The organism is Methylobacterium sp. 77 (assembly GCF_000372825.1).
GTDB lineage: Bacteria > Pseudomonadota > Alphaproteobacteria > Rhizobiales > Beijerinckiaceae > Methylobacterium.
The window spans coordinates 2,994,740-3,050,052 of the sequence record NZ_KB910516.1 but is presented as its reverse complement, the minus strand read 5'-3'; the positions used below and the strand labels follow the sequence as shown (position 1 = coordinate 3,050,052).

General features: G+C 69.0%; 55 protein-coding genes, 1 tRNA gene and 1 riboswitch (2 of these 57 running past the window's edge). Of the genes, 30 read left to right on the top strand and 26 right to left on the bottom strand.

Going from position 1 to position 55,313, the window contains the following annotated elements; genetic code table 11:
• From cobN to A3OK_RS0114380, 6 genes are all read right to left on the bottom strand, one after another.
• A protein-coding gene (gene cobN, locus A3OK_RS0114405) for a cobaltochelatase subunit CobN (RefSeq protein WP_019905592.1) crosses the window boundary here: on the bottom strand, positions 1–3,348 show its 5' portion. 30 nt of this gene lie to the left of the window's left edge; 3,348 of the gene's 3,378 nt are visible here — the first part of the coding sequence; its start codon is at positions 3,346–3,348; the stop codon falls past the left edge of the window.
• A 13-nt stretch (positions 3,349–3,361) separates the two neighbouring features.
• Positions 3,362–4,135 carry a DUF4349 domain-containing protein gene (locus tag A3OK_RS0114400; RefSeq protein WP_245259360.1) on the bottom strand — a complete coding sequence of 258 codons (774 nt, stop codon included), beginning with the start codon at positions 4,133–4,135 and terminating at the stop codon, positions 3,362–3,364.
• 152 nt (positions 4,136–4,287) lie between these two features.
• Positions 4,288–5,322 (bottom strand): cobalamin biosynthesis protein CobW, encoded by a 1,035-nt coding sequence (gene cobW / locus A3OK_RS0114395; protein ID WP_019905590.1) that lies wholly within the window; start codon positions 5,320–5,322, stop codon positions 4,288–4,290.
• A complete protein-coding gene (locus A3OK_RS0114390) occupies positions 5,319–5,756 on the bottom strand; it encodes a DUF1636 domain-containing protein (protein ID WP_155912024.1) in 438 nt (145 codons plus the stop codon). The genes cobW and A3OK_RS0114390 overlap by 4 nt, the downstream gene beginning before the upstream one ends.
• 7 nt (positions 5,757–5,763) lie before the next feature.
• Positions 5,764–6,543 (bottom strand): CbtA family protein, encoded by a 780-nt coding sequence (locus tag A3OK_RS0114385; protein ID WP_019905588.1) that lies wholly within the window; start codon positions 6,541–6,543, stop codon positions 5,764–5,766.
• 30 nt (positions 6,544–6,573) lie between these two features.
• A complete protein-coding gene (locus tag A3OK_RS0114380) occupies positions 6,574–6,750 on the bottom strand; it encodes a CbtB-domain containing protein (protein WP_019905587.1) in 177 nt (58 codons plus the stop codon).
• Between the two features lie 55 nt (positions 6,751–6,805).
• Positions 6,806–7,003, bottom strand: a riboswitch (cobalamin riboswitch).
• A gap of 85 nt (positions 7,004–7,088) precedes the next feature.
• Here A3OK_RS0114380 and cobU point away from each other — a divergent pair.
• The 6 genes from cobU to A3OK_RS0114350 all read left to right on the top strand — a co-directional run bounded on the left by cobU (position 7,089) and on the right by A3OK_RS0114350 (position 12,495).
• Positions 7,089–7,622 (top strand): bifunctional adenosylcobinamide kinase/adenosylcobinamide-phosphate guanylyltransferase, encoded by a 534-nt coding sequence (cobU, locus tag A3OK_RS0114375; RefSeq protein WP_245259359.1) that lies wholly within the window; start codon positions 7,089–7,091, stop codon positions 7,620–7,622.
• Positions 7,619–8,224: a cob(I)yrinic acid a,c-diamide adenosyltransferase gene (cobO, locus tag A3OK_RS0114370; RefSeq protein WP_019905585.1), complete on the top strand. Its 606-nt coding sequence runs from the start codon at positions 7,619–7,621 to the stop codon at positions 8,222–8,224. The genes cobU and cobO overlap by 4 nt, the downstream gene beginning before the upstream one ends.
• Positions 8,225–8,281: 57 nt before the next feature.
• Positions 8,282–8,698: a hypothetical protein gene (locus tag A3OK_RS0114365; RefSeq protein WP_155912023.1), complete on the top strand. Its 417-nt coding sequence runs from the start codon at positions 8,282–8,284 to the stop codon at positions 8,696–8,698.
• A 136-nt stretch (positions 8,699–8,834) separates the two neighbouring features.
• Positions 8,835–9,566, top strand: coding sequence for a hypothetical protein (locus tag A3OK_RS0114360; protein WP_019905583.1), 732 nt, complete (start codon positions 8,835–8,837; stop codon positions 9,564–9,566).
• A gap of 57 nt (positions 9,567–9,623) precedes the next feature.
• On the top strand, positions 9,624–11,084 hold the full coding sequence (locus A3OK_RS0114355) for a cobyric acid synthase (protein ID WP_019905582.1): 1,461 nt from the start codon (positions 9,624–9,626) through the stop codon (positions 11,082–11,084).
• Positions 11,085–11,151: 67 nt separating this feature from the next.
• Positions 11,152–12,495, top strand: a complete 1,344-nt coding sequence (locus A3OK_RS0114350; RefSeq protein ID WP_019905581.1) for an MFS transporter — start codon at positions 11,152–11,154, stop codon at positions 12,493–12,495.
• An 11-nt stretch (positions 12,496–12,506) separates the two neighbouring features.
• Here A3OK_RS0114350 and A3OK_RS24735 read toward each other — a convergent pair whose 3' ends face one another.
• Together A3OK_RS24735 and cbiB are read right to left on the bottom strand one after the other, a co-directional pair.
• Positions 12,507–13,574 (bottom strand): DUF3616 domain-containing protein, encoded by a 1,068-nt coding sequence (locus A3OK_RS24735; RefSeq protein WP_019905580.1) that lies wholly within the window; start codon positions 13,572–13,574, stop codon positions 12,507–12,509.
• Positions 13,575–13,609: 35 nt separating this feature from the next.
• Entirely contained in the window at positions 13,610–14,611 is a 1,002-nt protein-coding gene (gene cbiB, locus A3OK_RS0114340) for an adenosylcobinamide-phosphate synthase CbiB (RefSeq protein ID WP_019905579.1), read from the bottom strand.
• Between the two features lie 51 nt (positions 14,612–14,662).
• On the opposite strand from cbiB, the gene cobD reads away from it, so the two are divergent.
• Complete coding sequence (gene cobD / locus A3OK_RS0114335; RefSeq protein WP_019905578.1) at positions 14,663–15,682, top strand: threonine-phosphate decarboxylase CobD; 1,020 nt, start codon at positions 14,663–14,665, stop codon at positions 15,680–15,682.
• Here the strand turns inward: cobD and A3OK_RS0114330 are convergent, their stop codons facing one another.
• Positions 15,683–16,888 carry an MFS transporter gene (locus A3OK_RS0114330; protein ID WP_019905577.1) on the bottom strand — a complete coding sequence of 402 codons (1,206 nt, stop codon included), beginning with the start codon at positions 16,886–16,888 and terminating at the stop codon, positions 15,683–15,685.
• Positions 16,889–17,283: 395 nt separating this feature from the next.
• Here A3OK_RS0114330 and A3OK_RS24605 point away from each other — a divergent pair, with 395 nt between their 5' ends.
• From A3OK_RS24605 to msrB, 5 genes are all read left to right on the top strand, one after another.
• Positions 17,284–17,478 carry a hypothetical protein gene (locus A3OK_RS24605; protein ID WP_026597546.1) on the top strand — a complete coding sequence of 65 codons (195 nt, stop codon included), beginning with the start codon at positions 17,284–17,286 and terminating at the stop codon, positions 17,476–17,478.
• Positions 17,479–17,650: 172 nt separating this feature from the next.
• Positions 17,651–19,057 (top strand): malonyl-CoA decarboxylase, encoded by a 1,407-nt coding sequence (locus A3OK_RS0114315; protein ID WP_019905575.1) that lies wholly within the window; start codon positions 17,651–17,653, stop codon positions 19,055–19,057.
• A gap of 54 nt (positions 19,058–19,111) precedes the next feature.
• A complete protein-coding gene (locus A3OK_RS0114310; protein WP_036302863.1) occupies positions 19,112–20,632 on the top strand; it encodes a malonyl-CoA synthase in 1,521 nt (506 codons plus the stop codon).
• Positions 20,633–20,794: 162 nt separating this feature from the next.
• Complete coding sequence (locus tag A3OK_RS0114305; protein ID WP_019905573.1) at positions 20,795–21,874, top strand: YihY/virulence factor BrkB family protein; 1,080 nt, start codon at positions 20,795–20,797, stop codon at positions 21,872–21,874.
• 64 nt (positions 21,875–21,938) lie between these two features.
• A complete protein-coding gene (gene msrB, locus A3OK_RS0114300; protein ID WP_026597279.1) occupies positions 21,939–22,346 on the top strand; it encodes a peptide-methionine (R)-S-oxide reductase MsrB in 408 nt (135 codons plus the stop codon).
• Here msrB and A3OK_RS24040 read toward each other — a convergent pair whose 3' ends face one another.
• On the bottom strand, positions 22,347–22,502 hold the full coding sequence (locus A3OK_RS24040) for a hypothetical protein (RefSeq protein WP_019905571.1): 156 nt from the start codon (positions 22,500–22,502) through the stop codon (positions 22,347–22,349).
• A 138-nt stretch (positions 22,503–22,640) separates the two neighbouring features.
• Between A3OK_RS24040 and A3OK_RS0114290 the strand changes: the two genes are divergently transcribed.
• The 4 genes from A3OK_RS0114290 to A3OK_RS0114275 all read left to right on the top strand — a co-directional run bounded on the left by A3OK_RS0114290 (position 22,641) and on the right by A3OK_RS0114275 (position 27,593).
• Positions 22,641–23,564, top strand: a complete 924-nt coding sequence (locus A3OK_RS0114290; protein WP_019905570.1) for a hypothetical protein — start codon at positions 22,641–22,643, stop codon at positions 23,562–23,564.
• A 256-nt stretch (positions 23,565–23,820) separates the two neighbouring features.
• Positions 23,821–25,212: a dicarboxylate/amino acid:cation symporter gene (locus tag A3OK_RS0114285; RefSeq protein WP_019905569.1), complete on the top strand. Its 1,392-nt coding sequence runs from the start codon at positions 23,821–23,823 to the stop codon at positions 25,210–25,212.
• Between the two features lie 9 nt (positions 25,213–25,221).
• Positions 25,222–26,187, top strand: coding sequence for an ROK family protein (locus A3OK_RS0114280; protein WP_019905568.1), 966 nt, complete (start codon positions 25,222–25,224; stop codon positions 26,185–26,187).
• A 122-nt stretch (positions 26,188–26,309) separates the two neighbouring features.
• Positions 26,310–27,593: a hypothetical protein gene (locus tag A3OK_RS0114275; RefSeq protein ID WP_019905567.1), complete on the top strand. Its 1,284-nt coding sequence runs from the start codon at positions 26,310–26,312 to the stop codon at positions 27,591–27,593.
• Positions 27,594–27,779: 186 nt separating this feature from the next.
• On the opposite strand, the gene A3OK_RS0114270 is transcribed toward A3OK_RS0114275, so the two are convergent.
• From A3OK_RS0114270 to A3OK_RS0114255, 4 genes are all read right to left on the bottom strand, one after another.
• The gene (locus tag A3OK_RS0114270) at positions 27,780–28,319 is read right to left on the bottom strand and encodes a GcrA family cell cycle regulator (protein ID WP_019905566.1); all 540 of its coding nucleotides are present in this window, start codon (positions 28,317–28,319) and stop codon (positions 27,780–27,782) included.
• 345 nt (positions 28,320–28,664) lie between these two features.
• Entirely contained in the window at positions 28,665–30,815 is a 2,151-nt protein-coding gene (locus A3OK_RS0114265) for a TonB-dependent siderophore receptor (RefSeq protein WP_019905565.1), read from the bottom strand.
• Between the two features lie 335 nt (positions 30,816–31,150).
• Positions 31,151–31,387 carry a hypothetical protein gene (locus A3OK_RS0114260; RefSeq protein WP_019905564.1) on the bottom strand — a complete coding sequence of 79 codons (237 nt, stop codon included), beginning with the start codon at positions 31,385–31,387 and terminating at the stop codon, positions 31,151–31,153.
• The gene (locus A3OK_RS0114255) at positions 31,384–32,178 is read right to left on the bottom strand and encodes a Crp/Fnr family transcriptional regulator (RefSeq protein WP_019905563.1); all 795 of its coding nucleotides are present in this window, start codon (positions 32,176–32,178) and stop codon (positions 31,384–31,386) included. The genes A3OK_RS0114260 and A3OK_RS0114255 overlap by 4 nt, the downstream gene beginning before the upstream one ends.
• 318 nt (positions 32,179–32,496) lie before the next feature.
• Between A3OK_RS0114255 and A3OK_RS0114250 the strand changes: the two genes are divergently transcribed.
• From A3OK_RS0114250 to A3OK_RS0114235, 4 genes are all read left to right on the top strand, one after another.
• Positions 32,497–33,576 carry an ABC transporter ATP-binding protein gene (locus A3OK_RS0114250; protein ID WP_019905562.1) on the top strand — a complete coding sequence of 360 codons (1,080 nt, stop codon included), beginning with the start codon at positions 32,497–32,499 and terminating at the stop codon, positions 33,574–33,576.
• Positions 33,577–33,700: 124 nt separating this feature from the next.
• Positions 33,701–34,729 (top strand): extracellular solute-binding protein, encoded by a 1,029-nt coding sequence (locus tag A3OK_RS0114245; RefSeq protein WP_019905561.1) that lies wholly within the window; start codon positions 33,701–33,703, stop codon positions 34,727–34,729.
• Between the two features lie 10 nt (positions 34,730–34,739).
• On the top strand, positions 34,740–36,458 hold the full coding sequence (locus A3OK_RS0114240; RefSeq protein WP_019905560.1) for an iron ABC transporter permease: 1,719 nt from the start codon (positions 34,740–34,742) through the stop codon (positions 36,456–36,458).
• A gap of 37 nt (positions 36,459–36,495) precedes the next feature.
• Positions 36,496–36,570, top strand: a tRNA-Val gene (locus A3OK_RS0114235).
• Positions 36,571–36,576: 6 nt separating this feature from the next.
• On the opposite strand, the gene gph is transcribed toward A3OK_RS0114235, so the two are convergent.
• Positions 36,577–37,266, bottom strand: a complete 690-nt coding sequence (gene gph, locus A3OK_RS0114230; RefSeq protein ID WP_019905559.1) for a phosphoglycolate phosphatase — start codon at positions 37,264–37,266, stop codon at positions 36,577–36,579.
• A 251-nt stretch (positions 37,267–37,517) separates the two neighbouring features.
• Here gph and A3OK_RS0114225 point away from each other — a divergent pair, with 251 nt between their 5' ends.
• The 4 genes from A3OK_RS0114225 (at position 37,518) to A3OK_RS0114210 (ending at position 40,845) form a co-directional block, all read left to right on the top strand.
• A complete protein-coding gene (locus tag A3OK_RS0114225) occupies positions 37,518–38,072 on the top strand; it encodes a hypothetical protein (RefSeq protein WP_019905558.1) in 555 nt (184 codons plus the stop codon).
• Positions 38,073–38,230: 158 nt separating this feature from the next.
• The gene (gene rpiA, locus A3OK_RS0114220) at positions 38,231–38,941 is read left to right on the top strand and encodes a ribose-5-phosphate isomerase RpiA (protein WP_019905557.1); all 711 of its coding nucleotides are present in this window, start codon (positions 38,231–38,233) and stop codon (positions 38,939–38,941) included.
• Positions 38,942–39,011: 70 nt separating this feature from the next.
• A complete protein-coding gene (locus A3OK_RS0114215) occupies positions 39,012–39,605 on the top strand; it encodes a DUF2059 domain-containing protein (protein ID WP_019905556.1) in 594 nt (197 codons plus the stop codon).
• 22 nt (positions 39,606–39,627) lie between these two features.
• On the top strand, positions 39,628–40,845 hold the full coding sequence (locus A3OK_RS0114210) for an O-antigen ligase family protein (RefSeq protein ID WP_019905555.1): 1,218 nt from the start codon (positions 39,628–39,630) through the stop codon (positions 40,843–40,845).
• A 34-nt stretch (positions 40,846–40,879) separates the two neighbouring features.
• Here the strand turns inward: A3OK_RS0114210 and A3OK_RS0114205 are convergent, their stop codons facing one another.
• Both A3OK_RS0114205 and A3OK_RS0114200 read right to left on the bottom strand, forming a co-directional pair.
• On the bottom strand, positions 40,880–42,253 hold the full coding sequence (locus A3OK_RS0114205) for a PleD family two-component system response regulator (RefSeq protein WP_019905554.1): 1,374 nt from the start codon (positions 42,251–42,253) through the stop codon (positions 40,880–40,882).
• Between the two features lie 54 nt (positions 42,254–42,307).
• Entirely contained in the window at positions 42,308–42,688 is a 381-nt protein-coding gene (locus A3OK_RS0114200; protein ID WP_019905553.1) for a response regulator, read from the bottom strand.
• A gap of 76 nt (positions 42,689–42,764) precedes the next feature.
• On the opposite strand from A3OK_RS0114200, the gene A3OK_RS0114195 reads away from it, so the two are divergent.
• Complete coding sequence (locus A3OK_RS0114195) at positions 42,765–43,070, top strand: DUF3572 domain-containing protein (RefSeq protein WP_019905552.1); 306 nt, start codon at positions 42,765–42,767, stop codon at positions 43,068–43,070.
• Between the two features lie 246 nt (positions 43,071–43,316).
• Here A3OK_RS0114195 and A3OK_RS0114190 read toward each other — a convergent pair whose 3' ends face one another.
• Both A3OK_RS0114190 and A3OK_RS0114185 read right to left on the bottom strand, forming a co-directional pair.
• Entirely contained in the window at positions 43,317–44,180 is an 864-nt protein-coding gene (locus A3OK_RS0114190) for a cell envelope integrity EipB family protein (RefSeq protein ID WP_019905551.1), read from the bottom strand.
• A 164-nt stretch (positions 44,181–44,344) separates the two neighbouring features.
• Positions 44,345–45,067, bottom strand: coding sequence for an alpha/beta fold hydrolase (locus A3OK_RS0114185; RefSeq protein ID WP_019905550.1), 723 nt, complete (start codon positions 45,065–45,067; stop codon positions 44,345–44,347).
• 110 nt (positions 45,068–45,177) lie between these two features.
• On the opposite strand from A3OK_RS0114185, the gene A3OK_RS0114180 reads away from it, so the two are divergent.
• The 3 genes from A3OK_RS0114180 (at position 45,178) to A3OK_RS0114170 (ending at position 48,997) form a co-directional block, all read left to right on the top strand.
• Positions 45,178–46,368, top strand: a complete 1,191-nt coding sequence (locus A3OK_RS0114180; protein WP_019905549.1) for an MFS transporter — start codon at positions 45,178–45,180, stop codon at positions 46,366–46,368.
• 26 nt (positions 46,369–46,394) lie between these two features.
• Entirely contained in the window at positions 46,395–48,569 is a 2,175-nt protein-coding gene (locus tag A3OK_RS0114175) for a primosomal protein N' (RefSeq protein WP_019905548.1), read from the top strand.
• A gap of 68 nt (positions 48,570–48,637) precedes the next feature.
• On the top strand, positions 48,638–48,997 hold the full coding sequence (locus A3OK_RS0114170; RefSeq protein ID WP_026597274.1) for an STAS/SEC14 domain-containing protein: 360 nt from the start codon (positions 48,638–48,640) through the stop codon (positions 48,995–48,997).
• Between the two features lie 18 nt (positions 48,998–49,015).
• On the opposite strand, the gene A3OK_RS0114165 is transcribed toward A3OK_RS0114170, so the two are convergent.
• From A3OK_RS0114165 to A3OK_RS0114135, 7 genes are all read right to left on the bottom strand, one after another.
• Positions 49,016–49,408: a hypothetical protein gene (locus A3OK_RS0114165; RefSeq protein ID WP_019905546.1), complete on the bottom strand. Its 393-nt coding sequence runs from the start codon at positions 49,406–49,408 to the stop codon at positions 49,016–49,018.
• Between the two features lie 301 nt (positions 49,409–49,709).
• Complete coding sequence (locus tag A3OK_RS0114160) at positions 49,710–50,699, bottom strand: asparaginase (RefSeq protein WP_019905545.1); 990 nt, start codon at positions 50,697–50,699, stop codon at positions 49,710–49,712.
• A gap of 8 nt (positions 50,700–50,707) precedes the next feature.
• A complete protein-coding gene (locus tag A3OK_RS0114155; RefSeq protein WP_019905544.1) occupies positions 50,708–50,914 on the bottom strand; it encodes a Trm112 family protein in 207 nt (68 codons plus the stop codon).
• A 26-nt stretch (positions 50,915–50,940) separates the two neighbouring features.
• Complete coding sequence (locus A3OK_RS0114150) at positions 50,941–51,609, bottom strand: LON peptidase substrate-binding domain-containing protein (protein ID WP_019905543.1); 669 nt, start codon at positions 51,607–51,609, stop codon at positions 50,941–50,943.
• Positions 51,610–51,637: 28 nt separating this feature from the next.
• Entirely contained in the window at positions 51,638–52,567 is a 930-nt protein-coding gene (locus A3OK_RS0114145; protein ID WP_019905542.1) for a co-chaperone YbbN, read from the bottom strand.
• Between the two features lie 160 nt (positions 52,568–52,727).
• Complete coding sequence (locus A3OK_RS0114140) at positions 52,728–53,162, bottom strand: hypothetical protein (RefSeq protein WP_051093017.1); 435 nt, start codon at positions 53,160–53,162, stop codon at positions 52,728–52,730.
• Positions 53,163–53,295: 133 nt separating this feature from the next.
• Complete coding sequence (locus A3OK_RS0114135) at positions 53,296–54,273, bottom strand: glutathione S-transferase family protein (protein ID WP_019905540.1); 978 nt, start codon at positions 54,271–54,273, stop codon at positions 53,296–53,298.
• 104 nt (positions 54,274–54,377) lie between these two features.
• Between A3OK_RS0114135 and A3OK_RS0114130 the strand changes: the two genes are divergently transcribed.
• Both A3OK_RS0114130 and A3OK_RS0114125 read left to right on the top strand, forming a co-directional pair.
• Complete coding sequence (locus A3OK_RS0114130; protein WP_019905539.1) at positions 54,378–54,914, top strand: 2'-5' RNA ligase family protein; 537 nt, start codon at positions 54,378–54,380, stop codon at positions 54,912–54,914.
• Positions 54,915–54,949: 35 nt separating this feature from the next.
• Positions 54,950–55,313, top strand: the 5' portion of a protein-coding gene (locus A3OK_RS0114125; RefSeq protein ID WP_019905538.1) for a phosphatase PAP2 family protein. 395 nt of this gene lie beyond the right edge of the window; 364 of the gene's 759 nt are visible here — the first part of the coding sequence; the start codon lies at positions 54,950–54,952; the stop codon falls past the right edge of the window.

Sequence of the window (55,313 nt, the reverse complement as noted above, 5' to 3'; positions counted from 1 at the left end):
GGCGGCGATGGCGTTGCGGCGGGTGGTCCAGAGGCCGCGACGGCGCGCCTCGTCGAACCGCTCCAGGATGGCACGGGCCGCATCCGCATTGGCGGCGCGCAGAGCATCGAACGTGTCGAGATCGGCGATCATCGCGCCGTAGAGCCGATCGAGATCCGCATCGGAGACCGCGTCCGTGGTCGCGGCGAGAACGAAGACGGCGTCGACCCCCTGCGCCAGCTCCTGTGCGCCGCGATAGCCGTGGCGGAGCTGGGCGGCGATCCAGCGCGGGTTCGAGAGCTTGGCGCCGATGAGGCGGGCGGCATCTTCGCGGGCCGTGCGGGCCTTCGGTTTCTCCGGGTCGGCCACGTCGAGACTGTAGAGGATGGGCGCGCGTCCAACGAGGGCGGCAGCGGCGGAGAACCCGCCCATCGCTTCCACCGCGGCGTCGCCGTCGAGGAGGTCGCGCTCCGCCACATCGAAGGCGTGGACATAGGCGTCCGCCTGGGTGACGCGCTCGGCGAAGCCGGAATCCGCCACGTCCTGCGCGCCGCCATAGGCATGCGACGTCGCCTCGAGATAGGCCCGTCCGAGATCGTCCCGGCTCTTCCAGGCTCCGTCGAGGGCGACTTCGCCGGCACCCGCGCCGTAGCGGCCCGGCGCAGCGCCGTAGACGCGGGAAGAGGCCTCGCCACGGCGGCGCGCGGCGGCGAGCGGGTTCTCGTCGTCCTCTTCGTCGCGTTCGCCGACGGCCGATGCCGCGCGGGCGAGGAGCGACAGGGTCTCGGGAAAGGTATCGCGAAACGCGCCGGAGACGCGCAGGGTCACGTCTATCCTCGGCCGGTCGAGGAGCGCCAACGGCAGCACCTCGAAGCCGGTGACGCGGGTCGAGGCATGGTCCCAGGTCGGGCGCACGCCCATGAGAGCGAGGGCGTGCGCCACGTCCTCGCCGCCCGTGCGAAGCGTTGGCGAGGCCCAGAGATCCATGACGATGCGGGCCGGATACTCGCCCTCGTCCTGCAGGTAGCGCCTCACCACCGCGTCGGCGGCCTTGGCCCCGAGCAAAGTGGCGGCCCGCGTCGGCAGGCTGCGCGGATCGAGGGTGGTGAGGTTGCGCCCCGTAGGCATCACATCCGTCCGCCCGCGCGAGGGCGAGCCGGCGGGGCCGGGCGGAACGAAACGACCGTCGAGGGCGGCGAGCAATCCCGCACGCTCGGCCGCCGCGCAGGCCCTCACGCTGTCGGGTGCCTCGTCCGCCGCCTCGCCGAACACGTGGAGGCCGTCGCGAGTCGTCACCTCGCCGAGGTCGCACAGATGCGCGTCGAGGGCCGTGAGCGCATCGGCCATGGGGGTGTCCGCGTCGATTCCGGCACCGCCGAGCAGGCCAGCATCGCGCGCATCGTCGAGGATCGCCTGGGCGATGATCGCGGCGCGGCGCGGATCGAGGACGCTGGCCGAGGAATATTCCTCCACGAGTTCGCGCAGCCGCGCGGCTGCCGGGGTCAGCCCGGCGCATTCGGTCTGCGGCGTCAGATGTCCCAGCGCAATGCCACCGAGGCGCCGCTTTACCGGGGCCGCCTCACCGGGATCATCGACGATGAACGGATAGATGACGGGCAGATGCCCGATCGCCCGTGCGGGCCAGCATGCCGGTGACAGGGCCACCGCCTTGCCCGGCAGCCATTCCGTCGTGCCATGGGTCCCGAGGTGGATCAGGGCGTCGAAGCGCTCTCGCAATCCGAGATGAAAGGCGAGATAGGCATGGGTCGGCGGCTCGTCCGGGTCGTGATACCCCGCCTTCCGGTCGGCCGCCCGGCCGCGATCGGGCTGAAGGAAGACGGCGAGACGCCCTCCCTTGTCGCCATCTGCAACGCCGTCCCGAGGTGGTTCGTGCGAGGCAGGCGTGGCCAGAACCATCGGGAAGCGGAACGCGCCCGTGACGCAGACAGGATCGGCCTCGGGCTTGCCCCATCGCTGCTCCAGCGTCTCGCGTTCGTCCTGCGCGAGCGTGGCGAGCCACTGCTGATAGACGTCGAGCGGCACTGCGAAAGTCGGACTGTCCTTCGTCAGCATGCGCATCAGCGCATCGGGGCCTGGAAGCGTTCCGAGGGAATAACCGGCGTCACCCAACGTCTCGGCGATCACCCCCGCGCTTGCCGGCGTGTCGAGCCCCACGGCGAATCCGGCCCTGCCGCCGCGGGCGGGATAGTCGGACAGGACCAGGGCGATGCGGCGCGCGGCGCGCGGCCGGTGCTTGAGGGCGATCCAGGCCGCGGCCCGGTCGGCCAGGGCGGCGATCCCGGCGGTGAACGGCACGGCACGGCGCTCGCTGAACCCGTCGATCTCCGGCCCGTCCTCCTTGAACGAAATCGGGAAGCCCGACAGCCGCCCGTCGAATTCGGGAAGGGCCACTTGCATGGCGAGGTCGGCGGCGTTCATTCCCCGAGCCGAGCCATCCCAGGCATCCTGGGATGCGCCGATCGTGAAGGCCTGAAGGATGGGCGCGTCGGCGGCGTCGAGGACGAAGGCGGCATCCTCCCGCGCCGAGAAGGCAGTGGCCGCGATGATGATGTCGGGCCTGCGCGCCGCGATGACCGCCTGTACGGGTTCCAGTGCGAGCGGGTCCTTGAGGCTCGCCACGGCGACCGTCGCGGCGCCGATCCCACGCTGCTCGAGGGCGGCGATGAGGTCCGCCACCGGCCGGGTGTCACCGCCAAGCACGGCCGAGCGATAGACCAGGATCAGGACGAGGGGACGGCCCGCCCCCGCCGCGGAAAGGGCGGTCTCGTGCGCAACCGGGCCGCAGGTCGGGCACCAGGCAAAACCGCGTGGCAGCGCAAGCGGCGGCGGCGCCTCGACACGATATCCGATCTCGAGAGAAAGCCGCCGGATCATCCGGCGCAGGTTGTCGACCCCTCCCGCCCGGCAATAGCCCTCCAGAATCTCCACCAGTTCGGGTGAGGCCGTCGAATAAGCCGTGAGCCGTGGATCGGGCTTGTCGCAGCCCGGGATCACGGCGAGCGTCACGCCGTTGGCGCGGGCGCTGGCTGCCGCGCGTTCGATGCCGTAGCGCCAGTAATCGAGGCCGCCGAGGCAGCGGATGACCACGATCTTCGAGCGCGCGATTACACCGTCCACGTAGAGATCGACGGACATCGGGTGACGCAGCCGCGCCAGCTTGGCGAGGCGGAGAGTCGGAAACTCGGCCCCGCCCCCGGCCGCATCCCGCTCCGCCGCATAGGCGCTCGCCATGCCGGACAGGTCCGAATCCGTGAAGGACAGGAACACGATGTCGCCGGGCGCCTGGCCCAGATCGATGGCGGCCTCGCCCTCGTCGAGACTGACCGTGTCGACGCGGATCAGATGCATGAGCGGCGCCCCGTCATGGCTGCGCCTCGGTCAACGGCTTGCCGATTCTGGCGCGTCGGCGACGGCGAAGGCGCCACAGCGCGCGGATCAGGAACACCGCGATCATCACCAGCGGCAGCCACGGCAGGCTGGCGATGGCGAAGCGCAGGGCCGATCCCGCACTGGCGCCGAAGGTCTGGCCCGCCTGAGCCCAGGCTTCCTCGACGGGGGCGAAAGGCCCGGCGCGAGCCTGGTCGGATTGCAGGGCGACGGACACGATCTCGGTGTCGACGCGCTGGTTCAGCCCGCGCTGCTTGGCCTCGATCTCCTCGATCTGCGATTGGACCTGCGCCAGTTCCTGGGCGATGCGGATCAGGTCCTCCGCGCGCGGATCGGGCTTGGCGGCGAGTTCGTCGAGGCGGCCGCGATAGGCGGTGAGCTGCGCCAACCGACGCCCGCCATCCTCGATGGCGGTGGTGAGGTCGTCGGCACGGGTCGACTGCCGCCGCAGCACGACATCGCCCGCCGCCTCGCCGGGAAGAGGGGCTGTGACGAAGGCGATGTAGGGCGCGACCGATTCATGCGGCAGCCGGACCTGGACCTGCGCCTGTGGTCGACCTGAGGGGCGTGGGCCGTCATCGATCGACGAGGCGACGAGGACGCAGCTCAAGGCGGCGTCCTTCAGACACCTGTCTCGCGCCGCCTCAAAATGCGCCGAGACCCGCTCCGGCGGCAAGCCGATGGTCAGATCGTGGGTATAGGCGAGCTTCGCATCGGTCTTCTGAGCGACCGGATTGAGGCGTGCCATCGTACGGGATTCAGAGGCGCCAGATTCCGGATTGCGGGGGCGCGAATCGGCGCAGCCGCCGATTGTGGCGAGGCACGCCAGTCCGAACGCGGCCAGGACGCTTCGACGCCCGCCATTCAGGACCTGTCGGACCATCCGGGCCGCCAACAGGCTCACCCCGCCAGGGCGGATGCCACCGCCCCCTGGTCGAAACCCTTCAAGCCGATCACGACGAGCCGGCCGTCACGATTCTCGGTGCCGCGCCAGGGGCGGTCGTAGTGATGGGCGATACGGGCGCCGACGCCCTGGACGACGAGTCGCATCGGCTTGCCGGTGACTTCGGCGAAGCCCTTGATGCGCAAGACGCCCGCGGTCTCGGCGGCACGGGCCACGCGGGCGGCCAGATCCTCGGCGCTCACGGTTGCCGGCACGGCGATGGCCACCGAGTCGAAATCGTCGTGGTCGTGGTCCTCGCCCTCGCCGTGATGGGAGGGGCGAGCGTCGAGATCGTCCTCGGCGGCGGCGCCGAGCCCGAGAATCACGCGCGGATCGAGGCGGCCGTGGTCGGATTCGACCATCTTCACCGCGCGGGGAAGCTGGCGCTCCACCTCGGCGCGGACCTTGGCCTTGCCGGCTTCATCGAGGAGGTCGGCCTTGTTCATCACGACGAGGTCGGCGCAGAGGAGCTGGTCCTCGAACACTTCCTCCAGCGGATTGTCGTGGTCGACGCTGGCATCGTCGGCGCGCTGAGCGGCCAGGGCCGCCGGGTCGTCGGCGAAGAAGCCGGCGGCGACGGCCGGTCCGTCGATCACGGCGATGACACCGTCCACCGTCACCCGCGAGCGGATCGCCGGCCAGTGGAAGGCCTGGACCAGGGGCTTCGGCAGGGCGAGGCCGGACGTCTCGATGAGGATGTGCTCGGGCGGGTCGGCCCGGTCGAGGAGCTTGTTGAGAGCCGGCACGAAATCGTCGGCCACGGTGCAGCAGATGCAGCCATTGGCGAGCTCGACGATGTCCTCGTCCTGGCAACCCTCGATGCCGCAGGCGGCGAGGAACGAGCCGTCGAAGCCGATATCCCCGAACTCGTTGACGATGATGGCCAGGCGCCGTCCGCCGGCATTCTCGACGAGGTGGCGGACGAGGGTGGTCTTACCGGCCCCGAGGAAGCCGGTGATGATGGTGCAGGGGATCTTCTCGACGATGCTCATTCGGCGGCGTCCGGAATTCTGTCCGCGCGGGGCGGAGGAAACGGGGGAATGCGGGCGACGACGCCTTTGCGGAACGCGTCCGGCCGCGCCTTCCAGGGCACGATACCGTCCGGTGTGGCCGCATACAGGCCGATGCCCGCGAGGATGGTCTTCGCGGATTCGATCGGGTCGAGGTCGCCGTAGACATAGGTCCAGCGACCTTCGGACGCCACGGCGACGGTACAGGGGCGCTTGCAGACCGAGAGGCATTCGACGCTCTCGACCGTGACGCCATCGGTGCCGGCCTCGGCCACCGCGTCCCGCAGCGCGGAGACGAGGCGGGCACCGGCGCGGGGCTCGGATGTATCGCCGGCCGTGCGGCAGGTGGCGCAGACATAGAGCACGACGGGACCGTCCGCCGGCAAAACCCCGTCGCGCATTTCTTCGTCAGGCATGCTTTCGTCAGGCATGGGACGACGCCGGGCTCTTGCGCCCGACGCTGTTCCAGGCCCAGCCGAAGGCGAGGCCGATCACCGCCCAGAACACGAAGGCGATGCCCAGCGAGCGCGCGGCGAATTGCGCCGCGTAGCCGGGCGGCAGGGCGGAGGCGGTGTGGCTCGTCTCGGGCGCCCCGGCGAGATGAGGTGCCACGAGCAGGACGATGCCGCCCGCGATGGCGATGGAGGAGCGCCGGATCGCGATGAGGTAGAGCCCCATGCCGGTCGCCGCCGCCGTCATGATCCACCAGAACTGGCGTTCGGCGAGCGGTGCCGCCTCCATGCCCGGAAGCTCCGGCGGCAAGCCCAGGGCCGGGGCGAGGGCCACGGCGAGGAAACCGGCGATGGCGAAGCGCAGGCCCGTCTCTGGGCTCGGCTCGCGGCCGCAGGCCAGAAGCACCGCACCGAGGAGGAGCGCGTAGCCGACGCCGCCGACGAGGGTCGCCAGGGCGGTGAAGGCCATGCGCGGCAGGCCGGGTGCGGGCTGCCAGGCCGGAGCGACCTCGCCGCCTTCGACGCCCTCGGTCTTGCCGCCATGCTCGTGGCTCGAATGAACCGGCACGATGAGGGAAGCCGGAGACGCGCCGCGCGGTATCCATTGCGCGGCCGGCGCCGTGGCCTCGCCGCTCTCGTAGCGCTCGGCCGCGATGATCAGCGGCGAGGTGAGGGCGAGCTGAAGCCCCGTCGCGACGACAGCCGCGAGGAAGCCGGCGACCAGGGCCGCCGACACGAGTCGGATGATCATGGGGTCAGGTCCTGCCTGAGCGCGAGGCGGTCAGTGGCAGGGAAAGTTCTGGGCGTGCCGGAAGTCGTGAGCGGCGTTGTGCAGCGCCATCGCGGGGGCGAAACCGGCCATGAACACGAGGCCGAGGCCCAGGAAGGCGGCCATGAGCACGGCGCCGAGGCGCTCGTTGGTGCGGGTGCCGGTGAGAACGAGGGTGTTCGTGTTCATCGTGTCAGGTCTCCAGCCGCCCCGCCGGCGGCATTCGAGGATAGAGCGGGAGGACGATCGGTCCCCTTCGGATGGCAGGTCTCCTGGCTCGCGGGTCGTCCGGTCCTGCCGCCTTCCCGGATTGCTCCAGTGGCCGATGGCAGGTCCGTCTCCGCTCACAGTTGCGGGGGCAGCTGCGGTTTCAGGGCTCGACGCCTCTCACCGCATTCCCTTTTCACCCCGTTTCCGGGGCACCGTCCGAACCTCGCTTCTACGCGCTCGCGCCAGCGCTGACAACGCGTCGCCCCGGCGTTTTACCGGCTTTGACCACGCAGCGTGATTTCGGGCTAAAGGGAGCCATGCGGCAGCTTTCCCCCCGGATGACCCTGGTGCTCGGCGGTGCGCGGTCGGGCAAGAGCCTGCATGCCGAGCGCATGATCGAATCCTGTCCCGCGCCCTGGCTCTACCTCGCCACGGCGCAGGCCTGGGACGACGAGATGCGGGAGCGTATCGCCCTCCACCGCGAGCGGCGCCCGCCCGAATGGATCACGCGGGACGTGCCGATCGATCTGGCGCAGGCCATCGCCGCTTCGGACGGGCCGGTCCTGGTCGATTGTCTCACCCTCTGGCTCACCAACCTGATCCTGTCCGAGGCCGATGTAGAGGCGGCGAGTGCCGCCCTGATCGAAGCCTGCGAGCGGGCACCGGGACCCGTGGTGCTGGTCGGCAACGAGGTCGGGCTCGGCATCGTGCCGGACAACGCACTGGCTCGTCGCTTCCGCGATGCCGCCGGCCGCCTGCACCAGCGCCTCGCCGCGCGCGCCGACCATGTCGTGTTCATGGTGGCGGGACTGCCGATGATCGTGAAACCCCAACCCGGAGCAGCCGCATGAGCGACGCAGAGGCCGACCGCCACCGCGAGAAGATGGAGAAGCGCAAGGCCGTCCAGGACGCCGAAGTCGCGGGCAAGACGATCGAGAAGGGGCTTCTCATCGTCAATACCGGCCCCGGCAAGGGCAAGACCACCGCCGGTCTCGGCCTCCTCCTGCGGGCTTTGGGCCATGGCTGGCGGGTCGGCGTGGTCCAGTTCATCAAGGGCGCCTGGGATACCGGCGAGAAGCACGCGCTCCAGGCCTTCGGCGACCGGATCGAGTGGCATACGTTGGGCGAAGGCTTCACCTGGGAGACGCAGGACAAGACCCGTGACATCGCCGCCGCCGAGCATGCCTGGGCCAAGGCCGAGGAGCTGATGGCCGATCCGACCATCCGCCTCGTTCTCCTCGACGAACTCAACATCGCCCTGCGCTACGATTACCTGCCCATCGACGCAGTGGTGGCCGCCTTCCGTGCGCGGCGTCCAGACCTCCACGTCATCGTCACGGGCCGCAACGCCAAGCCCGCCCTGATCGAGGCCGCCGATCTCGTCACCGAGATGGGAAGCGTCAAGCACCACTTCTCCGCCGGCGTGAAGGCGCAGGAGGGAATCGAGTTCTGAGGGGATGATGTCTCTCGACTCCGGTGGAGGGAGATCATCGTCCGATTGATCGCGCGCGTGAAATCTGCGCTCCTCGTCGCTCTGCAACCGGAAGGTGTGAACATGGTCCGCTGGCTTCCGATCCTGTGTATGGCGGCCCTGGTGTCACCCGCGAGCGCGGCTCCGCTCTGTGGGTACGAGGCGTCCTCCATCGATCGGATCGTCGGCGACATCACCCGCGCGGGCGGTCGCGTGGTGCTGGACACCGCCGACTTCATCGCCGCGGAGGAACCGCGCCGCATGATCCTCTGGACCTTCGCCAAACCGAAATCCGGTCAGTTTCCGGCCTTCATCTGCCGCCAGGTTGTTCAGACGGGGGATCGGATCGACGTCCAGTTGAGGGCCGTCTGCAACGGTGCGAAGCCGGAATGCGACGCCCTGATTGCCAGCGTGCTCGATCAGCAGCAGAAGGCGACCCAGCATCTTCGTCCCTGATGGATGGCATCCGCGATCCGGCGCGGCGCCCTCCACGAGAAACGCGATGGGAAAGATCAGCGCCACGGCGCCTCGCTCGAGCTCGGAGGCTGCGATGCCACATCCTGCGACGGACGGCCCTGGAAGGCATCGAAACATGTTGTGTCCCGCTTCGGCTGCGCGCCTGTTTCGCGCGCTCGCATCCGCGCCGATCCTCCTCCTGAGCCTGGCGACGATGGCGTCCGCGCAGCCCGCTGCCGCCTGGCCCGACACCTATCTCGGGCGGGTCGAGGCGCTGGCGGTGATCGAGGGGTTGAACGCCCGCCTCCTGGCGAGCCGCAGCGCCACGGCGACCCTGGAGGGCTGGTGCGGTGAACACGGCATGGCGGAGACGCCGCGCCTCGCGGCGACGCTCCTGCGCGATGTCGATACGCCCGCATCCGACGAAACGCGCCGGCGGCTCCAGGCCGGGCCGGACACCGTTCTGAAATATCGCAGGGTCCGGCTCGCCTGTGGCGACCACGTCCTGTCGGAGGCCGACAACTGGTACCTGCCCGAGCGGCTGACGCCGGAGATGAACCGCCTCCTCGAGACCACCGAGACGCCGTTTGGCCGGGCCGTCCAGGCGCTCGGAACGACGCGCCAGACCGTCGGTGCCGAATTCCTGTGGCAGCCTCTGCCGCCGGGATGGGACCAGGCGCCTCCATCCGGCCCGACCTGCGGGGCTCTCGCGATTCCCGATCGCCTGTTCAGCCATCGCGCGGTTCTGTTCACGGCGCAGCGGCTGCCGTTCTCGGAGGTGGTGGAGACGTACCGCTCGGCGATCCTCGATTTCCGGCGGGCCGCCCGGCCCGTCGATCCGGCCTGTGCCGCGCCGTCGCGGCCGTGAGACCGGCATGCTAGGGCCAGCGAACGCCCTTCCTTCCGCCGGAACCGATCCGACCGCATGACCGCACGCGCCTTCATGATCCAGGGGACCGGCTCGGATGTCGGCAAGTCGCTGATCGTGGCGGGCCTGTGCCGGGCCTTCGCCCATCGCGGGCTCAGGGTGCGCCCGTTCAAGCCGCAGAACATGTCGAACAACGCCGCCGTCACCGCCGATGGCGGCGAGATCGGCCGCGCCCAGGCGCTGCAGGCGCGGGCCTGCCGGGTGGCGCCTTCGATCCACATGAACCCGGTCCTGCTGAAGCCCCAGAGCGAGACCGGCTCGCAGGTGGTGGTCCAGGGCCGCATGGTCGGCACCGCGAAAGCCAGGGATTACCAGGCCTGGAAGCCGCGCCTGCTGGCCTCCGTGCTGGAAAGTTTCGACCATCTGAAGTGCGAGGCCGATCTCGTCATCGTCGAGGGGGCGGGCTCGGCCTCCGAGGTCAACCTGCGCCGGGGCGACATCGCCAATATGGGTTTCGCCCGCGCCACCGACACGCCGGTGATCCTGCTCGGCGACATCGACCGGGGCGGCGTCATCGCCAGCCTCGTCGGCACGAAGGCGGTGATCGACGCCGAGGATGCGGCGATGATCGCCGGGTTCCTCGTCAACCGCTTCCGGGGCGATCCTACACTGTTCGCGGATGGCATGGCGATGATCGCCGAGGCCACCGGCTGGCCGTCCCTGGGCCTCGTGCCGCACTTTCCGGAGGCCGCGCGCCTGCCGGCCGAGGATGCGCTCGGTCTCGCCGGTTCCGCGTCCTCCGCCCGGACCCGGATCCGCATCGCGGTGCCGGTGCTGCCGCGCATCGCCAATTTCGATGATCTCGATCCGTTGAGGGCCGAGCCGGAAGTGGAGGTGGTGCTGGTCCGGCCGGGCGAGGCGATTCCCGGCGACGTCGCCCTCGTCCTGCTTCCTGGCTCGAAGACCACGATCGACGATCTCGACGCCCTGCGCCGCGAGGGCTGGGACGTGGATATCCGCGCGCATCTGCGCCGGGGCGGCCATGTCCTCGGGCTCTGCGGCGGCTACCAGATGCTCGGCCGCGGCTTGAGCGATCCGCACGGGATCGAGGGCGAGCCGCGCAATGTCGCCGGGCTCGGATTGCTCGATGTCGAGACGGTGATGACGCCGCTGAAGCGTCTCGAGGCGGTGAGCGGCCGGACGGTGGCCGACGACCTGCCGTTCAGCGGCTACGAGATGCATGTGGGCGACACCTCCGGTCCCGATGCCGCGAGACCGCTGCTGCACTTCGCCGACGGACGGGCGGACGGCGCCGTCTCGCGGGACGGGCGGGTCTGCGGCACCTATGTCCACGGCCTCTTCGCCGATGACCGCCAGCGGGCCGCCTGGCTCGCGCGTTTGGGGGCCGCCTCGGACGGCCATTCCTACGAGGGCGAGGTCGAGCGCGTCCTCGATGCGCTCGCGCGACACATCGAGACCCATGTCGATTGCGACCGCCTGCTCAAGCTGGCGCGATAGCCGTCCGTCGGCTTAGGCTCGCCCGGCCAGGCTCCCGTCCGAGGGGCGAGCTTCGAGGAAACACCCGATGACGCCGCCGCCACCAGAGGTCGATGCGCGCCTCGCGCATGACACGGTCAGGACCGTGACGCTGCGGCTGATGCCGCTCCTCGGGCTGATGTACCTGATCGCCTATATCGACCGGCAGAACATCTCCTACGCCAAGCTCCAGATGGTCGGCGACCTGTCGCTCAGCGAGAGTGCCTACGGGCTCGGGGCGTCGCTGTTCTTCCTCGGCTATTTCCTTTTCGAAGTGCCCTCCAACGTCATCATGGAGCGCGTCGGGGCGCGGCGTTGGTTCGCCCGGATCATGCTGACCTGGGGCATCATCACCATCCTGCTCGGCTTTACCCAGAACACGGCGATGTTCTACGCCCTGCGCTTCCTGCTCGGCGTCGCGGAAGCGGGGTTCTTCCCCGGCGTGCTGTTCGCGCTGACCCTGTGGTTCCCGCAATCGCACCGGGCCCGCATGATCGGCTGGTTCATGATCGCGAGCGCGCTCGCCAACGCGGTCGGCGCGGCCATCGGCGGCGCGCTGCTCGATCTCGACGGGCTGCTCGGCCTCAAGGGCTGGCAATGGGTCTTTGTGGCGACCGGTATTCCGGCCCTGATCCTCGCCTTCGTGGTATTGCGCATCCTGCCCGACGGGCCGGAGCGGGCGCCCTGGCTCTCCCGGGAGGGCCGCGATTGGCTCGCCCGCACCCTCGCCTTCGAACGTGAGACCGGAGGTCAGGTCGAGCACGGCAACCCCTTCGCCGCGCTCCTCGACCGGCGGGTCTGGATGCTGGCCTCGGTCTACATCGCCTTCCCGCTGGCGGCCTACGGCCTGAGCTACTGGCTGCCGACCGTGGTGCGCAGCTTCGAGGTCTCGAACACCGTCAACGGTGTCATCAACATCATCCCCTGGCTGATCACCGCCTTCGCCCTGTGGTGGGTGCCGCGTCGCGCGGCCCGTTCCGGCGATCAGGTCTGGCACGTGGTGGTGCCGGGCCTCGTCGCGGCCCTCGCCCTGGTGCTCAGCGTCGTGCTGCCGGGGGCGGTGCTGAAATTCGCCTGCCTCTGCGTGGCGGCGGCGGGCGTGTTCTCGGCCCAGCCGGTATTCTGGTCCCTGCCCGCGACCTTCCTGAAGGGCGCGAGCGCCGCCGCCGGCATCGCCGCGATCAATTCGGTCGGCAATCTCGGCGGCTTCATCTCGCAGAACGCGGTGCCGTTCATCCGCGATCGGACCGGCAGCGACCTCGTCCCGATGTACTTCCTCGCCGCCTGCCTCGCCTGCGGGGCGAGCCTGATGTTCGTGGTGCTGTCGGCCCTGCGCCGGGACGCCGCGCGACGGAGCGTCCCGGCGCCGACCGTCGCCCCGCGCCCCGCCTGACCGGTGGATCGTTACGGCAGCTTGTATTCGAGCGGTCCGCCATCCTTCACGCTGTCGAACATCACCAGGATGCGCTTGTCGCCCAGCACTGCGACGCCCTCCGCCTTGGCGCCCGCCTCCGCCCCGGTGAGGCGTCCGATCGATTCGAGCTTCGCGTCGACGGACGCGCCGGCCGCGAACAGGCTGTAGGGCACGTCGGTCTGGCCCTGCGCCGGTCCGGTGAGGACGAGCAGCCGCCCGTCGGGCAGGATGGCGAGATCGCGGATGCCGGCCCCGCGCCCGACCGAGAGGGGGATCACCTGCGGAGCCGCTTTGAGGGGCGCGTGGCCCTCGCCGAACAGCGCATCGACATCCGCCTCCACGATGAAGGTCCTGCCGTCGCGGGACGGGGCGCGCAGGCCGGCGAACAGCCGCTTCCCATCGACGGCGACACCCTCGATGTTGAGCCCGTTCGGCGCCGCGTCGCCGCCCTCGGTCTGCAGATCCTGGGTGTAGTAGGCGCTCACGGCCTCCGCCGCGCCGAGGGCGTCGCCGAGGCGGTAGGTCGTCTCCACGGCGTCCGGCCCCACCGGGTCGCCCTTCGCATCGACGCGGATGCGGGCCAGCACGAAGGTGGAGAGCTTGAACTTCGCCTTGCCGCGCGAGCAGCCATGCGAGCCGACCACGTAGAAGTACGGGGCGGCGTAAGCGACGCCCTCGCCGTCGAGATCGTCGAACTTGCCCTCGCCGCCGGAGCAGCCGTTCTTCGAGGGCGGCGTGCCGAGCGTGTTCGGGTTCGGTCCCCCGCCGACGAGGTCGATATCGGCGCCGGGCGTGATCGTGTGCCCGTCGATGCTGATGAACTGCGCGCCGGTATTCTCGTCGTTGACCACGAGGCAGCGCCGCTTGCCGTCCCTCGGCGGCATGCAGGCGATGCCGCTGACGTCCTTGGCCGGCTTGCCGTTCTTGCCGCTCAGGCCCGAGGTCACCGTGTAGGGCGGATCGATCGGCACGAGGTCGGGCACCGTGCCGGCGGCGAAGGCCTGCGAGGCGGCGACTCCCGGCAGGAGCAGGATCGCCAGAAAACCAATCCGAATCATCGCCCGCTCGTCCCTTCGACTGTCAGTGACCGAAATTATATCAGAACAACCTTGAGTATAAGGGCGCCGAGGGTGACGAGCCCGAACAGCAGCGCGCAGGCGATGCGATACAGCGCCAGTGCCCGCTCCACGTCCCGAGGGCCGGCCTCGGCCCGGCCGTCGCCCATCCAGCCATCGTCCACGAACTCGGTGCCGTACCGGCGCGGCCCCGCCAGCCTCAGGCCGAGCGCTCCCGCCATCGCCGCCTCGGGCCAGCCGGCATTGGGCGAGCGATGTTTCCCCGCATCGCGCCGGACGGCACGACACGCCCCCGCCGCCGAGGCGCCGGGATGGAGGAGGGAGGCCGCCACGATCAGTACCGCCGAGAGCCGCGAGGCCGGCAGGTTGACGAGGTCGTCGAGGCGGGCCGAGGCCCAGCCGTAGGCGTTGTGACGGGGCGTGCGGTGGCCGATCATGCTGTCGGCGGTGTTGATGGCCTTGTAGAGCGCGCCTCCCGGCAACCCGCCGATCCCGATCCAGAAGGCGGGGGCGACGATGCCGTCGGAGAAGTTCTCCGACAGGCTCTCGATGGCGGCGCGGCAGATGCCGGCCTCGTCGAGGCTCTCGGGATTGCGCCCGACGATCATCGAGACCTCGCGTCGTCCGCCCGCCAGCCCCTCGGCACGCAGGGCGGAGGCGACACGGCTCACGTGATCGTGGAGGCTGCGCTGGGCCGGCAGGGACGCGCAGGCGAGACCGAGCAGGAGCAATGCCGGCAGAGGGCCGGCCGTGGCGGCCAGAGCCGTCGCCCCGATGGAAACCGAGCCGACCGTCACCAGCAGGACGAGGAGACCGACGGTCCCGGCCGCGCGTCGTCGTCCTTCGCCGCCCGTATTCAACGCTCCCTCGAGCCCGCCGATCGCCCGGCCGATCCAGGTGACAGGATGGCCCAGCGCCCTGTAGAGCCGGTCCGGATAGCCGGCCGCCGCCTCGATCGCGAGGGCGAGGCCCAGCACGACGAGCGTATCCGGCGGATGGGAAAGAACGGTCCAGGTCATCGGTTCGAGGAGCGGGTCCAGGCTGGTGTGTCGAAACGTGACGGAGGCGCGATGAGCGGGAGCGAGGAGGCGGGCGAGCGGGTTGGGCCGATCGCCCATGGCGGCGATCTCGATGCCGCCGCGGCTCTGTTCCCGCATGCCGAGCAGCCCTGGATCGACCTCTCCACCGGGATCAATCCAGTCCCGTATCCCTGTCCGCCGCTGGAGGCCAGCGCGTTCCGGCGGCTTCCGTCCCGTGCCGACCTGCAATCCCTGCGCGCCGCCGCCGCCGAGGCCTATGGCGTCGCCGATCCGGATCGCGTGGTGGCGGCGCCCGGTACGCAGATCCTCATCGAGACGCTGCCGCGCCTGAGGCCGCTGTCGCGGGTGGCCGTGGTCGCGCCGACCTATGGCGAGCACGAGGCCGCCTGGCTCCGGGGCGGCCACGCGGTGACGATGGTCTCCGATGTGGAGGCGGCCGAGGGGGCGGAGGTCGTCGTCGTCGTCAACCCGAACAATCCCGATGGCCGGACCTGGGCACCAGCCCGGCTTCTCGACCTCGCGGCCGGACTTGCCGCGCGCGGAGGCTGGCTCGTCGTCGACGAGGCCTTCATCGATCTCGAGCCGGCCGAGTCGCTCGCGCCGCGCCCGATGCCCGGACTGGTGGTGCTGCGCTCCTTCGGCAAGACCTATGGGCTCGCTGGCATCCGCCTCGGCTTCGCCGTCACCGACCCGGCGCTCGCCCAGCGGATCGGTGAGGCTCTGGGGCCCTGGGCGGTGCCGGGGCCGGCCATCGCCATCGGCCGCGCGGCCTTGGCCGACATGCCCTGGCTGCGCGAGGCCGCGCTCGCCCGCCACGCCGATGCGATGCGCCTCGACCGCCTGCTGGCCTGTCGGGGAGGGCGCGTCGTCGGCGGCACCTGCCTGTTCCGCACCGCCGCATTCGACGATGCGCCCGGCCTGTTCCGACGCCTCGGAGCGGCCGGGATCTATGTCCGCCGGTTCGAGGCCGATCCGCGCTGGCTGCGCTTCGGCCTGCCGGCGGACAAGGGCGAGTGGTGCCGCCTGTCCCGCGTGCTCAAACCCGCCTGATCAGACGGGTCCGGCGACGGGCGTCCGGCCCGAGCGGTCGAGGATCGACACGAGAAGGCCCGCGCCCGAGAGCAGGGCGCCGACCGCGCAGACGCCGGGCCATCCCGCCATCAGGAAGGCCTGTGAGCCCGCGAAGGCGCCGAGCGCCCCGAACACGAACATCACCGTGAACAGCACGGTGTTGATCCGCCCTCTTGCGCCGGGGACGAGGGCATAGGCCCTGGTCTGGTTGGCGATGAGCGCGCCGTTGAGGCCGATATCGATGAGGAGCACGCCGATCCCCACCGCGATCAGCGAGACCGCGCCGCCGAGCCACAGAACCAGGAACGAGGCGAGGACCAGGGCGCCGCCGGTGACGACCACGGGCCGCGCGCCTTTCCTGTCGGTGTAGCGCCCCGAAAGCGGGGCGACGAAGGCGCCGCAGACCCCGATCACCCCGAACAGGCCGGCCCCCGCCGAGGTCAGATCGAAGGGCGGGGCCTCCACCAGCAGGGCCAGCGTCGCCCAGAACGCGTTGAAGCTGGCGAACAGCAATCCCTGGGACAGGCTGGCATTGCGCAGGATCGGCTGCGTCTTCACCAGATACAGGATCGACAGCATCAGCGCGCGGTAGCGCAGCGGCTTGGTCTGCTTCGTCTTCGGCAGGGTCGCGGCTGCCACGGCGGCGATGGCCAGAGCCACGAAGGCCGCGGCGAAGAACACGGCGCGCCAGCCGAAATGCGCCCCGACGAAGCCGCTCACCGTCCGGGCCAGGAGGATGCCGGTGAGGAGCCCGGTCATCACCTGCCCGACGATCCGGCCGCGGCTCTCGTCCGGCGCGAGCTCGGCGGCGAAGGGCACCGCCTGCTGGGCGGCCGAGGACAGGAACCCGATGAACAGGCAGGCGACCGTCAGGCATGCGAGGTTCGGCGACAGGGCGGCACCGAGCAGGGCCACGCTCAGGCCGATGAGCTGCGCCACGATGAGCGTCCGCCTCGGCCAGGCATCGCCCAGGGGAACGAGGCCGAGGATGCCGAGGCCGTAGCCCACGAGACACGCGGTCGGGACGAAGAGGGCCGCGCGGGCGCCGAACTCGTTCACCAGGACCGCCAGGAGCGGCTGGTTGTAGTAGATGTTCGCGACGGCGCCGCCTGCGATCAGTGTGAGGCCGAAACGCGCCCTGGCGGTGAAGCCGTGGCCCGGATCCGTGGCGGGAGCGCCGCTCACGCGCGCACCGAACGGTCGCGGCTCGTCGCGCCAAGCCCATGGCCAAGCTCTTGGCCAAGCGTAGAGATTGTCGTCATCCGGTGGGGCTTGTCCGTGGGCGGCGGGAGGGGCACCCGCTCCGGTTAGGGGCGGCGGCGCGCCTGGGCAACCCGCGCGGGCGGGAAAGGGTCCCGTGCCCGAAAACGGCGCGCGGCCTCGGGTCCCCCCGGCCCGCAACCTTTTATCGGATGCGGCGATCCCCATATACGGATCGTTACCGGACAAAGTCTTGGTGCGTCGCGTGCCGCAGAGTCCCTCTTGGCAACAGCCAAGTCCTTCTGCCACAGTCTCGACTGTCGAGACGAGTCGTTCCCAGGTCCGGTCAACAGAATCGCGTATCGACAACGGAGTTTGGAATGCCGAATTACCGCGTCAGTTTCGCCAAGCAAATTCTCGGTGTGCCGTTCACCGTCGGATCAGTAGAGATTTCGCGGGCTCGCGATCCGCGCCGGGCTCAGCGCGCGGCGGAACTTCGTTTCGCGCGCCAGCACGGTGTCGAAGATTGGCGGGAACGGGCGGATCACGTTGCCGTGGAATCCGCTCAAGCGTGAATCGCCGGCCGCTGTCTTGGCAGCCCATCCCGCTGAAACTGCGGCATGTTCTCCCTTGCAAAGCTCTGGCCCTTCGTCGCCCCGCATCATAGACTGAGGCCCGTGCCCGCCGCGTTCCGCGAGGCCGGCCGCTTCCGGTGCGGGTGACGAGTGAAGGGGCAGGCGGCGAGCCATGGCGGCGATCTCGTTTTTCGGCGACCTGCTGCAGACCATCAGCGACCGTGGTCGCGATCTCATCGGCATCGGCCGCGGCGACCTCGCCTCGCGGGCCGATGCACAGGAACTCATCAAGCTCTGCGAAGACCTGATCTCCCGGCGCGGCGAGGCGTCGGGCGTGGCTCTCGCCCGCCTGATCCTGGAGCGCTATTCCAGCCTCGCGAAGCCCGAGCGCCTCGTCTTCCTTCAGGGCGTCGCCACGGTGTTCGGCGCCGACCATGAGGCGGTGGACGAGGGGATCGCCGCCTATCGCCGGGACCCGACGCGGGCCGCGCTCGGTCTGTTGCACGAGGCGGCCGAGCCGCGCAGCCAGGAGCTCATCCGCCGGCTCAACCTCGCCCGCAACGGCACCCTCGCCCTGGTGCGGATGCGCGAGGACCTCTTCGCCCTACGCAAGGACTTGCGGGGCGATGAGGCCGACCACGACCTCATCGACGCCGTCGACAGTCTCGACAGCGATTTCGAGCATCTGTTCGCTTCGTGGTTCAACCGCGGCTTCCTGGTGCTGCGCCATATCGACTGGACCACGCCGGCCCATATCCTCGAAAAGATCATCCGCTACGAGGCGGTGCACGAGATCGCCGGCTGGGACGAATTGCGCCGGCGCATCGAGCCGTCGGACCGGCGCTGTTTCGCCTTTTTCCATCCGGCCCTGCTGGACGAGCCACTGATCTTCGTCGAGGTGGCGCTCACCGGCGGCATTGCCCCGGCCATCGCGCCGATCCTGGCGCATGAGCGCGAGCTTCTCCCCACCCGCGCGGCCACCACCGCCATCTTCTACTCGATCTCGAACTGCCAGAAGGGCCTCGCCGGGGTCACCTTCGGCAATTTCCTGATCAAGCAGGTGGTGGAAGACCTCGCCCGCGAGATCCCGAGCCTGAAGACCTTCGTCACGCTGTCGCCGGTGCCGGGCTTCTCCGCCTGGCTCGACCGCGAACGCCGCTCCGATGCGCCGCAGGGCCTCACCCGCGACGATGTCGAGGCGTTGCGCGCCATCGACGAGCCGGGCTGGCACGGCGACAAGGCCAAGGCCGATGCGGTGAAGAAGGCCATGATCCCGGCCGCCGCCGCCTATTTCCTGCGGGCGAAGAACGAACGCGGCAAGCCGCTCGACCCCGTGGCGCGCTTCCATCTCGGCAACGGCGCCCGGCTGGAGCGGCTCAATTTCCTCGGCGACGTCTCGGGCAAGGGGCTGGCCCAATCGCGCGGGCTGATGGTCAATTACCTCTACGACCTCTCGGCCATCGAGAAGAACCACGAGACCTACGCCAATCTCGGCACGGTGGCGGCATCCGGGACCGTGAGCCGCGAACTCAGGACGAACCTGCCGCCGATTCGCGCCGTCGCTCTGGCCGAGGCTTGATTTCGGAACGTCGTCCGGCCACGGCTGTCGGCTCGATCACGGTTGGACGACGTCATGCGTAACCATCTCTTCGACCTCATCCGGGCGAGCCTGCCCGCCGACCCCGCCACCCGGACCTTCCTCGAGACCGGCGACGGCGCGCGGATCAGCTATGCCGACATGCTCGACCGCTCGGCCGCCTATGCCTCGGCCCTCAAGGCGCTCGGGGTGAGGACCGGCGACCGCGTCGCCGTTCAGGTCGAGAAGAGCGCCGAGGTGGTGTTCCTCTATCTCGGCGCGGTTCGGGCCGGCGCCGTCTTCCTGCCGCTCAACACCGCCTATACCGCCCCGGAGATCGCGTATTTCCTGTCGGATGCCGAGCCGGCTCTGTTCGTCTGCGACTCGGCCCGGCTCGCCGCCCTGGAGCCGGTCGCCGCCGAGGCGAAGGTGTCCGCCCTGCGCACCCTCGACGCGTCGGGTCGCGGCAGCATGGCGGAGGCGGCGGACGCGGCGAGCGCCGATTTCGCCGATGTGGCGCGCGGTCCCGACGACCTCGCGGCGATCCTCTACACCTCCGGCACCACCGGGCGCTCGAAGGGCGCCATGCTCAGCCACGACAATCTCGCCTCCAACGCCGTCACCCTGGTGGAGGCTTGGCGCTTCACCGCCGACGACGTGCTGATCCACGCCCTGCCGGTGTTCCACACCCACGGCCTGTTCGTCGCCACCAACGTCGTGCTGCTGGCCGGCGCCACCGCGATCTTCCTGCCGAAATTCGACCCGAAGCAGGTGCTTCCGCTGATGGCGCGGGCGACGGCGATGATGGGCGTGCCGACCTTCTACACCCGCCTCCTCAGGGAGCCGGGCCTCACCCCGGAGGCGGTGGGCAAGATCCGCCTGTTCGTCTCCGGCTCGGCGCCACTCCTCGCCGAGACGCACCGGGACTGGCAGGCCCGCACCGGCCACGCCATCCTCGAACGCTACGGCATGACCGAGACCAACATGAACACCTCGAACCCCCATGACGGCGAGCGCATCGCCGGCACGGTGGGCATGCCCCTGCCGGGCGTCTCGCTCAGGGTGGTCGACCCGGAGACGGGCCGCGCGCTTCCTGCCGATGCGGTGGGAATGATCGAGGTGAAGGGGCCGAACGTGTTCCGGGGCTACTGGCGCATGCCGGAGAAGACGGCGGCCGAGTTCAAGGCGGATGGGTTCTTCATCACCGGCGATCTCGGCAAGATCGACGCGCGCGGCTACGTCCACATCGTCGGGCGCGGCAAGGACCTCATCATCACCGGCGGCTACAACGTCTACCCGAAGGAAGTCGAGAACGAGATCGACGCGCTTCCGGGCGTGGTCGAATCCGCCGTGATCGGCCTGGCCCATGCCGATTTCGGCGAAGGCGTCACCGCGATCGTCGTCGCCCGCCCGGACGCGCCGGGCGAGCAGGAGATCCTGCGGATCCTCGAAGGGCGCCTCGCCCGGTTCAAATGCCCCAAGCGCGTCCTCTTCGCCGACGAGCTGCCGCGCAACGCCATGGGCAAGGTGCAGAAGAACCTGCTGCGCGAGGCGCATGCGGAGCTCTACCGCCGCTGAAATCCGAGGCGGCGGAACGCTTTGACGGGCCAAGGGTTCTCGTCAGCGAACGGCCAAGCTCGCGCCGTCTCCGTACCGGTTGCCGTCATGCCCCCGTCTCAGCCTCAGCCCCCCGGCACATCCGGGCCGGGCGCCGCCCATTCCCTGCTCTGGACCCTGGCGATGGGGGCGGCGCTCGTCGCCCTGTCGCTGGCGCCCCGGTCGCGAAGCCCGAAACGGGACGATGGCGAGCCGGAGCCGCGCCGCAACGAGGGCGCCCGCTCGCATAGCGGCCGCAATGCGGAATGGGTGGCGGCGACCCAGGTCCATCGCGGCCGGGCGGCGGGAAGTCCGACCGAGATCACCCGCGCCGGATGGAAGGACATCGCCGTCCGCGTCTACCTGGAATTCAACAAGGACCGCGTGCTGGCGGTCGCGGCCGGCGTCACCTTTTTCACCCTGCTGTCGCTGTTCCCGGCCATCGCCGCCCTGGTCTCGTGCTACGGCCTCGTCGCCGATGTCGGAGCGATCAACGAACACCTCTCCAGCATGCAGGGGGTGCTGCCCTCCAGCGCCATCGACATCATCGGCGAGCAGGTGAAGCGCATCGCCGCCAAGGACAACGGCACGCTGGGCCTGACCTTCTTCTCCAGCCTCGTCCTCTCGCTCTGGAGCGCCAATGCCGCGATGAAGGCGATGTTCGACGCCCTGAACGTCGTCTACGAGGAGGACGAGAAGCGCTCCTTCGTGATGCTGAACCTGCGCTCACTCACCTTCACCGTCGGAGCGCTCGGCTTCACCATCCTCGCGCTCACCAGCATCGTCGTGCTGCCGGTCGTGTTCAATTTCTTCGGCTTCGGGCAGGGCGCCCGCCTCATCGCCCTGCTGCGCTGGCCGGGCCTCCTCGTCGTCCTGCTCGGAGGGCTCTCGCTGCTCTACCGCTACGGTCCGAGCCGCGAGCGGCCGCGCTGGCGCTGGGTCGGCACCGGCGGGGCCGTCGCCGGCCTGCTCTGGCTCGCCGCCTCGATCCTGTTCTCCTGGTATGTCGCCAGCTTCGGCAATTACAACGAGACCTACGGCTCGCTCGGCGCCGCCATCGGCTTCATGACCTGGATCTGGATCTCGACCACGATCGTGCTCCTGGGGGCCGAGATCAACGCCGAAATGGAGCACCAGACCGCGCGCGACACCACGACCGGACCGGAAAGGCCGATGGGCGACCGCGAGGCGCGGATGGCCGACACGATCGGCGCGGCAGCGTGACCGGGTGCCGGATGTCACTGGAATACCTATCTTACCGGGTCATCCCGACGAAGCGGAGGCCATGATGACCGAGACCCAGAACGGCACTGTCGAGCGGACGGAAGCCGAGTGGCGCCAGATCCTGACGCCGGATCAGTATCGCGTCCTGCGCGAGCACGGGACGGAGCGGGCGGGGACGAGCTGCCACAACGCCGAGAAGCGGCCGGGCACGTTCCACTGCGCCGGCTGCGATGCGCCGCTGTTCGAGAACACCACCAAATTCGAATCCGGCACCGGCTGGCCGAGCTTCTTCGATCCGATCGACGGTGCGGTGGAGACCAAATCCGACCGCAGCCACTGGATGGTGCGGACCGAAGTGCATTGCGCACGCTGCAAAGGTCATCTCGGCCACGTTTTCGACGATGGCCCCGCACCGACGGGCCTGCGCTACTGCATGAACGGCGTTTCGCTCCGTTTCGAGCCGAATACCTGATCAGTTTTGGATGAGGGGTGACAATTCGAGATTCGCGATCCGCTCGGCCTTGATTTGGGCCGTTTTTTCCTTAGTCCAAGAAGCTTGGTCTTCGGCAATACGCACCGAACTGGTCGTCACGCTGGAGAACGGCCGCATCTGGATGGCTCGGGCCACATGGTTTCCATAGGCCGAGCCGTTCCGTCGCTGCCGAAACAGGCTTAGGGCTTCGCATGGCGCCGTTCTCTGGCGCCCACGGCATGACGATCCCGAGGGACCGCCTGCCGTGACGAGCCGACTCGGGGGATAAAGCATATGAGTGTCGTTCGTCGGTTTCTGGTCGCCCCCTCCCTCGTCCGTCTGATCCGCAAGGAGCGCGGCGGTTCGAAGATCACCGAGGGCTACTTCGCCCCCCAGGCCGGTCGCACCTCCTACGTGCGCGTCGACGGGCAGAATTGCCATCTCGTCCTCGTCACCACGGCGGCCGACGGAACGTCGAGCGAGGAGCGGACCGATGTCCCCCGCGCCCATGGCGACGCACTCCTCGACGTGTGTTCGGGCAAGGCTGCCTATGACCGCGCGGTGGTGGGCCTCGGCAATGGCCGCGAGGCCCTGATCGATCGCTATGCGACGCCGGGCGCCCTCGACCTCGTCAGCGTCGTGTTCGACGAGCCCGGTCAGGCCGCTGCATTCACGGCCCCGGCCTGGTTCGGCGAGGACGTCACCGAGAACCCCGCCTACGATCGCCACTCCGTCGCGATCCAGGGCGTTCCGCAGACCGGCGAGGTCGCCCTCGACAACGCGGCCCTCGACGCGATCCTCGATCTCCTCGAGCCCCGCTTCGGCTTCGGCCGCTTCAACGCCCCGCCGCCGAAATCCGGCGAGTACACCGCTCCGTCGCAGAAGGTCGGCGAGGACGAGGCGACCTTGCGTGCGAACCGCCGTGCCGCCGCCCTCGCCGCGAAGGCCGCCGCGCCCGCTTCCGTCGCGGTGGAAGAGCCGACGCCCCAGCCGGTCGTCGAAGAGCGGAGCGAGGAACGCCGGGAAGAACCTGCCGCGGACGAAACCTCCACCTCCGAACACCAGCCGCGGCCCGACGCGCGGATCGACGACGTCATCGAGAGCCTGTCCCAGGCCCTGGGAGCGTCGCAGCAGCCCCGTGCCCCCGCCAGCGACGACGATCCTGCGGCCGAATTCGAGCGCTGGACCGTGCGCCCCCGCCGCACCCAGCAGACCTAAGTCGCCCCCGAGACGAAGGCCATCCGCCCTCGTCTCGGGCCAGGACGACCCCGCGCCGATCCGTCCTGCGACCGTCGCCGGTCATCGCGATGCGCTGGGCCGTTTCTTCAGTTAAGTTACAGAAACGGCCCACCCTCACCCTTTCGGCGAGAAACAAAGATTATCACCCGAAGTCTCGTTGAGCAGAAGGATTAAACTCGCTAGCGTCTCTACAAGACATACGAACATGCGTCCGGAGAGGCGCTAGTGAGGGAACATGGCTCAGACCACATTCCATGCCGGAGGCAGCGCGCCGACCGTGGCACCCCCTCATGAGCCTTGGTATAAAGTCCTCTACATTCAGGTGCTGATCGCCATCGGGCTCGGCATCCTGCTCGGCTACCTGCATCCCGAATGGGGCAAGTCCGTCAAATGGATGGGCGACGCCTTCATCGCGCTGATCAAGATGATGATCGCGCCGATCATCTTCTGCACCATCGTCCACGGCATCGCCTCCATCGGCGACCTCAAGAAGGTCGGCCGCGTCGGCCTGAAGGCGCTGGTCTATTTCGAGGTGGTCTCCACCATCGCCCTCCTGATCGGCGTCCTCGTCGGCGAGGTCGTCAAGCCCGGCGCCGGCTTCAATGCCGACGTGAGCAAGCTCGACGGCAAGTCGGTCGAGAAATACGCCAAGATGGCGGCCGACGATTCCGTCACCGGCCATATCATGGCGCTGATCCCGAAGAGCTTCTTCGACGCCTTCGCCACCGGCGACCTGCTCCAGGTCCTGCTGATCTCGATCCTCACCGGCGTCGTCGTCACCGGCATGGGCAAGCGCGGCGAAGCCATCACCCACGCCATCGACTCGATGGGGCAGATCTTCTTCCGCATCATCGGCCTCGTGGTGAAGCTCGCGCCCATCGGTGCCTTCGGCGCCATGGCCTTCACCATCGGTCAGTACGGCATCGGCAAGGTGGTCGATCTCGCCTGGCTCGTCGGCACCTTCTACGTCACGGCCTTCCTGTTCGTGGTCCTGGTGCTCGGCGGCATCGCCCGGGTGGCCGGCTTCTCGATCTTCAAGTTCCTGGCCTACATCAAGGACGAACTCCTCATCGTGCTCGGCACCTCGTCCTCCGAGACGGTGCTGCCGCACATGATGACGAAGATGCGCCGCCTCGGTGCCTCCGATTCGGTGGTCGGCCTCGTCATCCCCACCGGCTACTCGTTCAATCTCGACGGCACCAACATCTACATGACGCTGGCGTCGCTGTTCCTGGCCCAGGCCGTGGGCGCGGACCTGTCGTTCGGCCAGTATGCCACCATCATCCTCGTGGCGATGCTGACCTCAAAGGGCGCCTCGGGCGTCACCGGCGCCGGCTTCATCACCCTCGCGGCCACGCTCAGCGCCATCCCCAACAATCCGGTGCCGGTGGCCGCCATGACCCTGATCCTCGGCGTCGACAAGTTCATGTCGGAATGCCGGGCGCTCACGAACCTCATCGGCAACGGCGTGGCCACCGTCGTGGTCAGCCGCTGGGAGGGAGAGCTCGATCTCGACAAGCTGAAAGAGGTGATGGACAACCCCATCTCCATCGGCACGGACATCTCGGACCATTCGCCGAACATGGATTCGGAGCCCGCTCCCCGTCCAGCCGTCGCCGCCCAGTAGAGCCGCGTCATGGACCCGACGCGCCTGCGCATCGGGATCGACCTCGGTGGCACCAAGATCGCCGGCATCGTCCTCGATGCCGGCGGAGCCGTTCGTGCCGAGGCGCGGATCGCGACGCCGCGTCACGATTACGACGCCACGCTCGCCGCGATCCTCGCTCTCGTCCTGCGCCTCGAATCGGAGGCGGGCTGCCAGACCTCCGTCGACCAAGCCTCCATCGACCAGGCCTCCGTTGAACGAGCCCGTATCGGTATCGGGATGCCGGGCGCGATCACGCCCGGTAGCGGCCTCGTGAAGAACGCCAACTCGGTCTGGCTGAACGGACGACCCTTCGTCGCCGATCTCGAGGCTCGGCTCGGCCGGCCGGTACGCGCCGAGAACGACGCCAATTGCCTCGCTGTCTCGGAGGCCGTGGACGGCGCCGGCGCGGGTGCCCGGATCGTCTGGGCCGTCATCCTCGGGACCGGCGTCGGCTCCGGCATCGCGATCGACGGGGTCGCCGTGTCGGGCGCCAACCGCATCGCCGGAGAATGGGGGCACAATCCGCTGCCCGCTCCCCGCGACGACGAGCGGCCCGGCCCCGCCTGCTATTGCGGCCGTCACGGCTGTATCGAGACCTGGCTGTCCGGTCCGGGCCTCGCCGCCGACCATGGCCGGCGAGCCGGAATGGTCGGCTCCACCGGGGAGGCCGTCGTCGCCGCCGCGCGAGCGGGCGATGCGACGGCCCGCGAGAGCATCGCCCGCTACCGCGACCGCCTCGGCCGCAGCATCGCCGGGGTGATCAACATCCTCGATCCCGATGTGGTGGTTCTCGGCGGCGGCCTGTCGACGGTGCCCGAACTCACCGGCGATCTCGGCGGCCTCATTCGGCCGCACGTCTTCTCGGAGGAGTGCGCGACGCCGATCCGGGTGAGCCGCCACGGCGACGCCTCCGGCGTGCGGGGTGCGGCCTGGTTATGGGGCATTCCCGCCTGACACCCGGTCTCCGTGAGCCTGTCCCATAGGTCGGGCTCATCGAGGTCTGGTACGAACCCCTCCCCATCGGCCCCCTGAACCTTTAAGGACGGGGCACCGCATACCGACATGAGCGCATCCCCATGACGACCCTCGCTTCCCTCGATCCCGCCGCCCGCGAGGCGCTTCACGCCGAGACCCGCGACGCCTACGAGGCCTTCAAGGCCCGTGGCCTCAAGCTCGACATGACCCGCGGCAAGCCCGCGCCGGAGCAGCTCGACCTGTCGAGCGCGATGATGTCGCTTCCGGGCAATGGCGACCATTTCGGCGAATCGGGTGAGGATGCGCGCAATTACGGTGGCCTCCAGGGGATGCCCGAGGCCCGCGCCCTGTTCGCGCCCCTGGTTCAGGCGCCGCCGGCCCAGATCGTCATCGGCGACAATTCCAGCCTCGCCCTCATGCACGATTGCATTGCCTGGGCGCTGCTGAGGGGCGTGCCCGGCTCGCCGAAGCCCTGGGCGCAGGAGCAGGAGCCGGTCTTCCTCTGCCCCGTCCCGGGCTACGACCGCCACTTCGCCATCTGCGAGGCCCTCGGCATCCGCATGCTGCCGGTGCCCATGACCGGCGCCGGACCGGACATGGACGTGGTCGAGAGGCTCGCGGCCGATCCGGCCGTGAAGGGCATGTGGTGCGTGCCGAAATACGCCAATCCGAGCGGCGAGACCTATTCCGACGAGACCGTGCGGCGCCTCGCGGCCATGGAGACGGGCGCGCCCGATTTCCGGCTGTTCTGGGACAATGCCTACGCCGTCCACCACCTCACCGCGACGCATCACGTGCTCGCCGACATCCTGTCCCTCTGCGAGGAGGCCGGGCATCCCGATCGGGCCTTCATCTTCGCCTCCACCTCGAAGGTGACCCTGGCGGGAGCGGGCCTCGCCGTCTTCGCCTCCTCGCCGGAGAACGTGCGCTGGTTCCTCGGCCGCGCCTTCTTCCGCACCATCGGGCCGGACAAGCTCAACCAGCTGCGCCACGTGCGCTTCCTGAAGAACATGGCCGGCATCGAGGCGCATATGGACAAGCAGCGCGCCCTCATCGCGCCGAAATTCGAGGCGGTCCTCGACGCCCTGGAGGCCCGTCTGGGCGGAACCGGCGCCGCTGTCTGGACGAAGCCCGAAGGCGGCTATTTCATCACCGTCGATACGGTGGACGGCGCGGCCCAGCGGGTCGTCGCCCTCGCCAAGGAAGCCGGCATCGCCCTGACGCCCGCCGGCGCGACCTCACCCTATGGACGCGATCCTCACGACCGCACCCTGCGCCTTGCGCCGACCTTCCCCTCGCTCTCGGACGTGAAGGCGGCGGCGGAGGGGATCGCGCTCTGCATCCTGCTCGCCGGAATCGAGATCCAGTCGAAGCAGGCCGCCTGAAACGGGCGACCCCGAGCGGCTCTTCCTCTCGGGATCGTCGCCCTCGGTCTCGGATGAAGAGCCGGGACGTCGGCATTTACGGACGGCGCATCGGGCCATACGCATGACCCGTCGTTCCGGGGCGGCGCCCGGAATGACGGCATGGTTCGTCGGTTAAAATTCAGCCCCGCTCGGGAAGCCTCCGCCTCAGCGGAAGCCGCCGACGCGGCGGTCGCGCTTGCGCTCCGCAGCCGGCTGGTACGCGATCTGGGCGTGGTGGGTGCAATAGGGCAGGCCGGTGATCGAGCGATCGCCGCAATAATGGAAATCCGGCGAGGTCGGATCGCCGAGGGGCCAGCGGCACATGGATTCGCGCAGGTCCATGATCGTGACGCGCTTCGATGCGGCCAGCGACGTGCTCTGGGGCAGGATGACGGGAGCGGTCTCGGGAAACGACAGGCTCGGCGCCACGACGGGATCGGACGCGGCAGAGAGCTCCACCACGTTGTCCGCCTCGGTCTCGCGGGCGGGGGGCTTCTTACGGCCGTTGCCCGGCGAATCCGCCGCCTTCACGCGGCCGGACAGCCCGAGCCGATGGACCTTGCCGATGACGGCATTGCGGGTGACGCCGCCGAGCTGCGCGGCGATCTGGCTCGCGCTCAGCCCCTCGTCCCAGAGCCGCTTCAGAAGGTCGACACGCTCGTCCGTCCAACCGGAACTCGTCTCCGTCATCGCCCCCTCCGACATCCGCTCGATTCCCCCGACCGACAACGAACGAGCCCGGCGACAGGTCGCAGAACCAATTCGTGCACTACCGTACAGATGATGGCCGCCCAGGGCACCCTTCCGGCGACGACGAGAACCGTACAGGACGCCTCGACACCGATGCAAGAGCACGTGGAAGGAGGGGCGGACTTTCCACCGGCAAACCGGGCGGCGATGATCTCCGACTGAAGAAGCGCCGCCCGGTCCGGGGCGGCGTGTGGAGCTCGCAAGCGGCCCGGCAGGCCCCGGCGCTGAGGACGATGCCGGAGCCTCTCGAGGAGGCATCGCCGTTTCCGAAGACCGGTTCCGACGTTCCGGGGGGATGCCCTAGAACTTGTAGGTCAGCGTGCCGAGGACGGTCCGGCTGGTTCCCACGAAGCAATCGCCGCGGGAGAGGCAGGTCGAGACGTACTGGGTGTCGGCGATGTTCGATACGTTGATCTGCGCGCGCCAATGCGCGTCCTCCCAACCGATCATCGCGTCGGCGAGGGTCACGGCCGGCGTGTTGAAGCTGTTGGTCGATCCGTCGAAGGATTCGCCGAGGTAGCGGACGCCGCCGCCGACCTGGAAACCGGGGATGCCGAAGAGGGAGAAGCGATGCTTCACCCAGACCGAGGCCAGATGCAGCGGCATCGATTCCACCCGCGCGCCGATCGTGTCGCCGGAGAGCACCCTCGCATCGGTATAGGCATAGGCGGCGATGATGTCGGTATCGCCGGCGATGGTGACGAGCGCCTCGATCTCGCCGCCCTGGATGCCGACCTTGCCGGTCTGGATCGACAGGAAGCCGCCGGCCGGGTCGGAGGTCAGCCGGTTGCGCTCCACCGTGTCGTAGATCGACGCGTTCACGCTCAGCCAGGGCAGCGGATTGTACTTGATGCCACCTTCGATCTGCTCACCCTGCAAGGGCTTGCACAGGCCGCCGGAGCAGAGACCGCCTCCGAAGACCGGATTGAACGAGGTGGCGTAGGACACGTAGGGCGTCATCCCGTTGGCGAATTCGTACATCAGCCCGATCCGACCGGTGGTCGCCTCGTCGGTTTGGGCCGCGGACCCCCTCTGATTGCTGTTGACCCAATCGTGCCGGACGCTGGCGAGCACGATCCAGGAGCCGAGACGGGCCTGATCCTGGAGGTAGAGCCCGGCCTGGTTCTGCGCGAGGGCCGGCTCTGCCGACAGGGTCGGCGGCGTCACGCTGACATAGGTCGGCGTGTAGAGGTCGAAGGGCCGCGGATCGTAGCCGCCGCCGGACCGGGCCCGCTCGTAATATTGCCGAACATCGATGCCGCCGAGGAAGGTGTGGGACACCGGCCCCGTTTCCAGGCGGTATTGCGCGCTGGTATCGGTGCTGATCCGGTCCCGGATCGCATCGCGCCCATAGGTATAGCGCCCCACCGTCCGACGGGCCGCATCGAGGAAGGGCGTGTCGGCGCCGAAGACGTTGCCGTAGACGGACTGATAGGTGCCCTCGATATGGCTGTAGCGCAGGTTCTGCCGCAGCAGGAGCGCATCCGAGAAGCGGTGCTCGAACAGGCTCGTGACCGAGCTCGTCACCGTCTCGTATGTGTTGAAGTTCCGGTCGCCGGTGAAGCGGCTTAGCGGGATGAGCCCGTTGGGGCCGGGATAGAGGGTGCCCTCGCGCGGTAGGAACGCGTCGGAGGCGCCGTAGGCGTCCTTCTGGTGCAGGCCGATGATCGTCCAGTTCGTGCTGGCATCCGGCTTCCAGGTGAGGGACGGATTGATGACGTAGCGGTCGTAGGGAACGTAATCCGTCTGGCTGTCGCTGAGGCGGCCGAGGCCGACGAAGCGGTAGAGCAGCGTCCCGTCCTCGTTCAGGCGGCCGGTCGTGTCGCCACGGATCTCCTTGCGGTTGAAGTTGCCGAACTGGACGCCGATCTCGCTATAGGGAACGTCCTGCGGAAGCTTCGAGACGAGGTTGACGAGGCCCCCGGTCGAGGACGCGCCGTACAGCATGGAGGCCGGGCCGCGCAGAACCTCGAACCGCGAGAGGGTATAGGGTTCGGGGCGGGGTTCGTTGAAGGCGCCGGGATCGCTGAGCTTGAGCCCGTCGAGATAGATGGCGACATCTGAGCCGCGCAGGCGCGGGTAGTCGCCGCGGGTACTCGGGCCGTAGGCATCGGCGTTGACGCCGGCCGTGTAGCGCAGGGCTTCCTGGATCGTGGTCGCGGCCTGATCCCTGACCTGCTCCTCGCCGACGACGCTGATCGATTGGGGCGTCTCCTTGAGGAGCGCATCCGTCTTGGTGCCGGCGGCACTGCGCTTGGCGATGTAGCCCTGGACCGGGCCGTAGGCGCTCTCCACTCCCTGGCCGGCCCCGACGACGCTCAACGTATCGAGAGTGACGCTCTGGGCCGGTTCCTGCGCGAAGGCGCGTGTGGAGCCGAGAAGGCTGCCGACGCTTCCAAGCAGCGCGAATGCAAGAAGGGAAGGGCGGTGACGCTCGGAGTAAAAATACACGACACGACTCACTGAAGCACACGGAAGATGTTCAATCCGCGATACTCATCACTCCATGCGCTGGCAAACGTTATTGTGAGCAGAGTTTTTAACCGTTCCAGCGCATAACGCTAAGGCACAGAAATGATGCTTTTATGTAACTGCAATCATGCGATGCATCTACTTTGGTTCTCCTCCAAAGTGTGCCCGGCCGCTGGTCCGGTGTGACCTGTCGTGCCGCCTTTCGTCCTGTGGCGCGCGCAACCGGGCGGTGCAATTGCGGGCGAGACGGGCGCCGAGAGGGGACGCGGCAGCGTTTCAGGGGGGGCGGCCAGGGGGCGAACCCGGCCCCGACCTCACGCTAACCGATCGGCTATCCAGGCCTGTGCCGCGTCGAGATCGATGAATGGCGGGGGTTGCAGGCCGGAGAGCGGACCGAACCCGATTTCCAGACACCATCGTCCCGCGTCGTCCCCGTGCATGTCCGAGAGACGCACGAGGATCGCGAGCAGCAACCCTTCATCGAAGACCAGGCGGCCTTCCCGGTCCTGACAGCCCGTGGCGACCTGCACGGGCTGGAGGTGTAGATTCATATCGCACTCCCTCCTCCGAGGTGCAGATAGTTCGGCCTGAATTCCGCAAGGGCTTCGAGCCGCGCAAGGTCGAGAATCGTCAAGTGACGCCCCGATCGCTCGACCAGCCCCTGCAGCCGCAGGCTCGCAAGCGTGCGGTTCACGTGGACGATGGTGAGCCCGGCCGTGTCGGCCAGATCCGCCTGCGTGATCGGCAGGGCATAACCATCACCGATTGTCCGACCGACGGCGCGCAGCCGCAACAACATTTCGCACACCAAATGGGCGATGCGCTCCTCCGCCGTGCGGCGCCCGAGATTGACGACCCACTCGCGCAGGGTCGCTTCGTAAACGAGCGTGGCCAGCCGCAGGGCGTTCGCGATGCCGGTGTGATCCGCGAGGAGGGGGCGGATCGTGCCGAGGTCGATGCGAACCACCTTGCAGACCGACAAAGCGCCGATCGAATGATCCATCCGCTCCAGCAACGCCACGTCGAGGTCGCAATGATCGCCCGGAAGGAGGTAGGCCATGATCTGGCGCGCACCGTTCGCCCGCAGCTTGTAGCGGCAGGCGATGCCGTCCAGGATCAGGTAGACGCCGTCCGGCCTGTCTCCGATCCGGATGAGATCGGTTCCGGCCCCGACGATCTGTGGATGAGCGCAGATCCGTGTCAGGACCGATGTCTCTTCCTCGGATAGTTCGGCGAGGCTCTTGAGCTTCAGAATCAAGGGGTTCCGCGGGACGTCGTCATCGTCCGAATCGTCTTTGATGTGATCGTCGCGGTGCTCGTTGTGGCAGCCGTTCTTCTGCATTGCCTTTCACTCCCCTGTCAGATTGTTGAGTGAATCGAGTTGATTGGCCGTTGAGCTGCTCCATTGAACCGATACTGATCTCGTCGATCGGGAATTCATTATAGGATCGGTATTGTCCAGTTTCCAAATGCTGACGACTATGGAGCCTGCTGCCTCACGCACGGCCTCTCCGGCAGCCGGCGGGTGACCCGCTCGGCCCGGCGCAGGTCCGGTTGCGGTATCGTCCGACCGACCCTCCGCGCATCCGCCGCTTGACCTGACGCAGGATCGGGCGAGAAGCGCGAGGCTCATCACGATCCAGCAATCGAGAGACAGGTCATGGCCGAGACCGATCAGACCCGGGGCCATCGCTCCGGCGAGGTGCCCCCGCGCCTCGAAACGCGGGGCCTCGGTGTCGCCTTCGGCCGCAAGACCGCCCTCGACGACGTCTCGTTCTCGGTCCGGTCCGGCGAGATCATCGCGCTCCTCGGCGATTCCGGCTGTGGCAAGAGCACCCTGCTGCGGGCTGTGGCGGGCCTCGAACACCCCGGCACCGGGCATATCCTCCTCGACGGGCAGGCGATGAGCCCACGGGTGCCGCCTGAGGAGCGCGGCGTCGGCCTGATGTTCCAGGATTACGCCCTCTTCCCCCATCTCACCGTGATGCAGAATGTCCGTTTCGGGCTTCACCGGCTGGGCAGCGACGAGGCGGATTCCGTCGCGAAGGCGCGGCTCGAACAGGTCGGCCTCGCCGACCGGGCGTCGAGCTATCCCGGCACCCTGTCCGGCGGGGAGAGCCAGCGCGTCGCCCTCGCCCGCGCCCTGGCGCCCGGCCCGCGCGTGCTCCTGCTCGACGAGCCCTTCTCGAATCTCGACCGGCGCAACCGCGACAGAGTGCGGGCCGATACCGTCTCGGTCCTGCGCTCCACCGGCGCCACCGCGCTCCTCGTCACGCACGATCCGGAGGAGGCGCTGCTGGTGAGCGATCGGATCGTCCTGATGCGGGGCGGGCGCATCGTCCAGGTCGGCACCGGCGCGGACCTCTATCGCCGCCCCGTTTCGCGCTTTGCCGCGAGCTTCTTCGGGGATCTCATCACGTTTCCATCGCGCTGCACGGACGGCGTGGCCGCGACGCCGTTCGGGGCGTTCCCGGCGCCGGGCATAACGAACGGCGAGCCGGTCGTCGCCTGCGTCCGGCCGGAGACGATCGGTCTTTCCGGCCCCGGTTCGGGCCATCCGGCGCGCGTGATCCGGCGGCGCTTCCTCGGCGCCGTCGCGGAACTCACGCTGGCGGTGGAAGGGTTCGCCGACACCGTGCGGCTGACGGTCCCCGATGCGGTATCCGCGGGGGAGGGCGACGGCGTCGGCCTGCATCTCCCGGACGGCGCGGGCTTGGTCTTTGCCGCCGACTCGGATTAAACGAGGCTCTCCGTTCGTGCTTGCCGGCATTTGGAAGTATAGTTTTTAACTGTACTAAATCAAAGACATAAGTCTTGCTTTTCTCTCCCGGATGCCGCCCTGAACCGTTCGCCACGCAAATCGGATGGACGTCATGGTCGGTTGGGTCTCGAAATCTCTGCTCGGCGGTGCGGCGGCCTTCGCCTGGATCGCCGGTGCGGCGGCGGCCGAGGTCAACCTCTACACCACCCGTGAACCCGGCCTGATCAAGCCGCTGCTCGATGCCTACACCGCCAAGAGCGGCGTCACCGTCAACACGGTCTTCGTCGAAAAGGGGCTCGCCGAGCGTGTGGCCGCCGAGGGCGAGCGCTCGAAGGCGGACGTGCTCATGACCGTCGATATCGGCAACCTGATCGAGCTGGTCGATCGCGGCCTCGCGCAGCCGGTCCGCACCGAGGCCCTGGTCGCCGCTATCCCCGCGCCCCTGCGCGATGCCGACGGCCTCTGGTACGCCCTCTCCATGCGCGCCCGGATCGCCTATGCCGACAAGGACCTCGCCGAGACCGCCCTGACCTACGAGGATCTCGCCGATCCGAAATGGAAGGGCAAGCTCTGCCTGCGGGCCGGCCAGCATCCCTACAACACGGCGTTGATCGCCCATTACATCGTCAAGCACGGGCCGGATAAGGCGAAGGACTGGCTCACCGGGGTGAAGGCCAACCTCGCGCGCAAGCCCACCGGCGGCGACCGCGACGTCGCCCGCGACATCCTCGCCGGCACCTGCGCCGTCGGGCTCGGCAATTCCTACTATGTCGGCCTGATGCGCTCGGGCAAAGGCGGCCCGGACCAGCAGAAATGGGGCGACGGGATCAAGGTGGTGCTGCCGACCTTCGCCGGCGGCGGCACCCATGTGAACGTCTCCGGCGCCGTCGTCGCCAAATCGGCGCCGAACCGCGACGAAGCGGTCAAGCTCCTCGAATACCTCGTCTCCGACGAGGGCCAGGGCCTCTATGCGAAGGCCAATTTCGAGTATCCGGTGAAGGCCGGCGCGCCGATCGACCCGCTGCTCGTGGCGCTCGGCTCGCTGACCATCGACACGGTGCCGCTGGCCGAGATCGCCCGCAGCCGCAAGGCGGCGAGCCTGCTGGTGGATACGGTCGGCTTCGACAACTGACGCGCGACCGATGCCGGTCGCCATCGAGCTCGCCGAACCGCAGGCCGCGATCTCCTCACCGAACCCAGCGCCGCGCCCGCGGCTCGGCCCCCTCGCATGGGCGGCGGGGGCCATCGCCCTGGCCGCCGTGATTCTGAGCCCGGTGGCCTCCCTGGCGCTCACGGCGATGCAGGGCACGGGCGAGGTCTGGCCGCACCTGCTGGCGCATGTGCTGCCGCAGGCGACGACGACGACGACCCTGCTTCTCCTCGGCGTCGGCATCATCGTCGTCATGCTCGGGGCCGGCTCCGCCTGGCTCGTCGCGGCCTACGAGTTCCGGGGCCGGCGCCTTCTCGAGATCGGGCTGCTGCTGCCCCTGGCGGTGCCGACCTACATCGTCGCCTTCGCCTATCTCGACCTCCTGCATCCGATCGGCCCGGTCCAGAGCACCCTGCGCGATCTCCTCGGCTTCGCGCGGCCGAAGGACCTGTTGCTGCCCGAGATCCGCTCCCTGCCGGGCTGCATCCTGCTCCTCGGTTTCGTGCTCTATCCCTACGTCTACCTGCCGACGCGGGCGCTGTTCCTGATGCAGGCGGGCACGCTCATCGAGGCGGCGCGCATCCTCGGGCGTTCGCCCTCGGCGGTGTTCTTCAGGATCGCCCTGCCGCTGGCGCGCCCCGCCATCGCGCTCGGCACCAGCCTCGCCCTGATGGAGACGCTGAACGACATCGGCGCCGCGGAATTCCTCGGGGTGAGAACCCTCACGGTGCAGGTCTACGCCACCTGGATCAACCGCTCCGACCTGCCCGGCGCCGCCCAGATCGCCCTGGTGATGCTGGCAATGGTGCTCCTGCTCCTCGCGGCCGAGCGCTGGGGGCGGCGCGGGCGCGGCTATTCCGGCTCGGCCCAGCGCCCGCGCGGCATGGCCCGGCACGAACTGTCGGGCGCGGCGGCGATGGGAGCGCTCGGCCTCGGCCTCGTCCCCATCGCCATCGGCTTCCTGATCCCGGCGGCCTACCTCGTCCATTCGGCCATCGCCCGCGTCACCCGGCTCGGCTTCCCGAAGGACGTCATCGCCGAGGCGGGCAACACCCTGCTCTATGCCGGCCTCGCCACCTTGCTGGCCGCCGCCTGCGGGTTCCTCGTCGCCGCCGGCCCGCGCCTCGTCTCGCGCGGTCTCGGACAGGGGCTGATCCGCATCGCCGCCCTCGGCTATGCGCTGCCGGGCGCGATCCTGGCGATCGGCCTTCTCGGCCCCCTGGCCCTCGCCGACGGCGCCCTGTCCGGCGTCACCACGACGCTCTTCGGCGTCGCCCCCGCCATCGTCGGCGTCGGCGCGGGCGGCGCCCTCGTGGTCGCCTATCTGGTGCGGTTTCTCGCGGTCGGGGTCGGCGCCTGCGAGGCGGGCCTGTCCAAGGTGCCCGCATCCCTGGGGGAGGCCGGTCGCGTGCTCGGGCGCGGCCCCGTCGCCACGCTGATGCGCGTGCACCTGCCGATGGCGTGGCCGGCGGTGCTCAGCGGGGCGCTCCTCGTCTTCGTCGATTGCGTCAAGGAACTGCCGGCGACCCTGCTCCTGCGCCCCCTCAACGTCGAGACGCTGGCGACCCATCTCTACGGCGAGGCGGTGCGCGGCACCTACGAGGACGGCGCAGTCGCGGCCCTCCTCATCGTCCTCGTCGGTCTGATCCCGGTGGCGCTGCTGCTGCGGCTGGGTTCGCCGCCGGGCACGACAGGCCAGAACAGGTCTTGACGGGCGAGCGGGGCTCGCCCTAGAAGGCCCTCGGTCCGGGTGCGTAGCTCAGCGGGAGAGCATTCGCTTCACACGCGAAGGGTCACAGGTTCGATCCCTGTCGCGCCCACCATTCCCCTCAGACCGTCGCGGAAGCCGGGACGAGGGCATCGACCGCCTCCACCAGATCGTCGAAATGCTGGATCACCCGCGTCGGGCCGAGTTGCTCCACGGGCTGATCGGTATAGCCGAACGGCACCGCGATCACCGGAATCCCCGCTGCCTTGGCCGCGTCGATATCGGCACGGGAATCCCCGACCATGACGGCGCGGGAGACGTCGCCCTTCGCCTGCTCCACCGTCAGCGTGATATGGGCCGGGTTCGGCTTGTAGACCGGGAACGTGTCGCGGCCGCAGATGGCGGCGAAGCGTCCGGCGACGCCGAGTTCCTCCAGCAATTGCTTGGCATGAGCCTCGACCTTGTTGGTGCAGACCGCGAGGAGGAAGCCGCGCGCGCTCAGCGTATCGAGCGCCGCCTCGACGCCGGGGAACAGGTAGGAATGCTCGCTGAGATGCTGTCCGTAATGGTCGAGGAAGTCGACGAAGAGCGTCTGCAGGCGGGCGTCGTCGATGGGTTCTCCCGCAGCCTCGAAGCCGCGCTGGATCAGCGCCTTCGCGCCGGCGCCGATCATGTCGCGGGCCCGTTCGAGGGGCAGCGTCGGCAGGCCTTCGCGAGAGAGGATCGCGTTGAGGGTGCCGACGAGGTCGCCCGCGGTCTCGGCGAGGGTTCCGTCGAGATCGAACACGACGATGGGCGGCAGGCTTGGCATGGGGACTCGCAAGGTTGGTTGGGATGACGAGGCAGGCGGCATCGGACCCCGCGTCGCCGTCCTTCGGTGAAACTCCGATGCGAACACAAGGACTTACGTCATCGGCCCGGATCCGGTATCGGGTCCGAAGCTGTAGAATCCGCTGATGCTGCGATCAAGGCGGCCACGTGCGGGTCACGGTTGCGCCGCAAGGCCGCTATAGGGGAGCGGCATCGAGATTCCCCTGTCTTCATCCGGACACGAAGGCGACCATGCGTTCGACACTGCCGACCGATTCCGCATTCCCATCGCAAACTCCCGCCCCATCCGCCCGATCGGGCACAGGGCGCCGGAGCCTTGTCGGATGTCGGGCCGCGCTCACCCTGGCCCTGCTCGCCGGCACGGCCGGCGCTGCCGGTGCCGCGTCCTTCGAGTTCGTGCCCGCACCGCAGATCGACCTCAACCGGGTCTACCGCGTCGACAAGGTCACCGGCGAGGTCACGTCGTGCCAGTATGGACTGCGCGAAGGCGCGGTGGGCAGTGTCGGCCTCACCGTCTGCTACGGCTCGGGCGAGGGCGCCAGCGCCCAGGCGCCGTCGGAATACGGCCTCGTCGCGTCCCGGCACACCCGCGAGGCCGGGGTGTTCCGCGTCAATTACCGCACCGGCGAGATGAGCATCTGCTACGTCCAGCTCCAGAAGGAGGCGGTGGTCTGCACGGCGCAGGCGAACCCGGCCACCAGCGGCGCCGACGAAGCCGTGGCGACGGGGCAGGCGCCGGGCCGCGCGGGGCCGAGTGCCACGCCGCCGCAGAACACGCGCCCCTGACGGTCGCCGCCGATCGTCGCGCGTCATCGGCCCGGCCTGCGTTGGACGGCGTTGCCAGCCGTGCTAGGGCCTCCCGACTTTCAGCGGCACACGCTGCCGTAGCCCGAGAGCCCGACCATGCGCCTCGCCCCCTCCCTCCCTGCCGACGGGACACGACCGTGAGTGCTCCCGACCTGCGTCGCGCCGCTGCCGCCCGCGCCATCGATCTCGTCGAGGACGGGATGCGGCTCGGCATCGGGACCGGCAGTACCGCCAACGTGTTCGTGGAGCTCCTCGGCGCGCGGGTGCGAGACGGGCTCAAGGTGACGGGCGTCCCGACATCGGAAGCGACCCGGATCGCCGCCGAGCGCGTCGGCATTCCGCTGGCCACCCTCGAAGACCTTCCCGAACTCGACCTCACCATCGACGGCGCCGACGAGATCGACGCCCATATGCGCCTGGTCAAGGGCGGCGGCGGCGCGCTGCTCCGCGAGAAGATCGTGGCCTTTGCCAGCCGCCGCATGGTGGTGATCGCCGACGCGGCGAAATCCGTGACGACGCTCGGTGCGTTTCCCTTGCCGGTCGAGGTCAACCGGTTCGGTCTCGGCGCCACCCGCATCGCGTTGGCCCAAGCCATCGAGAGCGCCGGATGCGCGGGCGACCTCGTCCTGCGCGCCGGCCCTGGCGGTGCGCCCTTCGTGACGGATGGCGGCCATCTCATCCTCGACGCCCATCTGACGGCCATCGCCGATCCGGAGCGCCTGTCCGCCTCGCTCTGGGCGGTGCCGGGAGTGGTCGAGCACGGCCTGTTCCTGGGCCTCGCCACCGGCGCCATCCTCGCGGAGGCGCGCGATGGCCAAGCCCACGTCATCTGCCTCGGCGCCGTCTGAGCCGCCGCCAGACCTTTTCTCCGATCACGCCTCTTCTCCCATACCGACACGCCCTTCCGGAGCGCTCGCCATGTCCCGCCGCCCCCTCTTCTCCTCCCTTGCCGCCGTGATTCTCGCCGGGCTCTTCGCGGCCTCGGTTCCGACGGACGGCCACGCCCAGGCGCAGAAGCCGGCTGCACCGGCCAAGCCCGGCGCCAAGCCCGCTGCGCCGGCCCCCGTCACCCCCGCCGCTCAGCAGCCGACCTTCACGCCGAACCACCTGGCCCTCGCCCGTGAGGTCACCCTCGCTTCGGGCATCGCCCGCTCGTTCGACTCGATCCTTCCGGCCTTCGGCCAGCAGATCAAGCAGGCCGCCATCACCCGCCCGGACCTGACCAAGGATCTCGACGAGGTCCTGACCGGGCTGGCGCCGGAGATGGAACTCCAGAAGCAGATGATGATCGAGACGGCCGCCAAGATCTATGCGAGCCGGCTGTCCGAGGCGGAGCTCACCGAGATCGTCGCCTTCTTCCATTCGGCGGCGGGCAAGCGCTACGTCGAGACCCAGCCCCAGGTGCTCGACGAGATCGTCCAGGCCATGCAGAACTGGACCCAGGGCGTATCCGAATACATGATGGTCCGCGTGCGCGCCGAGATGGGCAAGCGCGGGCACGAGCTCCAGTAATCGCCGGCTCGTCCCCTTCCTGATGTCGGCGACCCTGCCTCGATCGGAGACGGCCGCGCGCCTGCGCGCCGCCGGTGCCGTCACGCTTGCCATCCTCCCCGTCGTGATGGCCCTGGCCAACCGGTCGAGCCCCGTCGTGGTCGGGCTCTGCGCCCTCCTGTTCCTCGCCGCCGGGCTGGTCGAGGATCGGCGCGGAACCGGGCGGCTGGTGCTGGCGCCACTCGCCACGCCCCTCGGCGTGGCCACGCTCGCTTTCCTCGGCTGGGCGATCGTCAGCATCGCCTGGGCTCCGTTCGCGGGATTGTCCTGGCGCAATGCCGGCGAGTTTCTGCCGAGCCTCGCCGCCGCCTATCTTCTCGCCCGCCTCGCGCCCGGCAACATGCCCGCCTTCGCGCCGAGGCTCGCCGCCTGGTCGATCGCGCTCGCCGGCCTCTACATCGTCGCGGCCCTGGCCGCCGACCTGCCGCTCCATCGGGCGATGGGGTCGCGGGTCGCGCTGTTCGTCCTCAACCGCCCGGTCCTGACGATTATGCCGATCGCGGGGCCGCTGGCCTATCTGCTCTACCGGCGCGGACATGGCATCGCCGCGCTGCTGGTGCTCGCGATCAGCGCCGCGGCGATCCTGCGGTCGATCAGCGGTGCCGCCGCCATGGGGCTCGCGGCCGGTGCCGGCATGGCACTCGTGGCGGTCCTGACCCCGAAGCGGGTGGGGCTCGGCATCGCCGGCGCGGCTCTCGCCCTGGCCTTCATCCTCGCGCCGGTGGAGGGCGACCTCCTCAACAAGGCGATGCCGGAGGCGATGCACGAGCGGCTGGTCCAGAGCAGTTCGCGCGCCCGCGTCGCCATCGCCCGCAGCTTCGGCGCGGCCGTGGCGCTCGATCCCTGGCGCGGAGCCGGGTTCGGCACGTCGGCGCGGTTCATCGAGACGCCCGTCGCGGCGCGGATCGAGCCGGACCTGCGGCCGATGCTGGCCGTGGGCCATCCCCACAACATCTTCCTGCAGATCTGGGCCGAGCTCGGCATCGTCGGCGCGGGCCTCGCCGGCGCGAGCCTGATGTTGATGCTGACGCGTCTCGCGGGCCTGCCACGCGGCGAGCGGGTGGTGGCGCTGAGCCTCGTCGGCTCCTGCGCGGCGGTGGCGTTCGTCGAGCACGGGGCCTGGCAGGGCTGGTGGATCGCGGCGCTCGGTGCCGCCATCGCCTGGGCCCGCGAGGCCGGGACATCGCCCCGCGAGGCCTGATGTCTCCGATCAGGGCCGCCCTTCCGGACCGATCTCAGGCGGCCTCGGCCTCGACCCGGTTCCGGCCGGCGGACTTGGCGCGGTAGAGGGCCAGATCGGCCCGTTTGAGCATGTCCGCCGGTCCCTTGTCGTCCGCATGGCGGCAGGCCACCCCGATCGAGACGGTGACGCGGACTTCCCGCGTCTCGCGCTGGATCAGGAACGGCACCGCCTCGATCCGTTCGCGGATGCGCTCGGCGATGAAATGGGCCGCATCCGGCTCCGCATCGGGCAGGATGATGACGACCTCCTCGCCGCCGTAGCGGGAGACGATGTCGACGTTGCGGGTATGCAGGCGGATGCGGCCGGCGAAGGCGCGGAGCACCTCGTCGCCGGCCTCGTGGCCGTAGGTGTCGTTGATCGACTTGAACCGGTCGATATCGAGCATCAGCGCCGAGACCGGGCGGTGGCGCAGGGCCGCGTCGCCGAACAGCACGGCGAGGTGGCTGTCGAGGTAGCGCCGGTTGTGGAGCCCGGTGAGGCCGTCGGTGACCGCCATCTCCATCGAGGCCTGGACGGCGCCGCGAAGGGTCTCCGAGAAGCGGCGGCGACGCACCTGGGTGCGGACGCGGGCGACGAGTTCGTTCCGGTCCACGGGGCGCATGAGATAGTCGTGCACACCGAATTCGAGGCCCCGGATCACCCGCGCCCGGTCGTGCTCCTCGGCGATCATCACCACCGGCATGTTGCGGGTGCGGTCGAGGGAGCGCAGCTGGCTGCACAGGCGCAGGCCGTCGAATCCCTGCAGGTCGAGGCTGACCAGGGCCAGCTCGAACTGCCCCTCGGTGGCGAGGACCAGGGCATCGTGCGGATCGGCGACGACCGTGACCTTGTGGTGGTGGCCGAGAGCCGCCGAGAGCCGCTCGGACGAGCTCTTCCGGTCCTCCACCAGCAGGATCGACGCGTTCTGGCCGTCCTCCGCCGTGGCGAGAGCGAGGGGATCGCCCATGCCGAACTCGCGCGAGGCCATCGCGCGGCTGCGAAGCTCGTCGGTGACGGCCTTCAGCCGGATGAGACTGCGCACGCGCGTGAACAGGGCGGTGTCGTCGACCGGCTTCGTCAGGAAGTCGTCGGCCCCGGCATCGAGGCCGCGCAGGCGATCCGCCGGCTGATCGAGCGCGGTGACCATGACCACCGGCAGGTGGGCGGTATCCGGATTGTTCTTGAGGCGGCGGCAGACTTCGAACCCGTCCATACCGGGCATCATCACGTCGAGCAGGACGAGGTCGCAGAGCCCCTTCTCGCAGATCGCGATGGCATCCGGCCCGTTCATGGCTGCGAGAACGTCGAAATACTCGAGCGACAGCTTGGTCTCGAGCAGCTTCACGTTCGGGAAGAGATCATCGACGATCAGGATTCTGGCCGACATCGTTCCTCGCAGACTAAAATGGGTTCGACGAGGCGAGCCTGCCGACGGTCGCAATCATGAACGGACACCGTCGCCGAGGTAGAGGCGGACGGTGGCGAGAAACTTGGCCACGGAAATCGGCTTCGAGAGATAGGCTTCGCAGCCGCCTTCGCGGATGCGCTCCTCGTCGCCCTTCATGGCGAAGGCGGTAATGGCGATGACGGGAATATGCTTGAGGTCGTCGTCTTCCTTCAGCCACTTCGTAACTTCGAGACCGGACACCTCGGGGAGCTGGATATCCATCAGGATCAGGTCGGGCCGGTGGGCGCGGGCGAGCTCGATCGCCTCGATGCCGTTGGCCGTCTTGAGCGTCGCGTAGCCGTGCCCTTCCAACAGATCGTTGAAGAGCTTCATGTTCAGTTCGTTGTCCTCAACGATGAGCACGGTCTTCGTCATGGCTCATTGTTCCCGGCAGGCTGGCGGCGCATTCTGGAAGGACCGACGTCCAGCTCCACAAGACCTTAAGTGATACATGTTGACGAAACGCAAACCTGACCGTCCAGACGACGCCGCGGAGCGTCTTGCCATCTCCGTGCTCGGATGGCTCGTGGAGGATACCGACAGGCTGCTTCCGTTCATGGCCGCCTCCGGCCTGACGCCGGACACGCTGAGGGAGAGTGCCAACGATCCGGCCTTCCTCTCGGCGGTCCTCGACCACGTCATGGGCGACGAGGCGGTGCTGGTCGCCTGCGCCAACGCCCTCGACGTCAAGCCCGAGCGCATCGCCGCCGCCTGGCGCCGACTCGGGCCGCCCGATCCCGACGCCGACTTCGCGTGACGCCGGTCTGCCGCGGCTGCCGGCGCATCCCGAAGGCGGGCGGCTGACCATCGCGCCGATGGATGGTGAGGCCTACTACGAGGGGTTCGAGACGTCCCGCCATCTCGCCCGCCTCTCGGGGCGGCATTCGGCATGCCGACCCATCGGTCAGGCTCCCCGCGATGCGGCGGGCCGCCCGCCGCTCGGTCGCGAGGGCAGACCTCGCTGCGTCACTGTCATCGCCGTCCGGTCCGAGCCGTCAGCCTCTCAGGGCTTGCACTCGGTCTCGGCTTTGGCGTCGGCTTTGGGAAGATCGAGCCGGCTGAGATCTCCGGCGATGGTGAAGTCGCCGTAGTTCAGGCTGAGGCCACCGCTCACGCCGTTTTCGTAGAGCAGGAAGGTCAGGACGTAGACCGGGGTGCGCTCGCCCTGGCCGGAGGTGAAGTAGCTCAACGTCACCGGCCAGCGCTTCATCGAGGCCATCTCGCCCTCCCGCAGCGGCTTGTCGCGGTCAGGGCCGTCGGAGCCCTTCGCCGGCTCGATGACGGTGATGGGCTTCCCGATCACGGCCAGCGTGTCGAAGATCTTGCGGCCGTCATCCGATCCGTCGAACACCTTGGCCGACATCGTCGTCTCGCCGGCCTGCGCCGCCTCGATCATGCGGCGCATATGGAAGGTCGGGAACAGCACCGGGCCGGTCTCGGTGTACTGGTCGCGCTTGGGCTCCTTCAGCTTCACCTTCAGGGACTCGGTGCCGCTCTCGGCCGTTCCATCCACCGCCGTGGACGGGCTGCCGTTCAGCATCGTGTTGGTCTTGAACCGGAAATTGTGGCCGTCGCCGCCCTCGAAAGTGGTGTTGCGCAGGTCGGAGAGGCGCTTGCCGGTCTCGCCGCTGTCGAGCTCGGTCACCTGCCGGGTCTGCATCGTGTAGCCCTTGCAGGCATCCCCGCTGAAATCGAGGACGATGCGCCCGCGCGCGCTCTCCACCGCCCGCGCGCCACGGCTCTCGACGAGCGACAGGTCGTAGACCGCGCGGTGGCTGGCCAGCCGCATCGGCGCCGCCTGGGCAACCGCCGTGGAAGCCGCGAGGATGCCGAAGGCGACGACGAGGGTGGAGTTTGGCAACCGCATGAGGTCTCCCGATGGACGCGCCGGACGAGGCGAACGGCGTGCCGATGCGCCGACACAGATAGGGGGTCGATGCCGGAGCGGCAACGGCGGCTGCGTCTTCCGGCTCCGGGATGCATGGCTGAGGAGGCGGGCGTGGAACCGAGCACCGCATCGCGACGCGCCGATCACGCTCCGCCGTAGCCCTCGTTCACCCGGAACCGGCCGTGCCGGATGAAGCGCAGCGAGGCGGTGATCGCGGTCCGGTTGAGGATCATCATGTCGTGGGTGGAGGGGACGGTGAGGTGATCGGCCATGCCCGCGACTCGCGTCCGCGCCACGCTGACGCGGCCGTCATTGGGACGCGGCAGGATGAGGAAGGATTCGATCAGCCAGATCGAGCGGGTCGCCGCGATGATCCCCAGCGGAAAGTCGACCTCGCCGAGGAGCGCGCGGAGTTCCTCCGTGCGGAAGGTGGTGAGCTGTGCTCCGGCCGGCCCGAAGAACAGCCGGTAGGGCAGCATCCGGTGGAGAAAGTTCGCGACCTCGCTGCCGCCATTCGGCGTGCCCAGCATGACCACGCGGCCGAGATTGTCCGGACGGTGCCGGGTGATGAGGCCGCGCGCCACGAGGCCGCCCATCGAATGGGTCACGAAATGCACGTGGCCGACGCGCGATGCGAAGGCCGCCACCTGCGGCGCCACGCCCTCGACGATGCTCTCGATGGTCGCCTTTCGCCCGGGGTAATCGATGTTGAGGGTCTGGAAGCCCTCGGCGCGAAAGGCGCGCTCCATCCGCCCGAGGGAGGCCGAGCGGCGCGCGATGCCGTGAAGGAACACGACGCCGTCCGTCCCTCGCGCATCCGTCTCTCGCGCATTCATACCGACGATCGTGACAGGCGAGGCCGTCATCGGGTTGCTCCGCGCAACGCATCACCCGAGGATGACCGGGCTGCGGGCGGGGTAATGCCGGCGACCGCCGCGACGCAAGGGACGAGACGCGCGATGCCGGCCACACTCTCGTGATCAGCGCTTCCGACGACCGCCGCATTCTCGCCGGGCATCTCGCGCTGTTCGTCGCGCTTTATGCCGGATACGGCGCCCTCTCGCCATTTTTGCCGCTGTTTCTCGATCGACGGGGCTTGTCCGCGCAGGAGATCGTCTGGCTGCTGGCGATGGCGACGCTGGTGCGGATGATCGCCGGGCCGCTGGCCGGACGGATCGCCGATGGACGAGGGCGCGTCCGCCCCATCCTGGCCGGTGCCGCCGCCCTGGCGGGCCTCGCCGCTATCGCCCATCTCGCCGTCTCTGGGTTCGCCGCCCTGCTCGTCGTCGGCCTCGCCTATGCCATGCTGACCGCGCCCCTGGCCCCATTCAGCGATGCCCTCGCCCTGTCCGCCTCGGAGAACGGCCGGCGCTTCGCCTATGGCTGGGTGAGGGGGGCCGGCTCGGCGGCCTTCATCCTCGCCACCAGCCTCGTCGGCTGGCTGGTGGCGGGTTTCGGCATCGGGGCCGCGATCTTCGTAGGGGGCGGGCTCTTCGCCGTCGCCGGCCTCGCCGCATGGGTCCTGCCGAACGGGACGGTGCCGTCGGCCGAGAATCCGACCCAGCGGCGCGGCGTCTCGGTGGTTCTGGCGAACCGACGGTTCCGGCGCGTCGTTCTGGCGGCCTCCCTGGTCATGGGCGCGCATGCCCTGCACGATGCCTTCGCGGTGATCCTGTGGAGCCGGAACGGCATCTCCGCCGGCATCGCCGGGCTGCTCTGGTCGGAGGCGGTGGCCGCCGAGATCCTCGTCTTCCTCGTCGCCGGGCCGTGGATTCTGGCGCGGCTGGAGCCGGGCCGGGCGATCGCGCTCGCCGCTGGTGCCGGGGCCCTGCGATGGGGTATCGCGGCCGAGAGCGTGACGCTCCCGGCGCTGGTGGCGATCCAGTGCCTGCACGGGCTGACCTTCGCGCTGCTCCATCTCGCCTGCCTGAAGGAGATCGCGCGTTGCGTGCCACCGGACCTCACCGCCACCGCGCTGACGCTCTACGGTCCCCTCGGCCTCGGCCTGTCCTCAGCCGTCTTCACCCTCGCCTCCGGCCCGCTCTTCGCCAGCTTCGGCGCCTCGGGATTCTGGGTGATGAGCGCGGCGAGCCTCGCCGCGGTGCCGCTGGCGATGGGATTGGCGCGTAACGATCCTTCGCACTCCGATGCCGGAGTACATAGATAGAACACGGTTCCGCTACAGAAGACCTCATGCCCAGTGTCGCCGACATCCTGATCCCGCTCGCGCTCGACAACGCCTACAGCTACGCCGTGCCCGCCGGCATGATCCTGGCCCCCGGCGACGTGGTGCAGGTGCCGCTCGGGCCGCGCGAGACGGTGGGCGTGGTCTGGCAGGTGACGGAGAGCGCCGGCGGGTCGAATCTGCGGCCGGTGACGGGCCGGATCGAGGCGCCACCCCTGTCCGATCCGCTGCGCGAGCTGGTCGATTGGCTCGCCCGCTACACCCTGGCGCCGAAGGGCTCGGCCCTGGCCATGGCCCTGCGCCTGCCCGACGAGGCCGCCCGCACCGAGACCTCGCGCGTCGGCGTGCGTGGATCGGGCAAACCGCCCTCCCGGCCGACACCGGCGCGGATGAAGGTGCTCGCCGTCGCCGAGGATGGCGCGATGCGCGGCAAGAGCGCGCTCGCCAAGGAGGCGGGCGTCTCGCTCAGCGTCGTGGACGGCCTGATCGACGACGGGGCCCTGGAAGCCGTGGCCCTGGCGCCCGAGCCGGTGGCGCTCCCGCCCGATCCCGATCACGAGCGCGTCCCCCTGTCGGAGGCGCAGGGCGAGGCGGCGCGGCACCTCATCGGTCTCGCCTTTCCCTCGGGCTCGGGCAAGGCCCCAACGATCCTGCTCGAAGGCGTGACCGGCTCGGGCAAGACGGAGGTCTATTTCGAGGCGGTGGCCGAATGCGTCCGGCGCGGGCGACAGGCGCTCATCCTGATGCCGGAAATCGCCTTGACGGCGCAGTTCCTCGACCGGTTCGCCGAGCGCTTCGGCACCCGCCCGGCGACCTGGCATTCGGGCATCGGTGCGAGGCGGCGCGAGCGCCTGCGCGCCGGGGTGGCGGCGGGCGAGGTCGCGGTGGTGGTCGGCGCCCGCTCGGCCCTGTTCCTGCCCTTCCGCGCTCTCGGCCTCGTCGTGGTCGATGAGGAGCACGAGGCCGCCTACAAGCAGGAGGACGGCGTCCATTACCACGCCCGCGACATGGCGGTGGTGCGCGGAAAGCTCGAGAACTGCCCGGTGGTGCTGGCCTCGGCGACGCCCTCGATCGAGACCAAGGTCAATGCCGAGCGCCACCGCTACAGCCACATCGTCCTGCCCGAGCGCTTCGGCGGACGGCGGCTGCCGGACATCCACGCCATCGACATGCGCCGCGACAAACCGGAGAAGGGCCGCTTCATCGCGCCGCCGCTGGTGAACGCCGTCCGCGCCACGATCGAGTCCGGCGATCAGGCTTTGCTGTTCCTCAACCGGCGGGGCTATGCGCCGCTCACCCTCTGCCGCGCCTGCGGCCATCGCTACCAGTGCCGCAACTGCTCGACCTGGCTGGTGGAGCACCGCTTCCGCAAGGCGCTGGTCTGCCACCAATGCGGCTATACCGAGCGCCGGCCGGAGGCCTGCACCGAATGCGGCACGTTCGACAACCTCACGCCGTGCGGGCCGGGAGTCGAGCGCATCGCCGAGGAGGTGGCCGAGCTGTTTCCCGACAAGCGCGTCGTCGTGCTCTCGTCCGACTTTCCCGGCGGGGCCGAGCGCCTGCGGGCGGAGCTGCAGAGCGTGGCGGACGGGGAATGCGACATCGTCATCGGCACGCAGCTCGTCGCCAAGGGCCACAACTTCCCGCACCTGACGCTCGTCGGGGTGCTCGACGCCGATATCGGCCTCACCTCCGGCGATCCCCGCGCGGCCGAGCGCACCTTCCAGCTTCTGCAGCAGGTGACCGGCCGCGCCGGGCGTGGCGAGAAGCCGGGCCGTGCCCTGGTCCAGACCTACCAGCCGGACCATCCGGTGATCGCCGCGCTCCTGTCGGGAGACGCGACGCGGTTCTACGAGGAGGAGATCGCCGGGCGCGAGGCGGCGAACCTGCCGCCGTTCGGGCGGCTCGCCGCCCTCATCGTCTCGGCCAACGACCGCGAGACCGCCGAGGCGCATGGGCAGGCCCTGGCGCGGGCCGCCGATCCGCCCGACGGCGTGATGGTGCTGGGGCCGGCGGAAGCGCCCCTCGCGCTGATCCGCGGGCGCTACCGTTTCCGCCTGCTGGTGAAGACCGACCGCGCCGTCGATCTCCAGTCCTACCTGCGCGACTGGCTGAAGCGGGGACCGAAGGTTCGCGGCAACGTGAAGGTCGCCATCGACGTCGACCCCCAGAGTTTCCTATAATCCTGGCCTGACGTTCGCTTGGTGCGTTCGCCCCGAGGATCGGCGACCCAACTTTAGGAGTGCTGCACGTGCTGACCTACACCAAGAAGCCGGATTCGACCGTCGCTGAAATCGTCGTGGACGGGCAGATCACCGATGAAGACATGAACACCGTCATCGCCGCCATGCAGGCCGACCTCGACAAGGGCGGCAAGCTCAAGCTGCTGGAGGACGTGCGCGAGTTCAAGGGCATGGAGCCCGCCGCCTTCTTCAAGGACGTGCGCTTCGGCCTCGCCATGATGAAGGGCGTCAGCCACGTCGCCCTGGTGACGGACGCTTCCTGGCTGCGCATGATCGCCGACACGTTCGGCAAGGTCTCGCCGGCCACGATCAAGACCTTCGACCGCGCCCATATCGACGAGGCCCGGACCTGGCTCCAGGCAGCCTGAAAAAGGCCTGCCTGAAAACTACTCGGCCTGGGCGGTGCGCGTGGTCTGACGCCGCGCCGTCCAGCGGCCCGAGCAGAGCGGGGACACCTTCCAGGTGCCGCTGCCGGAGCGGGCATCGAGCCGGCCGGACGCCGCGCCGCTGGCGCTCCCGTTCGAGACGTTGAGGCCCACGGTTCCATCCGCGCCGACGCGGCCGGTCATTGTCGCTCGCTCGGCCGATGAGACGAGCCGGACCTGCCCGTCCTGAACCGAGACCGAGTAGCTGTAACGGCTGTCGCAGATGCCGCTCTCGGTGACGAGTTCCACCGACCAGGCGCCGTTGAAATTGCCGGCCTCGCGCCCGATCGCCGGCTGAAGATGAGCCGACGACAATCCGGCTCCGAGCACCAGCACAGACACGAGTTTCGACATGTTTCCCCCTGGATTGACGATAGGCCACAGCATCCCGTGGGCAGCCTCGCGGCGCTCGTGGAAGGAATCGCAGGATCTGTGAATTCGTAGATTCTACAGATAACGGCGACTCAGGGCAAATGTGTGGCGTCTGCCAAGCTAAGCTTCGCCGTTCGGGCTTGGGAATAATGTCGATGGCCCGGATAAACTGTCCGTTTACAGGGCGAGACCGGGTTGAGCCCGACCCGACGCGCAAACTATAGCCAGGCCGATATCGGATCGACGCGCGACGCGCGGATTTTATTCAGCAGGGCGACGGGCATCACCGATCGAAATAAGCCTGCAACGCGTCACGGTCGCGCGTCACCGGCAGGGCGAGCAGGGCCAGGACGCGCGCCTTGTCCGGCGTCAGGTCGTCGGCGAAGACGGCGCCCGCCGCCTTCAGCGTGCTGCCGCCGCCGGGAAAGCCGTAGACGGGGAGCGCACGGCCGTTCTCGAGCTTGGTGGCGACGATGACGCTCACGCCCCCGGCGATGGCGCTCTCGATCGCGGCGAGAAGCGCGGCGTTGACGTTGCCCATGCCGAGGGCGGCCACCACGATCCCGTCGACGCCGCTCTCGGCGGCGTGGCGGATCTGGCCGCCATCGGCGCCGGCATACATCGCGACGATGGCGACTGTGGCGAGCCGCTCGGGCAGCGGCAGGGTCTGCCGGCGAAGAGGCGCGCGGCGGAGCACCACGCGGTCCTCGTCGATGGTGCCGAGATAGCCGGTCTCGCCCGAATGGAAGGTCTCGACGTTGTGGGTGTGGGTCTTCCTCACCTCGCGCGCGGCGTTGATCGCGTGGTTGAGCGTCACCGTGACGCCGAGCGAGGCGGCGCCGGGCGTCAGGATCTGGCGCACCGCGCCGAGGAGGTTGCGGGCGCCGTCACTGTCGGGATCGGAGGCGTTGCGCTGCGCGCCGATGACCACGACCGGCTTGTCGCTGCGCAGCGTCAGGTCGAGGAAATAGGCGGTGGTGTCGAGGGTGTCGGTCCCGTGCAGGACCACCACGCCCGCGATCCCGGGATCGGCGAGCAATCCCTCGATCGTGCGCGTGAGCGAGGGCCACAGATCCGGCCCCATCTCCGCACTCGGAATGTTCGAGAATTCCGTGACCGCGATGCGGGCGAGCATGTCCAGGCCCGGCGCGGCGGCGACGAGGTCGGCGCCGGACAAAGCCGGCACCGGCGCATGCGTCACCGGGTCGATCGTCATGGCGATGGTGCCGCCGGTGGCGACGACCGCGACCGTCGGGAGGGCGATGTCCGTCACGGGTCGCCTCAATCGTTGAGGGGCCGCGCTTCCTCGGGCAGCATGATCGGGATGCCGTCCCGGATCGGGTAGGCGAGCTTGGCCGAGCGGCTGATCAGCTCCTGGCGAGCGAAATCGTATTCGAGCGACTGCTTGGTCAGGGGGCAGACCAGGAGTTCGAGGAGCTTGGGGTCGACGCGCGTGGCTTCCACGGCGTTGGGGATCTCGTCTGCCATCGTGCTTTGTCCTCGGGTCTGCGAATTCACTGCAGGGTCGGCTCGGACCCCGATCCGCGCACCAACTCCATCTCGGTCACCGCAATCAAGACCTCGGCGCGAGTCTTGAGGTCGAGAGCCTCCAGCATCGCCTGTTTTTCCCGTGAACCGAACGGGCTCATCATGCAGAGCGCATTGACCAGGGCCTCGTTCGGCGCCTCTTCGATGCCGGCCCAATCGACCTTGAGATCGTTGACCTCGACGAAATCCCTGAGCGCCTTGAGCACGCCCTCGCGGTCCACCGCCTCTTCGCCGGCGCGAGGCTCGAAATCACTGAGGAAATCGTCGTAGGAGACCTGGCAGCGACGGTAGCGGGTGGTGGTGGCGAGTTCGCCCTCGACGCGGAACCGGGTGATTCCGGTGAGCGAGATCAGGTAGCGCCCGTCGCCGGTCTCGGCGAATTGCGTGATCCGCCCGAGGCAGCCGACACGGAACAGCTTTGGCGTCATCGGCGAGGAGCCGCTCTCCACGTCGGGTTGGATCATGCCGATGACGCGGTCGGTCTTCAGGGCGTCGTCCACCATGGCGAGGTAGCGCGGCTCGAAGATGTTCAGCGGCATCTGTCCGCGGGGCAGCAGCAGCGCGCCGGGCAGAGGGAAGACGGGGATGACGCCGGGGCAGTCGCCCGGTCCCTTGTAGCCCGAATGGGTGCTCATCGCGTCTCTCCGCCCTGGCGCCGGTCCGTCACGCGAAGACCAACGTCGACAATCGCCGCCGGCCGCGAATCGAGGCTTTGTCCATCAGGCCCCAAGCCTCGAAGAAGGTCAGGAGCTGCTTGCGCGCCGCGCCGTCGTTCCAGGTCTTGTCGCGACGCTCGATCTCGATCAGCTCGTCCACCGCCTCGTCGCGCTTGCCGAGACCGTTGAGTCCGAGCGCGAAGTCGAAACGGGCCTGGAAATCGGCCGGGTCGGCGGCGATGCGCTTCTGGAACACGCCGAGATCGCCGAGGGACGCCGCCTGTTCGGCGAGTTCCACCGCCGCGCGGATGCCGACGAGCGCCGGGTCCGCGGCCCGTTCGGGCGGCACCATGTCGAGGATCTGGCGCGCATTGGCGACTTCACCGGCATCGAGCTGGATCTTGGCGAGGGCCGCCAGCGCGACGAGGTTTCCGGGCTCCTCTCCGAGCACGGCGGCATAGAGTTCGGACGCCCCGGCCAGATCGCCCTCGCCGAGCGCGGCCTCGGCCTCGGCCATCATCGCCTCGACCGGCGTCGGGCCGGCGGGGCCGGTGAGCCGGCCGATGAACTCCTTGATCTCGCTCTCGGGCAGCGCGCCGACGAAACCGTCGACGGGACGGCCCTTGTCGATGGCGATGACGGCGGGGATCGATTGCAGGCCGAGCTGCTGGCTGATCTGGCTCCAGATCGCCGGATTCTCGTCAATATTCACCTTGGCGAGGAGGACGCCGCCCTTGGCGGCCGTCACGATCTTCTCCAGCAGGGGCGTCATCTGCTTGCAGGGGCCGCACCACGACGCCCAGAAATCCACCAGCACGGGCTGCGTCATGGAGGCGGTGATCACCTCCTCGCGGAACGTGGCGGTGGTGACATCCTTGATGAGGGTCTCGGGACCGCCGGCGGGGCTCACCCCGGCGGTGGAAACGTCGTTCAGCATGCCATCCTCAACTCTAGTCTAGCGGCCGGATCGTCGGCACATCGGCTGGTCTGGCCGATCAAATGTATCCGTGCCCTAGATGGGCGCGAAGTCGCGGTGAGACCAGACTGCCCGCCAGCCTATTCCACGTCGGCATGGCGGCCCGGACGAAGGGTCGCCGTCAGGGCTTCGGTGCGCTGGGCGGCGTCTTCGCATCGGTCACGAACCTCGCCTCGTAGCGCCCCTTGGCGGCATTCGCCTCGCAGGTGATCGCCGTCTTGCCGTCGGACGGTGTGCTGAAGCTGCACGACCCGACGGCCACGAGCGGTCCCCGGACCACGCCGTCGTCGGTCTTCTCGCTCGGCACCACGAGATTGATCGGCTGGAGCGCGTCGGTCTCCTCGGTGCGCTCCTGCTGGGCCCCGCTTCCGCTGAAGCTCAAGCCGCGCCCGTCCCAGGCCGAGAAGTCGAAGCTCGCCCGGTTGCGGGACACGGTGTTCAGCATCGTGCCCTTGCAGTTCTGGGTGACGTCCAGCCCCGCGATGATCAGCTTCTCGCAGGTGCCTTCGAGCGTGATCGCGGTCTGCGCCGAGGCCGGACCGGGCGCCGCGAGCATGGCCAGTGCGAACGGAAGGCCGAGAGCGCTCGAGCGAAGGGCGGTCGGGATGAGAGAGGATCGTGTCGTCATAGCGCAGATGTATGGCCGCCATCCGATCTGTCGAGGGCCGATCGCGTCGAACATCGTCATCTCACGCTCCGAAGCGCAGGGCGCGGTCGTTGGGGGCATCGAGATCGATCTCGGGACCTTTCGGCACGATGCCGGTCGGATTGATGGTCGGATGGCTCTCGTAATAATGGCGCTTGATATGGGTGAGGTTCACCGTGCCGGCGACGCCCGGAAGCGCGTAGAGATCGCGGAGATAGTGCGACAGGTTCGGGTAATCCGCGATCCGGCGCAGGTTGCACTTGAAATGGCCGACATAGACCGGATCGAACCGCACCAGAGTCGTGAACAGGCGGATATCGGCCTCCGTGAGCGCCGGCCCGCAGAGGTAGCGCGCCCGGCCGAGCCGCTCGTCGAGGGAATCGAGCTCGGCGAACAGGGCGTCGAAGGCGTCCTCGTAGGCCTCCTGCGTGGTCGCGAAACCGGCCTTGTACACACCGTTATTGACGGCGTCGTAGACCCGCGCATTCACCGCGTCGATCTCGTCGCGCAAGGCCGCCGGGTAGAGGTCGGGACCGGTCCCACCGAAGGCATCGTTGAGCATGCGGATGATTTCGGAGGATTCGTTGGAGACGATGGTGCGGCGCTGCATGTCCCACAAGATCGGCACCGTGACCCGGCCGGTGAAGTCCGGCACGGCCGCGAGATAGACTTCGTAGAGCCGGCTCGCTCCGTTGACCGTGTCGGGCGTGGTGCCGGGGGTGTCGCCGAAGACCCAGCCCTCCGGACCCATCAGGGGATCGACCACCGAGACGCCGATCGCCCGATCCAGCCCCTTCAGGGCGCGCACGATGAGGGCGCGGTGAGCCCAGGGGCAGGCCAGCGACACGTAGAGATGATAGCGCCCGGCCTCGCCCGGGAACCCGCCTTCGCCGGACGGGCCGGGCTCGCCGTCGGCGGTGACCCAGTTGCGGAACTTCGCCTCGGTCCGCTTGAAGCGACCACCGGTCTCCTCGGTGTCGTACCATTTGTCCTGCCACGTGCCGTCGACCAACAGGCCCATCCGCGAACCCTCCCTTCGTGCTCCGCTACCCAGATGGGCCACGCATCTCGGCAGAGAAGGGTCGGACGACTGGATTGCAACCCGTCCCGCTCCATCTGGCGACGATGACCGAATCCTCTCATGCCCCGACACCCGATCCCCTGATCGTCACCCTCGAGATGGACCCGGCGACCTTCGCGCATTTCGACGGCCTGAGGCGCCGGCATTTCCCGGAAAAACTCAACCACATTCCGGCCCATGCCACCCTGTTCCACCATCTGCCGGGAGGTGAGGAGGACAGCGTCGCCGCGACCCTCGCCGAACTGAACGCGGCCGAGGAGCCGGTCGCGGTCGAGGTGACCGGCCTTCGCTTCCTGGGGCGCGGCGTCGCTTACACCCTGGCTTCCGACACGCTCGCGCGCATCCGGGGCAGCATCGCCCGGCGCTACGACGATGCGCTCACGGCACAGGACCGGCAGGGCTGGAAGCCGCACGTCACGATCCAGAACAAGGTCTCGCCCGAGGTCGCCCGCAGCCTGCATCATGCGCTGGATCTGGATTTCGAGCCGTTCCGTTTCACCGCGACGGGCCTCCTGCTCTGGCGCTACCTCGGTGGACCGTGGCAACAGCGGGGACGCTTCGCTTTCGGGCGGGGCCGATGATCGAGGGACGACGACCGGATGACGAAGACAGCAGCATGAAGGCGCCGCTCCCGACCTATCTCGACCATCCGCTGTTCAGCCGGGCCACCGCGCTCTGGATCCGCCTTCGCCTCAATGAGGTCGGTCCCCTCATGGCGCTGCTCGGTGTGAGCTTCCTCGGCTACGCTTTCTTCTACCTCGCCGACGAGGTCGGGGAGGGCTCCACGGCGGCGCTCGACCGCAAGATCCTGCTGTCCCTGCGCAACCCGGCCGACCTGTCGGACCCGATCGGGCCGCGCTGGCTGGAAGAGACCATGCGCGACATCACCGGCCTGGGGAGCGTCTTCACCATCACCTTCGTGACCTTGAGCGCGGTCGCCTATCTCGCGCTGACCCGGCGGCACCGGATCGCGCTCTTCG

What these genes read in the sequence shown, in the direction of transcription:
- A3OK_RS0114290 (WP_019905570.1), top strand. Translation starts at nt 22,641, where the DNA reads ATGAGTGTCGTTCGTCGGTTTCTGGTCGCCCCCTCCCTCGTCCGTCTG.
- A3OK_RS0114380 (WP_019905587.1), bottom strand. Translation starts at nt 6,750, where the DNA reads ATGAACACGAACACCCTCGTTCTCACCGGCACCCGCACCAACGAGCGC.
- A3OK_RS0114400 (WP_245259360.1), bottom strand. Translation starts at nt 4,135, where the DNA reads ATGGCACGCCTCAATCCGGTCGCTCAGAAGACCGATGCGAAGCTCGCC.
- A3OK_RS0114285 (WP_019905569.1), top strand. Translation starts at nt 23,821, where the DNA reads ATGGCTCAGACCACATTCCATGCCGGAGGCAGCGCGCCGACCGTGGCA.
- cobU (WP_245259359.1), top strand. Translation starts at nt 7,089, where the DNA reads ATGCGGCAGCTTTCCCCCCGGATGACCCTGGTGCTCGGCGGTGCGCGG.
- A3OK_RS0114250 (WP_019905562.1), top strand. Translation starts at nt 32,497, where the DNA reads ATGGCCGAGACCGATCAGACCCGGGGCCATCGCTCCGGCGAGGTGCCC.
- A3OK_RS0114240 (WP_019905560.1), top strand. Translation starts at nt 34,740, where the DNA reads ATGCCGGTCGCCATCGAGCTCGCCGAACCGCAGGCCGCGATCTCCTCA.
- A3OK_RS0114350 (WP_019905581.1), top strand. Translation starts at nt 11,152, where the DNA reads ATGACGCCGCCGCCACCAGAGGTCGATGCGCGCCTCGCGCATGACACG.
- A3OK_RS0114175 (WP_019905548.1), top strand. Translation starts at nt 46,395, where the DNA reads ATGCCCAGTGTCGCCGACATCCTGATCCCGCTCGCGCTCGACAACGCC.
- A3OK_RS0114140 (WP_051093017.1), bottom strand. Translation starts at nt 53,162, where the DNA reads ATGCTCGCGGCGCCCGGTCCGGCCTCGGCGCAGACCGCGATCACGCTC.
- A3OK_RS0114200 (WP_019905553.1), bottom strand. Translation starts at nt 42,688, where the DNA reads ATGACGAAGACCGTGCTCATCGTTGAGGACAACGAACTGAACATGAAG.
- A3OK_RS0114315 (WP_019905575.1), top strand. Translation starts at nt 17,651, where the DNA reads ATGGCGGCGATCTCGTTTTTCGGCGACCTGCTGCAGACCATCAGCGAC.
- A3OK_RS0114360 (WP_019905583.1), top strand. Translation starts at nt 8,835, where the DNA reads ATGTTGTGTCCCGCTTCGGCTGCGCGCCTGTTTCGCGCGCTCGCATCC.
- A3OK_RS24735 (WP_019905580.1), bottom strand. Translation starts at nt 13,574, where the DNA reads ATGATTCGGATTGGTTTTCTGGCGATCCTGCTCCTGCCGGGAGTCGCC.
- A3OK_RS0114305 (WP_019905573.1), top strand. Translation starts at nt 20,795, where the DNA reads ATGGGGGCGGCGCTCGTCGCCCTGTCGCTGGCGCCCCGGTCGCGAAGC.
- cobW (WP_019905590.1), bottom strand. Translation starts at nt 5,322, where the DNA reads ATGAGCATCGTCGAGAAGATCCCCTGCACCATCATCACCGGCTTCCTC.
- A3OK_RS24605 (WP_026597546.1), top strand. Translation starts at nt 17,284, where the DNA reads ATGCCGAATTACCGCGTCAGTTTCGCCAAGCAAATTCTCGGTGTGCCG.
- A3OK_RS0114215 (WP_019905556.1), top strand. Translation starts at nt 39,012, where the DNA reads ATGTCCCGCCGCCCCCTCTTCTCCTCCCTTGCCGCCGTGATTCTCGCC.
- A3OK_RS0114310 (WP_036302863.1), top strand. Translation starts at nt 19,112, where the DNA reads ATGCGTAACCATCTCTTCGACCTCATCCGGGCGAGCCTGCCCGCCGAC.
- cobO (WP_019905585.1), top strand. Translation starts at nt 7,619, where the DNA reads ATGAGCGACGCAGAGGCCGACCGCCACCGCGAGAAGATGGAGAAGCGC.
- cbiB (WP_019905579.1), bottom strand. Translation starts at nt 14,611, where the DNA reads ATGACCTGGACCGTTCTTTCCCATCCGCCGGATACGCTCGTCGTGCTG.
- A3OK_RS0114225 (WP_019905558.1), top strand. Translation starts at nt 37,518, where the DNA reads ATGCGTTCGACACTGCCGACCGATTCCGCATTCCCATCGCAAACTCCC.
- A3OK_RS0114270 (WP_019905566.1), bottom strand. Translation starts at nt 28,319, where the DNA reads ATGTCGGAGGGGGCGATGACGGAGACGAGTTCCGGTTGGACGGACGAG.
- A3OK_RS0114255 (WP_019905563.1), bottom strand. Translation starts at nt 32,178, where the DNA reads ATGCAGAAGAACGGCTGCCACAACGAGCACCGCGACGATCACATCAAA.
- gph (WP_019905559.1), bottom strand. Translation starts at nt 37,266, where the DNA reads ATGCCAAGCCTGCCGCCCATCGTCGTGTTCGATCTCGACGGAACCCTC.
- A3OK_RS0114210 (WP_019905555.1), top strand. Translation starts at nt 39,628, where the DNA reads ATGTCGGCGACCCTGCCTCGATCGGAGACGGCCGCGCGCCTGCGCGCC.
- A3OK_RS0114130 (WP_019905539.1), top strand. Translation starts at nt 54,378, where the DNA reads ATGACCGAATCCTCTCATGCCCCGACACCCGATCCCCTGATCGTCACC.
- cobD (WP_019905578.1), top strand. Translation starts at nt 14,663, where the DNA reads ATGAGCGGGAGCGAGGAGGCGGGCGAGCGGGTTGGGCCGATCGCCCAT.
- A3OK_RS0114355 (WP_019905582.1), top strand. Translation starts at nt 9,624, where the DNA reads ATGACCGCACGCGCCTTCATGATCCAGGGGACCGGCTCGGATGTCGGC.
- A3OK_RS0114260 (WP_019905564.1), bottom strand. Translation starts at nt 31,387, where the DNA reads ATGAATCTACACCTCCAGCCCGTGCAGGTCGCCACGGGCTGTCAGGAC.
- A3OK_RS0114145 (WP_019905542.1), bottom strand. Translation starts at nt 52,567, where the DNA reads ATGCTGAACGACGTTTCCACCGCCGGGGTGAGCCCCGCCGGCGGTCCC.
- A3OK_RS0114280 (WP_019905568.1), top strand. Translation starts at nt 25,222, where the DNA reads ATGGACCCGACGCGCCTGCGCATCGGGATCGACCTCGGTGGCACCAAG.
- msrB (WP_026597279.1), top strand. Translation starts at nt 21,939, where the DNA reads ATGACCGAGACCCAGAACGGCACTGTCGAGCGGACGGAAGCCGAGTGG.
- A3OK_RS0114205 (WP_019905554.1), bottom strand. Translation starts at nt 42,253, where the DNA reads ATGTCGGCCAGAATCCTGATCGTCGATGATCTCTTCCCGAACGTGAAG.
- A3OK_RS0114190 (WP_019905551.1), bottom strand. Translation starts at nt 44,180, where the DNA reads ATGCGGTTGCCAAACTCCACCCTCGTCGTCGCCTTCGGCATCCTCGCG.
- A3OK_RS0114195 (WP_019905552.1), top strand. Translation starts at nt 42,765, where the DNA reads ATGTTGACGAAACGCAAACCTGACCGTCCAGACGACGCCGCGGAGCGT.
- A3OK_RS0114245 (WP_019905561.1), top strand. Translation starts at nt 33,701, where the DNA reads ATGGACGTCATGGTCGGTTGGGTCTCGAAATCTCTGCTCGGCGGTGCG.
- A3OK_RS0114275 (WP_019905567.1), top strand. Translation starts at nt 26,310, where the DNA reads ATGACGACCCTCGCTTCCCTCGATCCCGCCGCCCGCGAGGCGCTTCAC.
- A3OK_RS0114390 (WP_155912024.1), bottom strand. Translation starts at nt 5,756, where the DNA reads ATGCCTGACGAAGAAATGCGCGACGGGGTTTTGCCGGCGGACGGTCCC.
- A3OK_RS0114155 (WP_019905544.1), bottom strand. Translation starts at nt 50,914, where the DNA reads ATGGCAGACGAGATCCCCAACGCCGTGGAAGCCACGCGCGTCGACCCC.
- A3OK_RS0114185 (WP_019905550.1), bottom strand. Translation starts at nt 45,067, where the DNA reads ATGACGGCCTCGCCTGTCACGATCGTCGGTATGAATGCGCGAGAGACG.
- A3OK_RS0114135 (WP_019905540.1), bottom strand. Translation starts at nt 54,273, where the DNA reads ATGGGCCTGTTGGTCGACGGCACGTGGCAGGACAAATGGTACGACACC.
- A3OK_RS0114165 (WP_019905546.1), bottom strand. Translation starts at nt 49,408, where the DNA reads ATGTCGAAACTCGTGTCTGTGCTGGTGCTCGGAGCCGGATTGTCGTCG.
- A3OK_RS0114385 (WP_019905588.1), bottom strand. Translation starts at nt 6,543, where the DNA reads ATGATCATCCGACTCGTGTCGGCGGCCCTGGTCGCCGGCTTCCTCGCG.
- A3OK_RS0114150 (WP_019905543.1), bottom strand. Translation starts at nt 51,609, where the DNA reads ATGAGCACCCATTCGGGCTACAAGGGACCGGGCGACTGCCCCGGCGTC.